The organism is Microbacterium martis, from assembly GCF_047246685.1.
Lineage (GTDB): Bacteria > Actinomycetota > Actinomycetes > Actinomycetales > Microbacteriaceae > Microbacterium.
Map to the genome: position 1 here is coordinate 450027 of NZ_JBFOKT010000002.1, position 55690 is coordinate 505716.

The 55690-nt window shown below is 70.1% G+C and carries 55 protein-coding genes (1 of these 55 running past the window's edge); 19 read left to right on the plus strand and 36 right to left on the minus strand.

Going from position 1 to position 55690, the window contains the following annotated elements:
• Positions 1–92: 92 nt before the first annotated feature.
• Both AB3M90_RS10080 and AB3M90_RS10085 read left to right on the plus strand, forming a co-directional pair.
• Positions 93–1463: an APC family permease gene (locus AB3M90_RS10080; RefSeq protein WP_412951823.1), complete on the plus strand. Its 1371-nt coding sequence runs from the start codon at positions 93–95 to the stop codon at positions 1461–1463.
• Positions 1450–1665, plus strand: coding sequence for a multidrug transporter (locus tag AB3M90_RS10085; RefSeq protein WP_412951824.1), 216 nt, complete (start codon positions 1450–1452; stop codon positions 1663–1665). The genes AB3M90_RS10080 and AB3M90_RS10085 overlap by 14 nt, the downstream gene beginning before the upstream one ends.
• Before the next feature lie 76 nt (positions 1666–1741).
• Here the strand turns inward: AB3M90_RS10085 and AB3M90_RS10090 are convergent, their stop codons facing one another.
• Positions 1742–3025: a serine hydrolase domain-containing protein gene (locus AB3M90_RS10090; RefSeq protein ID WP_412951825.1), complete on the minus strand. Its 1284-nt coding sequence runs from the start codon at positions 3023–3025 to the stop codon at positions 1742–1744.
• Between the two features lie 122 nt (positions 3026–3147).
• Between AB3M90_RS10090 and AB3M90_RS10095 the strand changes: the two genes are divergently transcribed.
• Both AB3M90_RS10095 and AB3M90_RS10100 read left to right on the plus strand, forming a co-directional pair.
• Positions 3148–3462 carry a DUF2470 domain-containing protein gene (locus tag AB3M90_RS10095; RefSeq protein WP_412951826.1) on the plus strand — a complete coding sequence of 105 codons (315 nt, stop codon included), beginning with the start codon at positions 3148–3150 and terminating at the stop codon, positions 3460–3462.
• Between the two features lie 51 nt (positions 3463–3513).
• Positions 3514–4161 (plus strand): biliverdin-producing heme oxygenase, encoded by a 648-nt coding sequence (locus AB3M90_RS10100; protein ID WP_412951827.1) that lies wholly within the window; start codon positions 3514–3516, stop codon positions 4159–4161.
• Between the two features lie 41 nt (positions 4162–4202).
• On the opposite strand, the gene AB3M90_RS10105 is transcribed toward AB3M90_RS10100, so the two are convergent.
• On the minus strand, positions 4203–5630 hold the full coding sequence (locus AB3M90_RS10105; protein ID WP_412951828.1) for an ATP-dependent DNA helicase: 1428 nt from the start codon (positions 5628–5630) through the stop codon (positions 4203–4205).
• Between the two features lie 114 nt (positions 5631–5744).
• On the opposite strand from AB3M90_RS10105, the gene AB3M90_RS10110 reads away from it, so the two are divergent.
• Positions 5745–6815, plus strand: coding sequence for a hypothetical protein (locus tag AB3M90_RS10110; protein WP_412951829.1), 1071 nt, complete (start codon positions 5745–5747; stop codon positions 6813–6815).
• Between the two features lie 9 nt (positions 6816–6824).
• On the opposite strand, the gene AB3M90_RS10115 is transcribed toward AB3M90_RS10110, so the two are convergent.
• From AB3M90_RS10115 to AB3M90_RS10125, 3 genes are all read right to left on the minus strand, one after another.
• Entirely contained in the window at positions 6825–8759 is a 1935-nt protein-coding gene (locus AB3M90_RS10115; protein WP_412952686.1) for a bifunctional copper resistance protein CopD/cytochrome c oxidase assembly protein, read from the minus strand.
• A gap of 190 nt (positions 8760–8949) precedes the next feature.
• The gene (locus AB3M90_RS10120) at positions 8950–9237 is read right to left on the minus strand and encodes an HU family DNA-binding protein (RefSeq protein ID WP_412951830.1); all 288 of its coding nucleotides are present in this window, start codon (positions 9235–9237) and stop codon (positions 8950–8952) included.
• A gap of 188 nt (positions 9238–9425) precedes the next feature.
• A complete protein-coding gene (locus AB3M90_RS10125) occupies positions 9426–10007 on the minus strand; it encodes a TetR/AcrR family transcriptional regulator (protein WP_412951831.1) in 582 nt (193 codons plus the stop codon).
• 146 nt (positions 10008–10153) lie between these two features.
• Between AB3M90_RS10125 and AB3M90_RS10130 the strand changes: the two genes are divergently transcribed.
• Positions 10154–10981 carry an alpha/beta hydrolase gene (locus AB3M90_RS10130; RefSeq protein WP_412951832.1) on the plus strand — a complete coding sequence of 276 codons (828 nt, stop codon included), beginning with the start codon at positions 10154–10156 and terminating at the stop codon, positions 10979–10981.
• Between the two features lie 107 nt (positions 10982–11088).
• Here the strand turns inward: AB3M90_RS10130 and AB3M90_RS10135 are convergent, their stop codons facing one another.
• The 12 genes from AB3M90_RS10135 to AB3M90_RS10190 all read right to left on the minus strand — a co-directional run bounded on the left by AB3M90_RS10135 (position 11089) and on the right by AB3M90_RS10190 (position 20549).
• Positions 11089–11913 (minus strand): endonuclease domain-containing protein, encoded by an 825-nt coding sequence (locus AB3M90_RS10135; RefSeq protein WP_412951833.1) that lies wholly within the window; start codon positions 11911–11913, stop codon positions 11089–11091.
• A 307-nt stretch (positions 11914–12220) separates the two neighbouring features.
• Positions 12221–12526, minus strand: a complete 306-nt coding sequence (gene rpsN / locus AB3M90_RS10140) for a 30S ribosomal protein S14 (protein ID WP_412951834.1) — start codon at positions 12524–12526, stop codon at positions 12221–12223.
• A 3-nt stretch (positions 12527–12529) separates the two neighbouring features.
• A complete protein-coding gene (rpmG, locus tag AB3M90_RS10145) occupies positions 12530–12700 on the minus strand; it encodes a 50S ribosomal protein L33 (RefSeq protein WP_017203558.1) in 171 nt (56 codons plus the stop codon).
• Positions 12700–12936, minus strand: a complete 237-nt coding sequence (gene rpmB, locus AB3M90_RS10150; RefSeq protein ID WP_025102729.1) for a 50S ribosomal protein L28 — start codon at positions 12934–12936, stop codon at positions 12700–12702. The genes rpmG and rpmB overlap by 1 nt, the downstream gene beginning before the upstream one ends.
• Before the next feature lie 141 nt (positions 12937–13077).
• The gene (locus AB3M90_RS10155) at positions 13078–13803 is read right to left on the minus strand and encodes a DNA-3-methyladenine glycosylase (protein WP_412952689.1); all 726 of its coding nucleotides are present in this window, start codon (positions 13801–13803) and stop codon (positions 13078–13080) included.
• Complete coding sequence (locus AB3M90_RS10160) at positions 13803–15449, minus strand: TolB-like translocation protein (RefSeq protein ID WP_412951835.1); 1647 nt, start codon at positions 15447–15449, stop codon at positions 13803–13805. Before AB3M90_RS10160 ends, AB3M90_RS10155 begins: the two co-directional genes overlap by 1 nt.
• A complete protein-coding gene (locus AB3M90_RS10165) occupies positions 15439–16287 on the minus strand; it encodes a TIGR03943 family putative permease subunit (RefSeq protein WP_412951836.1) in 849 nt (282 codons plus the stop codon). The genes AB3M90_RS10160 and AB3M90_RS10165 overlap by 11 nt, the downstream gene beginning before the upstream one ends.
• Positions 16280–17326: a permease gene (locus AB3M90_RS10170; RefSeq protein WP_412951837.1), complete on the minus strand. Its 1047-nt coding sequence runs from the start codon at positions 17324–17326 to the stop codon at positions 16280–16282. The genes AB3M90_RS10165 and AB3M90_RS10170 overlap by 8 nt, the downstream gene beginning before the upstream one ends.
• Positions 17323–17739, minus strand: coding sequence for a Fur family transcriptional regulator (locus AB3M90_RS10175; RefSeq protein ID WP_029264380.1), 417 nt, complete (start codon positions 17737–17739; stop codon positions 17323–17325). The genes AB3M90_RS10170 and AB3M90_RS10175 overlap by 4 nt, the downstream gene beginning before the upstream one ends.
• 64 nt (positions 17740–17803) lie before the next feature.
• Positions 17804–18682, minus strand: a complete 879-nt coding sequence (locus tag AB3M90_RS10180) for a metal ABC transporter permease (RefSeq protein WP_412951838.1) — start codon at positions 18680–18682, stop codon at positions 17804–17806.
• Positions 18679–19533: a metal ABC transporter ATP-binding protein gene (locus AB3M90_RS10185; RefSeq protein ID WP_412951839.1), complete on the minus strand. Its 855-nt coding sequence runs from the start codon at positions 19531–19533 to the stop codon at positions 18679–18681. The genes AB3M90_RS10180 and AB3M90_RS10185 overlap by 4 nt, the downstream gene beginning before the upstream one ends.
• Complete coding sequence (locus AB3M90_RS10190; protein WP_412951840.1) at positions 19530–20549, minus strand: metal ABC transporter solute-binding protein, Zn/Mn family; 1020 nt, start codon at positions 20547–20549, stop codon at positions 19530–19532. Before AB3M90_RS10190 ends, AB3M90_RS10185 begins: the two co-directional genes overlap by 4 nt.
• A 133-nt stretch (positions 20550–20682) precedes the next feature.
• Between AB3M90_RS10190 and AB3M90_RS10195 the strand changes: the two genes are divergently transcribed.
• Positions 20683–21576 (plus strand): CPBP family intramembrane glutamic endopeptidase, encoded by an 894-nt coding sequence (locus tag AB3M90_RS10195; RefSeq protein WP_412951841.1) that lies wholly within the window; start codon positions 20683–20685, stop codon positions 21574–21576.
• Between the two features lie 56 nt (positions 21577–21632).
• Here AB3M90_RS10195 and AB3M90_RS10200 read toward each other — a convergent pair whose 3' ends face one another.
• The 4 genes from AB3M90_RS10200 to AB3M90_RS10215 all read right to left on the minus strand — a co-directional run bounded on the left by AB3M90_RS10200 (position 21633) and on the right by AB3M90_RS10215 (position 26557).
• Positions 21633–23315: a glycoside hydrolase family 13 protein gene (locus AB3M90_RS10200; protein WP_412951842.1), complete on the minus strand. Its 1683-nt coding sequence runs from the start codon at positions 23313–23315 to the stop codon at positions 21633–21635.
• 73 nt (positions 23316–23388) lie between these two features.
• Positions 23389–24267 (minus strand): carbohydrate ABC transporter permease, encoded by an 879-nt coding sequence (locus AB3M90_RS10205; RefSeq protein WP_412951843.1) that lies wholly within the window; start codon positions 24265–24267, stop codon positions 23389–23391.
• Positions 24267–25136 carry a carbohydrate ABC transporter permease gene (locus AB3M90_RS10210; protein ID WP_412952691.1) on the minus strand — a complete coding sequence of 290 codons (870 nt, stop codon included), beginning with the start codon at positions 25134–25136 and terminating at the stop codon, positions 24267–24269. Before AB3M90_RS10210 ends, AB3M90_RS10205 begins: the two co-directional genes overlap by 1 nt.
• Positions 25137–25198: 62 nt before the next feature.
• A complete protein-coding gene (locus AB3M90_RS10215) occupies positions 25199–26557 on the minus strand; it encodes an ABC transporter substrate-binding protein (protein ID WP_412951844.1) in 1359 nt (452 codons plus the stop codon).
• 108 nt (positions 26558–26665) lie between these two features.
• On the opposite strand from AB3M90_RS10215, the gene AB3M90_RS10220 reads away from it, so the two are divergent.
• Entirely contained in the window at positions 26666–27886 is a 1221-nt protein-coding gene (locus AB3M90_RS10220; RefSeq protein WP_412951845.1) for an ROK family protein, read from the plus strand.
• 122 nt (positions 27887–28008) lie between these two features.
• Here the strand turns inward: AB3M90_RS10220 and AB3M90_RS10225 are convergent, their stop codons facing one another.
• The 4 genes from AB3M90_RS10225 to hisC form a co-directional block, all read right to left on the minus strand.
• The gene (locus AB3M90_RS10225) at positions 28009–29376 is read right to left on the minus strand and encodes a dihydrolipoamide acetyltransferase family protein (protein WP_412951846.1); all 1368 of its coding nucleotides are present in this window, start codon (positions 29374–29376) and stop codon (positions 28009–28011) included.
• A gap of 53 nt (positions 29377–29429) precedes the next feature.
• Positions 29430–30410, minus strand: a complete 981-nt coding sequence (locus AB3M90_RS10230) for an alpha-ketoacid dehydrogenase subunit beta (RefSeq protein ID WP_412951847.1) — start codon at positions 30408–30410, stop codon at positions 29430–29432.
• Positions 30410–31534: a thiamine pyrophosphate-dependent dehydrogenase E1 component subunit alpha gene (locus tag AB3M90_RS10235; protein ID WP_412951848.1), complete on the minus strand. Its 1125-nt coding sequence runs from the start codon at positions 31532–31534 to the stop codon at positions 30410–30412. The genes AB3M90_RS10230 and AB3M90_RS10235 overlap by 1 nt, the downstream gene beginning before the upstream one ends.
• Positions 31535–31620: 86 nt before the next feature.
• Positions 31621–32688 carry a histidinol-phosphate transaminase gene (gene hisC, locus AB3M90_RS10240; RefSeq protein WP_412951849.1) on the minus strand — a complete coding sequence of 356 codons (1068 nt, stop codon included), beginning with the start codon at positions 32686–32688 and terminating at the stop codon, positions 31621–31623.
• An 89-nt stretch (positions 32689–32777) separates the two neighbouring features.
• On the opposite strand from hisC, the gene AB3M90_RS10245 reads away from it, so the two are divergent.
• Both AB3M90_RS10245 and AB3M90_RS10250 read left to right on the plus strand, forming a co-directional pair.
• A complete protein-coding gene (locus tag AB3M90_RS10245) occupies positions 32778–33140 on the plus strand; it encodes a type II toxin-antitoxin system death-on-curing family toxin (protein ID WP_412951850.1) in 363 nt (120 codons plus the stop codon).
• A gap of 59 nt (positions 33141–33199) precedes the next feature.
• Complete coding sequence (locus tag AB3M90_RS10250; protein ID WP_412951851.1) at positions 33200–33604, plus strand: phage holin family protein; 405 nt, start codon at positions 33200–33202, stop codon at positions 33602–33604.
• 20 nt (positions 33605–33624) lie between these two features.
• Here the strand turns inward: AB3M90_RS10250 and AB3M90_RS10255 are convergent, their stop codons facing one another.
• Together AB3M90_RS10255 and AB3M90_RS10260 are read right to left on the minus strand one after the other, a co-directional pair.
• Positions 33625–34920: an alpha/beta hydrolase family protein gene (locus AB3M90_RS10255; RefSeq protein WP_412951852.1), complete on the minus strand. Its 1296-nt coding sequence runs from the start codon at positions 34918–34920 to the stop codon at positions 33625–33627.
• The gene (locus tag AB3M90_RS10260) at positions 34917–35180 is read right to left on the minus strand and encodes a hypothetical protein (RefSeq protein WP_412951853.1); all 264 of its coding nucleotides are present in this window, start codon (positions 35178–35180) and stop codon (positions 34917–34919) included. Before AB3M90_RS10260 ends, AB3M90_RS10255 begins: the two co-directional genes overlap by 4 nt.
• A 206-nt stretch (positions 35181–35386) precedes the next feature.
• Between AB3M90_RS10260 and AB3M90_RS10265 the strand changes: the two genes are divergently transcribed.
• Together AB3M90_RS10265 and purB are read left to right on the plus strand one after the other, a co-directional pair.
• Positions 35387–35845: a low molecular weight protein-tyrosine-phosphatase gene (locus AB3M90_RS10265; protein ID WP_412952693.1), complete on the plus strand. Its 459-nt coding sequence runs from the start codon at positions 35387–35389 to the stop codon at positions 35843–35845.
• A 14-nt stretch (positions 35846–35859) separates the two neighbouring features.
• Positions 35860–37242, plus strand: coding sequence for an adenylosuccinate lyase (gene purB, locus AB3M90_RS10270; protein ID WP_412952696.1), 1383 nt, complete (start codon positions 35860–35862; stop codon positions 37240–37242).
• Positions 37243–37341: 99 nt separating this feature from the next.
• On the opposite strand, the gene AB3M90_RS10275 is transcribed toward purB, so the two are convergent.
• From AB3M90_RS10275 to AB3M90_RS10285, 3 genes are read right to left on the minus strand one after another with little or no spacing between them, the layout of a single operon-like run.
• Complete coding sequence (locus tag AB3M90_RS10275) at positions 37342–38769, minus strand: MFS transporter (protein ID WP_412951854.1); 1428 nt, start codon at positions 38767–38769, stop codon at positions 37342–37344.
• A gap of 54 nt (positions 38770–38823) precedes the next feature.
• Positions 38824–39183: a hypothetical protein gene (locus tag AB3M90_RS10280; RefSeq protein ID WP_412951855.1), complete on the minus strand. Its 360-nt coding sequence runs from the start codon at positions 39181–39183 to the stop codon at positions 38824–38826.
• Positions 39180–39803: an acyl-CoA synthetase gene (locus AB3M90_RS10285; RefSeq protein WP_412951856.1), complete on the minus strand. Its 624-nt coding sequence runs from the start codon at positions 39801–39803 to the stop codon at positions 39180–39182. Before AB3M90_RS10285 ends, AB3M90_RS10280 begins: the two co-directional genes overlap by 4 nt.
• Positions 39804–40134: 331 nt before the next feature.
• Here AB3M90_RS10285 and AB3M90_RS10290 point away from each other — a divergent pair, with 331 nt between their 5' ends.
• Entirely contained in the window at positions 40135–41067 is a 933-nt protein-coding gene (locus AB3M90_RS10290) for a hypothetical protein (RefSeq protein ID WP_412951857.1), read from the plus strand.
• A gap of 70 nt (positions 41068–41137) precedes the next feature.
• Here AB3M90_RS10290 and AB3M90_RS10295 read toward each other — a convergent pair whose 3' ends face one another.
• Positions 41138–46267: an Ig-like domain-containing protein gene (locus AB3M90_RS10295; RefSeq protein ID WP_412951858.1), complete on the minus strand. Its 5130-nt coding sequence runs from the start codon at positions 46265–46267 to the stop codon at positions 41138–41140.
• Complete coding sequence (mscL, locus tag AB3M90_RS10300; RefSeq protein WP_412951859.1) at positions 46267–46680, minus strand: large conductance mechanosensitive channel protein MscL; 414 nt, start codon at positions 46678–46680, stop codon at positions 46267–46269. The genes AB3M90_RS10295 and mscL overlap by 1 nt, the downstream gene beginning before the upstream one ends.
• A 256-nt stretch (positions 46681–46936) precedes the next feature.
• Between mscL and AB3M90_RS10305 the strand changes: the two genes are divergently transcribed.
• Complete coding sequence (locus tag AB3M90_RS10305) at positions 46937–47311, plus strand: helix-turn-helix domain-containing protein (RefSeq protein ID WP_412951860.1); 375 nt, start codon at positions 46937–46939, stop codon at positions 47309–47311.
• A gap of 153 nt (positions 47312–47464) precedes the next feature.
• On the opposite strand, the gene AB3M90_RS10310 is transcribed toward AB3M90_RS10305, so the two are convergent.
• On the minus strand, positions 47465–48058 hold the full coding sequence (locus AB3M90_RS10310) for a ClpP family protease (RefSeq protein ID WP_412951861.1): 594 nt from the start codon (positions 48056–48058) through the stop codon (positions 47465–47467).
• On the minus strand, positions 48055–48669 hold the full coding sequence (locus AB3M90_RS10315; protein WP_412951862.1) for a ClpP family protease: 615 nt from the start codon (positions 48667–48669) through the stop codon (positions 48055–48057). The genes AB3M90_RS10310 and AB3M90_RS10315 overlap by 4 nt, the downstream gene beginning before the upstream one ends.
• 264 nt (positions 48670–48933) lie before the next feature.
• Between AB3M90_RS10315 and AB3M90_RS10320 the strand changes: the two genes are divergently transcribed.
• A complete protein-coding gene (locus AB3M90_RS10320; protein WP_412951863.1) occupies positions 48934–49407 on the plus strand; it encodes an acyl-CoA thioesterase in 474 nt (157 codons plus the stop codon).
• 68 nt (positions 49408–49475) lie between these two features.
• Here AB3M90_RS10320 and AB3M90_RS10325 read toward each other — a convergent pair whose 3' ends face one another.
• Together AB3M90_RS10325 and AB3M90_RS10330 are read right to left on the minus strand one after the other, a co-directional pair.
• Entirely contained in the window at positions 49476–49862 is a 387-nt protein-coding gene (locus AB3M90_RS10325; protein WP_412951864.1) for a hypothetical protein, read from the minus strand.
• Positions 49863–50008: 146 nt separating this feature from the next.
• The gene (locus AB3M90_RS10330) at positions 50009–51505 is read right to left on the minus strand and encodes an MATE family efflux transporter (protein ID WP_412951865.1); all 1497 of its coding nucleotides are present in this window, start codon (positions 51503–51505) and stop codon (positions 50009–50011) included.
• A gap of 128 nt (positions 51506–51633) precedes the next feature.
• Between AB3M90_RS10330 and AB3M90_RS10335 the strand changes: the two genes are divergently transcribed.
• The 4 genes from AB3M90_RS10335 to AB3M90_RS10350 all read left to right on the plus strand — a co-directional run.
• Positions 51634–52662 (plus strand): formylglycine-generating enzyme family protein, encoded by a 1029-nt coding sequence (locus AB3M90_RS10335; protein WP_489672177.1) that lies wholly within the window; start codon positions 51634–51636, stop codon positions 52660–52662.
• 466 nt (positions 52663–53128) lie between these two features.
• The gene (locus AB3M90_RS10340; RefSeq protein ID WP_412951867.1) at positions 53129–54100 is read left to right on the plus strand and encodes a DnaJ domain-containing protein; all 972 of its coding nucleotides are present in this window, start codon (positions 53129–53131) and stop codon (positions 54098–54100) included.
• Between the two features lie 37 nt (positions 54101–54137).
• Positions 54138–55103 carry a squalene cyclase gene (locus tag AB3M90_RS10345; RefSeq protein ID WP_412951868.1) on the plus strand — a complete coding sequence of 322 codons (966 nt, stop codon included), beginning with the start codon at positions 54138–54140 and terminating at the stop codon, positions 55101–55103.
• A 286-nt stretch (positions 55104–55389) separates the two neighbouring features.
• Positions 55390–55690: the start of a LacI family DNA-binding transcriptional regulator gene (locus AB3M90_RS10350; protein WP_412951869.1), read on the plus strand. The gene runs 704 nt beyond the window's last position; only the first 301 of its 1005 coding nucleotides appear in the window; it begins with the start codon at positions 55390–55392; the stop codon falls past the right edge of the window.

Here is a 55690-nt window from a genome sequence, read left to right on the forward strand (position 1 = left end):
AGGCGCACAACTCCTTCGGCGCGCACGCGCCAGGGGCGGCCTCTGCTGTCAACCCCGTCGTCTCAGCCCGAGCGCACCTCTATGGTGTCGGCATGACGACCGACATCCCGCCCGCGGCCGAAACCCCCACTCGCCTGCGGAGGGCCATCACCGGCCCGCTCCTGTTCGCGTTCATCCTCGGTGACGTGCTGGGGGCCGGCATCTACGCCCTGATGGGCGTGCTCTCCGAGAAGGTGGGAGGGATGCTGTGGGCGCCGCTGCTCCTCGCCCTCCTGCTGGCGCTCCTCACGGCCGGGTCTTATGCCGAGCTCGTGACGAAGTACCCCCGCGCCGGTGGCTCGGCCGTCTTCGCGGAGCGCGCGTTCCGCAGCCCGATCGTCTCGTTCCTCGTGGGCTTCAGCATGCTCGCGGCGGGCGTGACCAGCGCCGCGGGCCTCGCCATCGCGTTCGCGGGCGACTACTTCCGCACTTTCATCGATCTTCCGACGATTCCCGTGGCCATCGCGTTCCTCGCGGTGGTGGCGCTGCTGAACGCCCGTGGCATCCGGGAATCCATGGGAGCCAATCTCGTCATGACGGCGATCGAGCTGAGCGGGCTGGTGATCGTGATCGCCGTGGTGGCGATCCTCCTCGGCGGCGGCGGCGGCGACGTGTCGCGCATCACGCAGGCACCCGAGGGCACGAGCGTCGGCATGGCCGTGCTCGCGGGGGCGGTCATCGCCTACTACTCCTTCGTCGGCTTCGAGACGTCGGCGAACATGATCGAAGAGGTCAAGAATCCCCGCCGCACCTACCCTCGCGCGCTCTTCGCGGCGCTCTTCACCGCCGGCGCCGTCTACGTGCTGGTGGGACTGGCGAGCTCGATCGCGCTGCCGGCATCCGAACTGCAGGAGTCGAGCGGTCCGCTGCTCGCGGTCGTCGAGGCGACCGGCATCAGCATCCCGTCGTGGCTCTTCAGTCTGATCGCGCTCATCGCGGTGGCGAACGGCGCCCTGCTCACGATGATCATGGTGAGCCGCCTCACCTACGGCATGGCCGAACAGGACCTGCTGCCCGCCACGCTCGGGCGCGTGCTGCCGAAGCGCAAGACGCCGTGGGTGGCCATCGTCACCACCACCCTCGTCGCCATGGGTCTCACCCTCGTCGGCGACCTCGCGACGCTCGCCGAGACGGTCGTCTTGCTGCTGCTGTTCGTCTTCCTCAGCGTGAACGTGTCGGTGCTGGTGCTGCGGCGCGACCGCGTCGAGCACGACCACTTCCGCATCTGGACGTTCGTGCCGGTGCTCGGCATCGGCTCGTGCATCCTGCTGCTCACCCAGCAGCGACCGATCGTCTGGCTGTTCGGCGCGATCCTGCTCGCCGTCGGCGTCGTGCTCTTCCTGCTGGCGCGATGGGGCCGCACACGCTCGACCCGCAAGAACGACACCGCCCACACCCCGGAGGACACCCATGAGCACGCCTGAACACGGATCGGCTGACGAGATGACCAGCGAGGAGAAGCGGCACGATCAGCTGACCGCCGCGCCCGACGCCACCGAGGCCGACGCCGCACCGCGCATCGAGGTCAGCGAGCACGAGGGCAACACCCGTATCGACATCGCCCCGGATGCCGCGGTGCGACCGGGTCCCGGTCCGGGCGTCGAGATCGACGACGACGAGAGCTGAGGCGCGGGCGCAATCAGCCGGCAGGGGATCTCAGGCGCGGCCGGGATCAGCCGCCGGCCGGATTCGCCGGCCGGGATCAGCCGGCAGCCGGAGCGACGCAGACCAGGGCCGCGTCGGTGATCGCCCGATGGTACTGCTCCGACGTGAACGGAAGACCGAACTCGGGCGCGGTCTGACCTGAGGCGGGCGCCGCCTTCGAGGCGATGGCGGCGAGTTCCCACGAGAGGTACTGCGCGAAGATCGCGCCGGCGGTCGAGTCGTTCAGCACCACGGCGACGGTGAATCCGGTCGCGGGGTCGGAGTAGGCGGCGGTCGCGTAGCCGGGGGTCCAGCCGTGCTGACCCACCAGTGAACCGACGAGGTAGCCGCCGCCCGTCGCCTGATACCAGGAAGGTCCCTGGTCGCTGACCGGAAGGGGCGCACCGTAACGGTTCGGCTCGTCCTTCGTGCGGAGCGCCTGCGCGGCCTCAGCCTGCGCGTACCGGCCGAGGTCGGTGATGGTCGAGACGACTCCCGAGTCGGTGAAGCCCGAGCTCGACGAGAGCTTCGTGATGTCGATCGGGGCCGTGCAGTCGTAGCCGCCCTCCACCGCGCCGAGGTAATGGCCGGTCATGACCGGGCCCGTCGACGGCGCCGCGGAGGCCGCGTTCGGGAGCGCGGTGTCGGGCAGGCCGAGGGGTTCGGTGACGTATTCGGCGATCAGCTGCGATGCGGTCATGCCGGAGGCCCGCTCGAGGGCGAGTCCGAGCAGCAGGTAGCCGGCGTCGGAATCGCGGAACGTGGTGTGGGGGGTCGTGCGGTCGCGGCCGAGCCCGTAGCCGGCGAGCTCCAGCGGTGCCCAGACCCGCTCGGGGGTGTTGAGCCATGCCGCTTTGACCGTCTCTTCCGACGAGCCGACGCCGCTCGTGCCGTTGCACAGGTCGAGCAGGGTGATGTCTTCCATGTCGGGCACCCCCGAGACGTACTTCGGCACCTTCGCGTCGAGCTCGACGGTGCCCTCGTCGGCCAGCGCGTAGAGCACGTCGCAGGTCATCAGGCGCGTCACGTCGGCGATGCGGAACGACATGTCGGTGGCGATCTCGTCGCCGCCGTCGCGCTCCTGCGTGCCGCTGGCCGACACCCAGCTTCCGCTCCAGGGAACCCAGACGCCGACGATCGCTCCCGTCGCTCCCGACGCCACGATCGCGTTGTCGACGGCCGCCTGCATCGCGGTCACCGTGTCGTCGGGGAGCGCGGCGTCGACCTGCGCCGGCGGGGTGTACGTGAACGACTCGCCTGCCGAGCACCCGGTCAGGACGAGACCGAGTACGGCCGCAGTGGCCGCGGCGGCGCGCCAGCGGCGCGACGAGAGAAGCTGCATGGAAGGTAACCCCCGAAGACGTGTCTCCCGAGTCTAGAAGACGGATGCTGAAAGACGGCATCGGCGCGGCGCGGCCCGGGAGGGCCGGACGGGGGTGAACCCTCCACCCGTAAAGTGTCACCGTGCCCCATACCTTCGATGCCGACGTGGTCAGCGCCGTCCTGCGTCACATGAACGGCGACCACACCGACGACAACCTGCTCATCGCCCGTGCGTTCGCTGAGCCTGCTGACAGCCCGATCACGGATGCCGTCATGACGGCATTCGACGGCGAGGGCGGCACGTGGAGCATCACGCGCGACGGGGCCGTGACCGAGATCCGTGTCCCGTGGCCCGGTGGCCCGATCGACGAGCGTCCCGCCGTCCGACGCGAGGTCGTCGCCCTCTACGACGCCGCATGCGCTCGGCTGGGCGTAGATCCGCGACCGCACGCCTGACCCGCAACTCCAGGCTTCCGCATGAGGTTAGGTGACCCTTACACTGATCCCATGCCCGAGATCCTCTCCTTCTCCGCCGCCCTGCGCGAGCGCTCCTCCGGCTCGCACTCGCGCAGCGAAGGCGCCGGCTTCATGGCCGACCTGCTCAAAGGCGAGGGCTCCCGCGACGACTACGTCTCGCTCGTCGCGCAGCATTACTTCATCTACGAGGCACTCGAGAGCGCCGGCGAGCGCATGCGCCACGACCCCGTGGCATCCGTCTTCCTCAGTGACAAGCTCACGCGCCTGCCCGCGCTCGAGGCCGACCTCGAGTTCCTGCTCGGTGACGACTGGCGCGAGCGCATCGCGCCCCTGCCCACCACGCAGCGCTACGTCGAACGCATCCGGCAGGTCGGCGCGACCTGGGCCGGCGGCTTCGTCGCCCACCATTACACGCGCTACCTCGGCGACCTCTCGGGCGGCATCTTCATCGGACGCGTGATGGCCCGCCGCTTCGGCTTCGAGACCAACGGCATCGGGTTCTACCTCTTCGACGACATCGCCGACCCGTCCGCGTTCAAAGACGTCTACCGCGAGCAGCTCGACGCCGCACCCTGGGACGAGGCCGAGCAGGAACGCGTGATCGACGAGGTGCTCCTCGCCTACCGCTTCAACACCGAGCTCTTCGAAGACCTCGACCGGGCGCGCGTCGCGGCCTGACGCGTTCGCCTCGCCTGCGGCTCGCTCGACGACCGCGGGGCTCAACGACCGGGGGTCGGAAGCTCGGGAGTCGTCCTCGCGAGCCAGGCTTCGCGCATGAATCGACGCACATCCTCATCGACGCGGATGTCGCTCGGGCGCAGTGCACGCGACAGGTACAGGCCGTCGAGCGACGTCAGACGGCTGAGGGCGACGTACGTCTGTCCCGGGGCGAACGCACCCGATCCCAGGTCGATGACCGCCCGCTCATAGGTCTTCCCCTGCGACTTGTGGATCGTCACCGCCCACGCCAGCCTCAGCGGGAACTGCGTGAACTCGGCGACCACATCGCGCGTCAGCTTCTTCGTGCTCTGGTCGTACGCGTAGCGGAATCGCTCCCACACCGCCGGCTCGACGTCGACCTCCTCCCCGTCGATGTCGACCCGCACCGCACCGCCGAGGATGCGCACGACCGTGCCGATCGTGCCGTTCACCCAGCGCGGCGGCTCTCCCGACATCGCGGTGTCGTTGCGCAGGAACATCACCTGCGCGCCGACCTTCAGCTTCAGCTCCGACTCCGCCGGCAGCGCCGCCTCACCGCGCCCGAAGTCGCCGCTGACCTCGGCACGGGCGGTCTGCTCTTTTCCGGGCAGGGCGGCCAAGTGCTGTCCGTTGATGCGGTTGACGATGTCGTTCCGTGTCGCGAGGGTGATCATCGGCACCTCGCCCGGCTCGGGATCGGGCGGAGTGCGAGCACCCTGCGCGTTGAGCACCCCGGCGATCTCCGCCGTGACGCGCCCGTAGCGCACCGCGTTGAGCATCGCCTTGAAGCCGTCGTCCGACTGCCGGTGGATCTGCACCAGCTCGCGCACGTGCAGCTCGGCGCGCGTATCGACCTCGAACAGGCCGGCCTGGTCGGACGAGCCGTACCCGTGAGCCTCCGCCCGCATGCCGCTGCCCGTCCACGGGCCCGCCCACACCTTCGCGTCGAAGAACCAGAACGAACGGTAGTGGTCGGCGACATATCGCGCCTCGTCGCCGCGGGGCGGCACCGGCGCCAGCTGATACGGGTCGCCGAACATCACCACCTGCACGCCGCCGAACGGCTCCCCGCGTCGCCCTCGTGCCTGCCGCAGCGAGCGGTCGATCGCATCCATCAGATCTGCGTTGACCATCGAGATCTCATCGATCACGAGGGTCTCGATGGCGTTCAGGATGCGACGGGTCGCATCGTTCTGGTCGATGTCGGCGTCGCCGATGAGTCCGATCGGCAGCCGGAACAGCGAATGGATCGTCTGCCCCTCGACGTTCAGCGCGGCGACACCGGTGGGAGCGCAGATCGCGATCTGCTTCTCGGTGTTCCAGGCGAAGTACTGCAGCAGGGTCGACTTGCCCGTGCCCGCGCGCCCGGTGATGAAGACGTGTTCGCCGGTGTCCTCGATCAGCCGGAACAGCTCGTACTGCTCCTCGGACAGGGCGGGAAGGGACACGGTTCTCTCACGGGCGACAGGTGGACTCCGGGCCCACCCATGCTACGTCGTGCGATCGACCCGCGACGGCCGACCCTCGGCGTCATCCCAGCACCGTCCTCCTAGAATTGCGCCATGAAGCAGGTCGAGACCCCGGCGCCCCGCCGCGCCCGTCTCGCGGTCGACCTGACACTGCTCGCGATCGTCGGAGTCGCCCTCATCGCCGCGCTGGCAGCCGGCGGCGCCACGCTCTACCAGCAGTTCTACGGACCCTCGGCCTTCGTCTCGCGCTACCTCGATCTGCTCTCCTCCGGGCGGGCGGCGGATGCCCTCCGTGTTCCCGGGGTCTCCGTCGACCGCGAGACGCTCGAGCAGACGGGCATCGACGCCGCAGCATCCGAAGCCCTGCTGCGCCACTCCGCCCTCTCGCCCCTGACCGATGTCACGATCGAATCGGAGAAGCCGCACGACGGCAAGACCGCGGTCACCGTCAGCTACACCGCCGGCGGGCACGAGGGCGAGACGACGTTCTTCGTCGAGCAGAACGGGTGGGCGGGGGTCATGCCCGACTGGCGCTTCGCGACGAGCCCCCTGGCGGTCGTCGAGCTGACCCTTCGCGGCGCCGACCGCTTCGCGGTCAACGGGTTCGAGGTCGACCGGCGACAGGTGTCCGTCGCCGGCGCGGACGCCGCTCCTCTCGATCCGCTGCCACTGCTCGTGTTCACCCCCGGCCTCTACTCGGTCACGGTCGACACCGCCATCTCGGAGTCGTCGGGCAGCGGCATCCTCGCCGACACCCCGCTCGCCACCACGCCGCTCGACGTGCAGACGACACCCACCGACGAGTTCATCGAGGTCGTTCAGCAGCGGGTCGAGGAGTATCTCACCCAGTGCACCACGCAGGAGGTGCTGCAGCCGACCGCGTGCCCCTTCGGCCTCGAAGTGCGCAACCGCATCGCCTCGCCCCCGAAGTGGTCGATCGCCGCGCAGCCGCAGGTCGCCGTGGTGCCCGACGGCGGGCACTGGATGATCCCGGCGACGGATGCCGTGGCGCACGTCGAGGTCGAGATCCAGTCGCTGTTCGACGGGAAGGTCGAACCGGTCGCGCAAGACGTGCCGTTCCAGGTCAACGGCACGATCGTCATCCTGCCCGACGGGTCGGCGTCGATCCGCGTGGGATCGCCCGACGATCCGGTGGCCGACTGAGGACGCGCGTCATCGGCTCTGCTGCTCCACTGCGCGCCGGTCGCGCTCGGCGAGCGCGGCGAGGCGGGCGTTGTACTCCTCCAGCTCGGCGTCGCCCGTGCGGTCGGCGTGCCGATCGCGCCTCTTCTGCAGCTTGGTGTCGCTGCGGCTCCACTGGATCGCCACGGTGATCGCCAGGATCAGGGTCGGGATCTCGCCGATCGACCAGGCGATGCCGCCGCCCACGTACTGATCGTCGAGCGGGCTCGCCCCCCAGTCGCGGCCCATCGAGCCGAACCAGTCGGCCACCATCAGCCCCTCCTGCATCATGATCGCGATGCCGAAGAAGGCGTGCATCGCCATCACCGCGATGAGCGTGATGAGACGACCGGGGTACGGGAGGCGGTACGGGACCGGGTCGGCTCCGATGAGGCTCATCACGAACAGATAGCCCGACAAGAGGAAGTGGATGACCATCCACTCGTGCCCGAGGTGCTCGTACATCGACCAGCGCACCAGATCGGTGAAATAGAACGCCCACAGCGACACGATGAAGATCGCCGCCGCGACGAACGGGTGGGTGAGCACGCGCGCGACCGGCGAGTGCACCGCCCACAGGATCCACTCGCGACCGCCGCGCGTGCCGTCGTCGCGCTTGTGGACGGCGCGGAGGGCGAGCGTGATCGGCGCGCCCGAGACGAGAAGCAGCGGGATGGCCATCGACAGCATCATGTGGCCGAGCATGTGCAAGCTGAACAGGTATTCCTGGTAGGCGTTGATCGGCCCGCCGGTCACCCAGATCAGCATCAGCATGCCCAGCACCCAGAACACGGTGCGATGGATCGGCCAGCGATCGCCCCGCTGATGCAGGCGGACGACCCCGGCGAGGTAGAGGAAGAGACCGAAGCCCGCGGCGACGAGCCAGAGGACGTCGATGTTCCACGAGGTGAACCAGCGCTCGAGGGTGAGCTCGGGCGGGAGCGTCGCCCCGGTCAGGATCTGGGCGGGCGTCTGCGCGAACGCGGCCGTCTCGCCGGTCGGCGGCGGCGTGCGGGCGAGAGCGGCCGCCGCTCCGGAGGCCAGCCCCATCAGCGCCACCTCGCCGAGCACGAGCGCCCAGAACCAGCGCGTGGCGTGCGCGCCGTCGAGCTGCGGGATCAGGCGGGTGCGATACCAGGCGCCGAGCAGGCCCATTCCGACGAGCAGAGCCGCCTTGGCCAGCACGATCGCGCCATAGGGAGTGGTCCACAGCGCGTTCCAACTTCCCACCGCGACGATCGACCGCGTCACGCCCGAGACGGCGACGACGGCGAACGCGGCGATGGCCAGCGACGAGTACCGGGCGACGAGCCGCGGGGTGTCGACGCCGGCTCGCCCTCTCAGGACCACGAGGAGCAGCAGGCCGCCCAGCCACACCGCCGCGGCGACCATGTGCAGCAGGATCGAGTTGACCGCGATGTTGTGACCGGCGAGGTCGCCGGCGTGGCCCTGCGTCGCCAGCGGAAGGAAGGATGCCGCGGCGAGCACCGCGGTGATGAGGGTGGGTGTCCACGAGCGCCACGCGAACGCGAGCACGGTGATGACGGCGCCGAAGATCGTGGTGATGAGCCAGGATTGGCCCAGCGGCAGCTCGAGCAGGAACCGTCCCAGCTGCGCGCCGAACTCGGGTTCGATGCTCAACCGGGGGTTGAACGCGGCCATGAAGGAGAGGAACCCCGCGAGGCCGGATGCGACGGTGAAGACCGCCGCCCCGATCGAGGCCGTGTCGAGTGCCGTGTCGAACGCCCGTGCGCCCGCCCGCAGCGCGAAAAGGGCGAGGACGAGCGATCCGAGCATGGCCGCGCCCGCGATGTTCATGACGAGGCGGGCGATGGGCGTTCCCCAGAGCACGAACGGCCCGGGGTCCTGCAGCAGCGGCGGCTTCGCCCCTCCGCCGAAGGCGAGCGCGAGCACGACGGCGATCATGGCGGCGACGCCGAGGATCGCGATCCCGGCGAGTCGATACGCCGAAGACCCGACGGTCGTCTCGGCGCGGGAGGTCACCCCTCCAGCCTAAGCCGCGGCATCCGGTCCGGCGCACCCGCCCGCCGTACGACGAAGGCCGCCACCCGCGGTCGATGCGACCGGGGCGGCGGCCTCCACGAGGCTCGCCTGCTTACTTGACGGCAGCCTTGAGCTTGGAGCCGGCGGTCACCTTGACGCGCTTGCCGGCCGGGATCTTGATCTCGGCGCCGGTCTGCGGGTTGCGGCCGGTGCGAGCGGCGGTGTCGACCTGCTCGAACGAGATCCAGCCCGGGATCGAGACCTTGCTGCCCTTGGCAACAGCGTCGGAGACCGTGGAGAAGAGCGAGTCGAGGACACCGGAGACGGTGGCCTGGCTCTGGCCGGTGGCGCTTGCGATGCTCGCGACGAGCTCGGTCTTGGTGATGGACTTGTCAGCCATGTCATCCTCCAGCGACGAGATCCCGTCGCATCGTTTGTCGTGCGGGGGGCGGATGCCTCCCGTTGGTCGAGTGACCGCCTCGAATGTATCAACGACCACCCGGATTTCCGCGTCATTTCGCGGGTTTTGAGCAATTCCTGGGCGTGTCGCGCCACTTTCGTCACTCCAGTCACAGATTTCCGAAACGGTCAGCGGCCGCGGTGCGCGTCGATGACCGCGCCCGCCGTGCGGGTGAACGCCGGGGTCACCCGCTCATCGCCGTCGAGATAGCCGCCCACCAGGGCCGCGTCGCGGAGGAGAACGAGGGATGCTGCAACCTCGGCCGGGCGCTCCAGGCCGGCGGCGGTCGCTACCTCCTGCAGCGTCGATCGGAACCATTCGCGGTGCTCGTCGATGAGCCGCCGCACGGCGCCGGAGGCATCCGGGTACTCCGCTGCGGCATTGATGAACGGACACCCCCGGGTGTGGCGGAGTCGGATGTCGCCGGCGATGCCCTCGACGACGGCATCCATCAGCTCGGCGGGCCGCGCCACCGCGGCGCCCGCCTCGGCGAACATGCCGCGCAGCATCTCGTCCTCCCCGCGCAGATAGGCGAGGACGAGGTTCTCCTTGCCGCCGAACTGCTTGTAGAGGGTGGCCCGGGTGACCTCGGCCTCCTCGAGGATGCGATCGACGCCGACCGCGTGGATCCCCTCCTCGTAGAACAGGCGGGTCGCGGCGTCGATGAGCCGGGCGCGGGCGGGGCTGGGCCTCTTCGTCGTGGTGTCCATGATGTCTCCTCTCATCGTCGCATCCCCTCGGTCGCGATCGCGGATTCAAAAGATCTTGTCGGAGAGGGTTGCGGTAGATAGAACGATCGGTCTACTCTGAGCCTATCGCACTTCCGAGAAGCGGGAGGCAGACAGGAGAAGGAACCATGAACAGCACCGACAAGACCCCCATCGTCCTCATCCACGGCCTCTGGATGACCCCGAAGAGTTGGGACACGTGGGCGGACCGCTTCCGCGCTCAGGGACATGAGGTCATCGTTCCCGGGTGGCCCGGCATCGACGACCGCGCCGTCGCCGACATCCGTCGCGACCCGAAGGCGCTCAAGGGCATCGGCCTGAAGCAGATCACCGACCACTACGAGCGCATCATCCGCAGCCTGCCGGTGAAGCCGATCATCATGGGCCATTCGTTCGGCGGCGTGATCACGCAGATGCTCGCCGACCGCGGACTCGGCGTGGCCTATGTCGGCGTCGCACCCGGACAGACGGCGGGCGTCACCGCGCTCCCCCTGTCGACGCTGTGGACCGGCACGCCGATCCTGTCGAATCCGTTCGGACGCAACGGCGCGAAGCCGCTGTCGAAGCGGCACTTCCACTTCACCTTCGGCAACGACCTGCCGCGCGCGGCATCCGACGCCCTCTGGGAGGAGTACGCAGTCAACTCGTACAACCGGGTCTTCTTCGAGGGTGTGACCTCGGTCGTGAACGAGAAGGGCGGCGTGACTCGGGTCGACTACGCTCGCGCCGACCGTGCCCCGCTGCTGCTCATCGCCGGTGAGATCGACCACGTCGTGCCGCCGGCCATCGTGCGGGCGATCGAGAAGAAGTACCGCTCGACCGGCAGCCCCGCCGTGGTCGAGCGCCGCGAGTACGCCGGCCGCACGCATCGGCTCGTCAGTCAGGACGGCTGGGAGCAGATCGCCGACGACGCGCTGGCCTGGGCGAAGGCGCACGTGGCGGCATCCGTCGCGTGACGGGGGGGCGGTTGCCTGTCGCGAAGGAGACCTCGCGGAATGAAGGAGCGGATGCCGCATCCGCTCCTTCATCGCGTGAGATCTCCTTCACTCCGGGAGGGACGGGGTCACCAGAGGTGCTTCCCCTGTGCGATGGCCTCCATGACGACGGCCTGCACCTCGTGCCATCGATCCACGATCTGTTCGTAGCTGAAGCGCAGCACGTGATACCCGTGCAGCGTCAGTTGGGCATCGTGCGAGATGTCCCTCGTGCGCTGCGCTCCGACGTGGTGTCCGCCGTCGATCTGCACGACCAGCCGCGCGCCGATCAGCACGTCGACACGTCGATCGAGAACCCAGGCCTGCGGCAGCATCCGCACATCCAGCCAGCGCAACCGGTGCACGAAGATGGTCTCCAGGCCCGAATCGGCGAAGGGCCGTGCCATCTCCAGAATCCTCCGCGCGCCCGACGGAAGCTCGAGCTGCCGGAGCCGGGACGCGTGCACCAGGCCCTTGTTCAGCGCGGATTCCCAGATGACGAGTGCCGTCTCGAGCGGCTGACACCGTGCGATCAGTGCAAGCGCATTCGGCAGATCGTCGACGAGGGCATCGGGCGGGCGCGCCACCACGGGCTTCGACCAGTGCACGACGACCTGCGGAGGAACGCGCACCCGTGCCGCGTGGGGTCGCGCGGCGACGTGGAGAGCGGATGCCGTCGGCACCCACAGCCCGGACCGCTCGGCGACGGTGACGCAGCTCAGCACCACTCCGCGAGCCGCCGCTCCCACCACTCGAGGGTCGGCATCCGGCAGAGCCACCCAGCCCGGGCGCACGGTCCTGATCCCCCCGCTCTGCTTCGACAGGCGCAGCGCGTGCTCACTCACGCCTGCATCGCGGAGGGTCGCGACTCTCGCCACTCCGCCACGACGCCGCAGCTCCTCGACCGGATCCATCCGACGATGGTGACGCAGGGAGCAGCACAGATCCGGGTCTGCACCAGGGTCGGAGTGGATCTCCCCTCTCGGCCGAATGTGCAGGAGAGGTGGGCGGGAGCCGTGTTCCCTCCGGCGGACCCGCCGGACGAGCTCACCTGCCGTGAAGGAGATCTCGCGGAATGACGGAGCGGATGCCGCATCCGCTCCTTCATCGCGTGAGAACTCCTTCGCCGCGGAAGGGGCACCACCCCCGGCACACGCGAAAGGGGCGAGGATCCGAAGATCCTCGCCCCTTCCCTTCGACAAGCTCAGGGACCGGTAAGACTTACCAGCTCGACTTGGTCACGCCGGGCAGTTCGCCCTTGTGCGCCATGTCACGGAAGCGGACACGCGAGATGCCGAACTTCGTGAGGACACCACGGGGGCGGCCGTCGATGACGTCGCGCGAACGCACGCGAGCCGGCGACGCGTTGCGCGGCAGCTTCTGCAGGCCGACACGTGCGGCCTCGCGGGCCTCGTCGGTCGCGTTCGGGTCGATCAGGGTCTTCTTCAGCTCGGCACGACGCTCGGCGTAGCGCTCGACGATGACCTTGCGCTGCTCGTTGCGCGCGATCTTGCTCTTCTTAGCCATGGATCAACGCTCCTCTCGGAATTCGACGTGCTGACGGATGACCGGGTCGTACTTCTTCAGCACGAGACGGTCGGGGGTGTTGCGGCGGTTCTTCTTGGTCACGTACGTGTAACCCGTACCTGCCGTCGAACGCAGCTTGATGATCGGACGGACGTCCTGAGCCTTCTTGGCCATCAGAGCTTCACACCCTTCGCCTGGAGGTCCTTGACGACGTTCTCGATGCCACGGGCGTCGATCACCTTGATGCCCTTGGCGGACACGTTGAGCGTGATCTTACGACCGAGCGACGGGACGAAATACGTCTTCTTCTGCACGTTCGGGTCGAAGCGGCGCTTCGTCCGGCGGTGCGAGTGCGAGACGTTGTGACCGAAGCCGGGAACAGCTCCGGTCACCTGGCACACTGCTGCCATGATGATGACTCCTTCATTACCGTGAGGCCGGACGGCCCCACCCAAGATCCCTTGTCTGCACGCGACCCCTTCGACAGGCTCAGGGAGCCGGCGCGAGGGGAAGCATGCGAACTGCGCACAGGAGCGTGCGCAGACAAAGAGTCAGTCTAGCACGCCGGATGCCGCGGCCTGCGCGCCCCTGCCCCAGCGGAACGACGAGACCGTCGGATCGCCGTCGATCCAGAACCGCCACGGGAACGCGGCCGTGCCGGCGACACCGGCGACCCCGACGCGGGGGCCGCGCGCGACGGCCGTGAGCGGTTCGCCGAGCCACAGCTCGGCGCGTGCGCCGTGCAACTCGGCCCCCGTGATCGCATCGATCGAGTCGTGGAGCGGATGCCGCAGCCCCACCGCCTGCCCGAGCCGACCGGGTCCGCGCGCCAGGTCACGCAGAGCCGCGCGACCGAGCGGAAGAGCGGCGCCGCGACGGCGGGCCGCGGCATCCGTTCCGGCGGTCACCTCGCCGGCGCGCAGCAGCACTCCGTCGCCCTGCCCCTCGGGCCCGCAGACGACGTTGACGCACGAATGGATGCCGTGACTCAGGTACACGTACAGATGACCGGGCTCGCCCCACATGGTGGCGTTGCGCGCGGTGCGGCCCATGCGCGCGTGCGACCCCGGGTCGGCCACCTCGCCGGTCCCCTGCCCGTGGTACGCCTCGACCTCGGTGATGCGCAGCCGCACCTCGACCGGCGCGGCATCCGTCGCCATGTCTCCGGGAACGACCAGGGTGCGCAGCTCGGCGCCGAGCAGCAGAGGCGCCACCTCGACCGCCGGGTGGTGCAGGTCGGCCCGGGTCGCGCGGCGCAGCATCCGCTCGTCGGCCATCAGAACCTCGGCGCCGTCTGGCACCAGGAGGCGTCGAACCCGGTGAGAGCGACCATCTCCTTCCCCGATGCCATGTCGATGAGGTGGGTCTCGACCTTCTCGGGCAGCGGCAGCAGCATGCCGTCGTACGGGTTGTCCGACAGGTCGGGCGCGATCGCGACCGCCGCGTATTGTCCGCTCGGCGACGCGCACACCTGCAGGATCGTGTCGGACGGCCCCACCTCGGTGAGCAGCGACGCCTTCCCGTCGTCGTCGACGCGTACGACCGCCTGCCCGACCGGAATCCCCGCGTCGTTGCGCTGCACGACGTGGCGCAGGGTTCCGTCGGGCAGCGGGATGATCGAGCTCGCCGCGCCGTAGTCGGGATCGGATGCCGCCAGCGGCGCCTCCGATCCGTCGGCGAGGTTCAGCTCCACCACGGTGCCGTCGAGGCGCTCGACGATCGCCGTGTACGTTCCGCGGGAGATGCCCTGGATGGTGGAGGCGAGCCCGAGGGACTGCACGCCCGCGTTGCTCGACCGGTCGACGAGCGACAGGGCGCCGTCGAAGTCGATGAACAGCACCGCCGCGCTGTCTGGCACGAACTGCCAGGCGAAGACGCTCGCCTCGGCTCCGCCGACCTCGATGATCTGCGGCTCGTCGTCGCCGTTCAGCGACTGCGTGACCAGCACGCTGGCCCGCCCCTCGGTGTCGCTGAGCTCGCGGTCGGAGTAGTTGTAGCCGACGAGCCCGCCGCGCTCCGACACCTGGATCGCGCCCACGTAGCCGTCACCGGGGAGCGTCAGCTCGCGCTCGCCCTGCCCGTCGCGGTCGAGCACCAGCAGCCGCGAGCCGTCGTCCTCCTCGACCGAGACCACGAGCTGCCTCGACGTCGCACGGAAGTCGTTGATGCGCGGGTGGGAGAACACCGGGACCGCCTGCTCGCCGCTGAGGTCGGTGCGGAAGATCGTGTCGTCGCCGTCGGCGTCGCGGCGCAGCAGGAACATGGTCGACGCGGGGGTGGTGAAGGTCGTCGTCAGATCGGCCGACGGCCCGCCGCCGGCGCCCGTGACCCCGGCGACCCGCACCGTGTAGTCGGTGCTGTCGTCGAGCGGAACGGTGAAGCGGATGCCGACACCGCGCCCCGACGCATCGACGGTGAACGGCACGGCGGGGTCGACCGTGATCTGCTCGGGATCGATCGCGGCCAGCGGCTGATTCGTGGTGAGGATGACACGGCTGCCAGAGGATTCGATCGCCTGCTCGGGATCGACCTGCACCTCCGACAGACGCGGCCCCTGCAGCAGGCTGAGGATGCCGAGACCCGTGCCGACCAGGATGAGAACGCCGAGCACGGCCCCGAGCGCGAGGAGGAACCGGCGCGGGGGGACGCGGCTTTCCGGGACGGGCCTTTCCGGAGTGGACTCCTCCGGGGCGGATTCCTCCGGAGCGGACTCCTCCGGGGCGGGCGGCAGGTGAGCGGGCGGCGCGGGCTCCGCGCCCTCGCGCTCCGCCGCCTCGCGGGTCGCCGCCTCGCGCTCCGCCGCCTCGCGCGTCGCCGCCTCGCGCTCCGCCGCCTCGCGCTCCGCCGCGGCACGAGCAGCGCGCATCTCCGCGCGCGTCTGCGGGACGGCGGGCACCTCCGGGCGCTCGTCGTCAGTACTCATACGGGTCCTTCGGCTCATCGATCGCGACCACATCGGTGGGCACGACGCGCAGGGCGCCGTCGGCGTCGGCCTTGACGGTTCCGGTGACCTCGACCCATTGCCCGGTCGGATACTCGCCGGGGTCGACGGTGACGGGAAGCGTGGCGGTCTGCGCGTCGATCACGCAGTGCGTGATGACCAGCCGCGTGAGATTCACGTCGTCGTCTCCGGATGCTGCGGGCGTCACGAAGCCGATGAGGGTGACCGGAGCCCCGTCGTAGGCGGTCGTGTTGGTCGCCGTGGCGAACACGCTCGCCCAGTCGCCGACACCGAAGGTCGACGTGTCGGCCACTCCGAGCGTCACGGCGTCGGCGCCGGCGAAGAGGGCGCTCTGCTCGCCGGCTCGCGACATCGCGAGTTCGACGGACAGGGATGCCGGCGGCAGCACGAGCGCGGCGGCCACCACTCCGGTGGCGACGACGCCGCCCGCGACCGAACCGACGACGGCGGCCGTCCGCCGCGACGAGCGCGCCGGACGCCGACCGGATCGCGCGTCGGGGTCGGCATCCGCATCGGGCGCGGCATCCGATTCGTGGTCGTGTCCGTGATCATGTCCGTGGTCGCCCTCTGCGCCGAGGGGCAGCGTGAACGACCAGACCGCTCCGGCGAGCGTCACGACGGCGGCCGCGCACGCGAACCACACCGACTCGGGGCTGATGTAGAGGGTCAGGCGCCCGGTCACGCCGAGGCCGAGCGTGACGACGGCGACGAGGGTCGCCAGCCCGACGCCGAGCCACCGCGTGGCGAGCGCCCGGGCGCGCGCCGACGTGTGTTCCGTCGGAGACGTGTGCTCAGACAACGACGTTCACCCCGATCCCGATGGCGAAGGCGGCGGCCACGACGACCCCCACGATGCCGACGAGCGTGCGGCCCGTGAAGGTTGTGCGCATGAGCGCCAGCATCTTGATGTCGACGAGCGGGCCGACGAGGAGGAACGCGACCAGGGCGCCCGACGAGAACGTCGACGCGAACGACAGCGCGAAGAAGGCGTCGACGTTCGAGCAGATCGCCACCGTCATCGCCAGCACCATCATCGCGACGATCGACAGCACCGGATTCGACCCGATGGCGAGCAGCACGTCACGGGGAACCAGCACCTGCACCGCACCCGCGAGCGCCGATCCGATGACGAGCGCCGGCATGACCGCGCGCAGCTCGACGAGGAACTGCGTGAGGCTGCGGCGCACGGGGGTGCCCGGCTCGTGCGTGACCCGCTCGCACGTGTCGACGAACCGCCGGGTCAGGAGTGCGTCGGGCGACGGATGCCGGCTGTAGATCCAGCCGATGAGGTTCGCGATGAGGTAGCCGCCGACCAGCCGGGCGATGAGGATGCCGCCGTCCCACCCGAACGCGGCGTGGGTGGTGAGGATGACGATGGGGTTCACGATCGGCGCCGCGATGAGGAACGTGAGCGCCTCGGCAGGCGCGAGTCCGCGCATCATCAGCCCCCGGGCGAAGGGCACGTTGCCGCACTCGCACACGGGGATCAGCATCCCGAGCAGCGAGAGCACCGCCCGGCGTGCCCAGGCGCGCTTCGGCAGCCAGCGGTGGATCACGTCGGACGGGAGCCACACCTGCACCACGATCGACAGCAGCACGCCCAGCACCACGAACGGCAGGGCCTCGATGAGCACGCTCAGGGCGAGCGTGAGACCGTCCTGCGCGCGGGTCGGCAGCGCGGCGGGGAACAGCGCCGGCAGGAAGGCGTCGATCAGGAACAGGGCGGCGATGATCGCGATTCCGACGCCGACGCCCATCCATGCCGACCGCGGCGACCGGGGCGGGGCATGCGGATGCCCGCGGCCGGGACGAGTCGCCGTGCCTGCCGTGGGGCTCACGCGTTCGCTGCCCTTTCGGCGTCGCGCTTGTTCGTGCAGGGCGTGCACAGTCCGAAGATGTCGACGACGTGCGCGGCATCGGTGAATCCGTGGAGCGCCGCCGTGCGGTGCGCCCACTGCTCGACGTCTTTGGCCTCGATCTCGACCGTCAGCCCGCACGAGCGGCAGATGAGGTGATGGTGATGGCCCTGCGTGGTGCAGGCCCGGTAGAGGGCCTCCCCCTCGGGGCTCTGCAGCGAGTCGGCGTCTCCGGATGCCGCGAGACCGGCGAGCGCGCGGTACACGGTGGCGAGCCCGATGCCCGTGTTGTCGTCGCGCAGTGACGCGTGGAGGTTCTGTGCGCTCACGAAACCGCGCGCGTCGGCGAGCGCTTCGCGCACGCGTTCGCGCTGCCAGGTGTTCCGCTGAGCCATGCCTACGAGTCTAAACGGCGGGGGTTGGCGGGGGCTGGGAGCGGGGGATGCCGGAACCGCGCTGTCACGCGTGCACGCGCCGCACGCGACTCCGCGCCCGCTGCACGATCCAGCACACGATGTAGATCGTGAACGACAGGGTGGTGATGTAGGGGCTCACCGGCAGGGTGCCGGCGAGCGCCAGCAGGATGCCGCCGACGGCCGACACGAAGCCGAACAGGGCGGCGAGCAGGGGCACCGCCACGGGTCCTGCCGTGACGCGCATCGCCGCCGCCGCCGGTGTGACCAGCAGCGCCATCACGAGCAGGGCGCCGATGATGTGCACGCTCACCGCCACGATGAGCCCGAGCAGCACCATGAACAGCAGGCTCACGGCGCGCGTGGGCACCCCGCGCGCGGCTGCCGACTCGGGATCGAGCGAGTCGAAGCGCAGCGGGTTCCACATCACGAGCAGGCCGAGCAGCACCGCGATGCTGATGCCGATCAGCCACCCGAGGTCGGGGCTCGACACCGACACGATCTGCCCGGTCAGCAGGCTGAAGCGGTTGGCGCTGCGCCCGTCGTAGAGGGAGAGGAACAGGATGCCGAGACCGAGGCCGAACGGCATCAGCACGCCCACGATCGAATTGCGATCGCGCGCCCGGGCGCCCAGCACGCCGATGATGATCGCGGCGGCGAGCGCCCCGCCGAGGGATCCGACGACGACGCTGCCGCCGAGCAGCAGAGCCGCGGCGGCGCCGGCGAACGACAGCTCGCTCACGCCGTGCACGGCGAACGCCAGGTCGCGCTGCATCACGAACACCCCGATGAGGCCGCCGACGATGCCGAGCACGGCGCCCGCGATGATCGAGTTCGCGAGCAGGGCGACGAGCTCGCCGTAGTCCTGGAACGAGAAGACGTCGCTCCAGTCGACCAGCGGGACGATGCCGGTCACGGCGGTCATGCGTGCGCCTCGTGGTCGTGGTCGTGGTGCGGCTCGGCATCCGGAACGCCGACCACCACCAGGCGATCCCCCGCCCGCAGGACGAACACGGGGGTGCCGTAGAGCTCGGTCAGCACCCGGGTCTGCAGCACCTCGTCGGGCGTGCCGAGCACGAAGCGTCCACCGGCGATGTAGAGGATGCGGTCGACCCTGCCCAGGATGGGGTTGATGTCGTGCGTGACGAACAGGATCGACGCGCCGCGCTCGCGTCGCTGCCGATCGATGATGTCGGTCACTCCCCGCTGGTTGGCGAGGTCGAGGTTCGACAGCGGTTCGTCGCAGAGCAGCAGGGCGGGATCGTCGGCGAGCGCCTGACCGACGCGCAGGCGCTGCTGCTCACCGCCCGAGAGCAGACCGACGCGGCGGTCGGCGTAGTGCGAGGCGCCGACCGCGGTCAGCAGCCGGTCGACCTTCGCCCGATCGCCGCGGTGCGGGACGGGAAAGCCGAAGCGGCTGCCGTGCACCCCGAGGGCGACCAGATCACGGGCACGGAGGCTGGTGTCGGGGGCGAGCGGACGCTGCTGGGGGATGTATCCGATACGCGGGTTCCCCCGGTGCACGGGCTCGCCGACCACCCTGATCGTGCCGGATGACAGCGGCTGGAGACCCAGGATGCTGCGCAGCAGTGTGGTCTTGCCCGAACCCGAGGGACCGAGCACCGCGAGGAACTCGCCGGGGTGGACCACGAGGTCGAGTCCCGACCACAGTTCGCGCTCGCCGCGCTGGAGCGCCGCACCCGCGATCTCGAGGACCGGCCGGCCGCGCCCGCCGTCGTCGCGGGGTCCGTGAGCCTGTCGACGGCCCGGACTCACGGTTGGACGGCGGCGGCGAGGCTCTGGATCGCGTCACTCATCCACTCAGCGTACGACGAACCGTTCTCGAGCAGTTCGGTGAAGGCGACCACCGGGATGCCGGCATCCTCGGCCGCCTTCTCGACGCGCTCGGTCTCGGCACCGCCGGTCTGGGCGTTCGTGAGCACGGCCACGACCTCACCCGACTCGAGCACCGTGAGCGTGTCGAGGAGCACGGCGGGCGCGACATCGCTCCCCTCTTCGACCGACTCGGCGAAGCCCTCGGGCGTGACGTCGGTGAGACCCGCGGCGGTGGCGAGGTAGCCGGGAAGCGGTTCGGTGATGACGACCTTCGCCCCGGCCGCCTGCTCCTCGAGGTCTGCGAGGTCGGTCTCGAACCCCTCGAGCTCGGCGACGATCTCGTCGGCTGCGGCCGTGAACTCGGCCTTGCCGTCGGGATCGAGCTCGGTGAGCTGCTCGGCGATCGCCTCGACGACGTGGATCATCGTGTGCGGGTCGAACCAGACGTGCTCGTTGAATCCTTCGATGTGGTCGTGACCCTCGTGGCCCTCTTCCTCGGCGTGGTCGTGCTCCGCCTCCTCGGCGTGGTCGTGCTCCGCCTCCTCGGCGTGGTCGTGCTCCGCCTCCTCGGCGTGATCGTGGCCCTCGTTGCCGGGGAAGTCGTGCGAATACTCGACCGCGCTCACGACGGGCGTCTCGCTCGAGTCGCCCAGAAGAGTGTCGATGAAGCCGTCGTAGCCCCCGCCGTTCTCGATCACGAGGTCGGCGTTCTGCACGGTGAGCCGGTCTCGGGCGCTGGCCTCGTACGAGTGCGGGTCCTGCGTCGCCGAGGTGATGATCGACGTCACCTCGACGCGATCGCCGCCGATCTGTTCGGCGAGCGACCCGTAGACGTTCGTGCTCGCGACGACCTCGATCGCACCGTCGCCGTCGTCCGCGGCGGACGTCGCCGAGCATCCGGTGAGAGCCAGGGCGGCGACCGAGGCGAGAGCGAGGGCGGGGACGAACTTCTTCATGCTCGTACTCTACGCGCTAATGAGAACCATTATCAAACCGAGGGAAGCATCGTTCACACAGTCAGGGCGACCCGTGAAAGGCGGATCACTACGCTCGCGTCGTCCACCTCCGCCCTCTCAGCCGGGAGAACCGATGACCTCCGAGCCCGCCCTCCGCGCATCACGAGCCGATCGTCTCGCTCTCGATGCACGAGCACTCCGACCCACCGTGGTCCTCGCCGCGATCTACGTCTTCGTCTGGCTCATCGCGCCGTTCGTCGAGTTCATCGCGCCCGCCTTCGGCGGCTCTCGGCCGGCGAGTCACGCGGGCGATGTCTTCGGGCTGCTCGGCGACCAGTCCACTCTCGCCGACTACTTCTTCTCATCCGTGGCCTTCTCGATCATCCTCATCGCCGCCGTCATCACCGTGCTCCGGTGGTGGCGGATCATCCAGTTCGAGCCGACGCGGCTGCGCCCTCGAGCCTTCGCCGTGCTGCCGTGGCTGACGACCGCCGCCTTCGCGCTCGCGGTCATCATCGGCATCGCCGCGACGCCGAACCCGTCCCCGTCCCTGGTCGCCCTGCAGGCCGTCGCCATGCTGGGCATCGTCTTCGTGGAGGAGATCGGGTGGCGCGGGGTGGCGGTCGTCGGTCTGCGCGGCTCGCGCTTCCCGGAGTGGTCGGTGTGGCTGATCACATCCGCCGGCTTCGCGCTCATGCATCTGCTCAACCTCGTAGGCGGGGCGGACATCGAGAGCACGGTCTTCCAGCTCGTCTTCACCTTCCTGCTCGGCACCGCCTGCTACCTCGGCCGCCGGGCCGGAGGGCTCTGGCTCGCCGTCGCCGTGCACTTCACGAACAACTTCCTGCAGGCCGCCGCGCAAGGCAGTGTCGACAGTCCCCTCTTCGGAGTCGTCAACGCTCTGGCGCTCGTCGGGCAGATCCTGCTTCTGCTCTCACTGCCCGCCACGATCGTGCTCCTCGTGCTCGAGGCTCGGCGCGCGCGCCGCGGAGTCGCATCCGCCGGAGATCGGGCCGACGCGCCGTAGTCACGTCCCGTCTCGTCTCTGCGCGCCTCGCTCGACGGAACGCCGCACGCCGCGGGTCAGGCGACGAGGCCCTGCGGCGCGAGCCATACCGTGCTCTCCGCCGGAACCGCGCCATCGACCGTGACGCCGAGCACCACGTCGGCCGCATCCGTCCCCAGCTCGAACGGCTCGGTGCCGAAGTTGGCCACCACCTGCCAGCCGTTCGGCCGCGCGAAGCGCAGCACGTCGGGGCGTCCCGTCTCGATCCACTCCAGGCTCTCATCGGCCTGCAGGCGGTGCCGCAGCCGCAGCGCCTCGCGATACAGCGACAGCGACGACGACGGATCGGCCTCCTCGACCTCGACCGCGTACTCGGCGAACCATGCCGGCTGAGGGAAGTGCGCGTCGCCCGACCCGAAGCCGAAGGAGGGGCCGGATGCCGTCCACGGCAGCGGCACGCGGCATCCGTCCCGTCCGAGGCCGTCGAAGGTGTCGTCGCGGAAGAAGGCCGGATCCTGCCGGTCCTCGGGTGCGATCTGCGCGACCTCGTGCAGCCCCAGCTCCTCGCCCTGATACAGGTACGTGCTGCCGGGCAGGCCGAGCAGCAGCAGGGTGGCCGCGTGCGCGCGACGGCGCCCGCGTTCGCGGTCGAGCTGGTCGGCGGGACCGCCGGCGGCGACCCACTCTGTGCCCGGCTTCTCGGGGCGCCCCTCCATCGGCGCGAGCCCGTAGCGCGTGGCATGCCGGGTGACGTCGTGGTTCGAGAGCACCCACGTCGTCGACGACCCGACGGCCTGCGCCTGGGCGAGGTTGTCGGTGATGATCCGGCGGAAGGCCGGCGCGTCGAAGTCGGCGACGAGCAGGTCGAAGTTGAACGCCTGCCCGAGGCTCTCGGCCGAGGCGTACTTCGCCCGGCGCTCGGGGGTCGCCACCCACGCCTCGGCGACGGCGGTGCGCGGCGGGTCGTACTCGTTGAACACGGCTCGCCACTCGGCGTAGATCTCGTGCACGTCGTCACGATCGACGAGCGGATGCGTGCCCGAACCGGGATCGATCCCCTCGAGCTCGGCGCGGCTCGGCAGCGGCTCGGTCAGATCTTTCGTGAGCATGTGCGCCACGTCGATGCGGAAGCCGTCGACCCCCCGGTCCGACCAGAAGCGCAGCGTCTGCAGGAAGTCCTCGCGCACCTCGGGGTGATCCCAGTTGAAGTCAGGCTGCTCCACCGCGAAGCTGTGCAGATACCACTGGCCGTCGTCCACCCGCTGCCACGCGCTGCCGCCGAAAGCGGCGCCCCAGTCGGTCGGCGGCTCGGAGCCGTCGGGACCGGAGCCCTCGCGGAAGATGTACCGATCACGGGCCGCCGACCCACGCCCGGCCGCCAGCGCCTCCTGGAACCACGGGTGCAGGTCCGAGCTGTGATTCGGGACGATGTCGACGATCACCCGGATGCCGCGTGCGTGCAGCGCCTGCACCATGTCGTCGAAGTCGTCGAGCGTGCCCAGCCGCGGGTCGACGTCGCGATAGTCCGCGACGTCGTAGCCGCCGTCGGCGAGCGCCGAGGGATAGAACGGGCTCAGCCACACCGCGTCGATGCCGAGGTCTGCGAGGTAGTCGGCGCGCGAGACGATGCCCGGGATGTCGCCCAGCCCGTCGCCGTTCGCGTCGGCGAAGCTGCGCGGGTAGATCTGATACACGGCCGCCTGCCGCCACCAGGTCGCCGGGTCTTGGGTGCGGGTCTCGGTGAGAATCGCGTCGGTCATGAGGGGGTGGTGCTCCTTCTTTCTTGTTGCGGTCTGGGCGTTCCCTTCGACAGGCTCAGGGACCCAGTGCTCGTCAGCCCTTGACGGCGCCCTGCGTGACGCCCTCCATGACGAAGCGCTGCGTGAACAGGTACGCCAGGATCGCGGGCGCCATCGCCATCAGGTACGAGGCGAAGGCGACGTTGTAGTTGTTGCTGAACTGGTTCTGGAACAGGTTCTGCCGCACGGGCAGCGTCTGCAGCGCCGGGTCGGAGATGATCAGCGACGGCATCATGAAGTCGTTCCAGGCGTAGAGGAAGGCGAAGATGCCGACCGTGGCGCTCATGGGTGCGAGCAGCGGGAAGATCAGCCGCCAGAACGTCTGCCAGGTCGTGGCGCCGTCGATGCGGGCGCTCTCCTCGAGCTCGATCGGAATCGACCGGAGGAACGCCGTGAAGAGCAGCACGCTGAAGCTCAGCTGGAACATCGTGGCCAGGATGATCACGCCGAACGGGTTGTCGAGGCCGACACGTCCGGTGAGCTGGATCTGCGGCAGCGCCACCACGGGGAACGGGATGAACATCGCCGCCAGCAGATAGAAGAACGACCAGCGGAAGAGGCGGTGGTCCCAGTTGCGCACGATCGCGTACGACGCCCAGGCGGCGAGGACGATCGTGGCGATGACGGTGCCGGCGGTGACCAGCAGCGAGATGCCCGCGCCGACGGGGAACTTCGTCAGGTTCCACGCCTCGACGAACCCGTCGAAGCTGAACGGCGCCGGCAGCGAGAACGCGTTGCCGTCGACCGCCTGACCCGTGGTCTTGAGCGACATCGAGATGGTCACGTAGAGCGGAAGCAGCACGGTGACCGCGCACAGGATCAGGATGATCGTCCCCGACCAGTTGACGCGCTCCATGCGCTCGCGGGGCTTCCTGCCTTCAGCGGTGGCGGTGGTGAGGGTCTGCGTCGACATCAGAGTGCGTTCCTTCCGCGCGTCAGCGAGAGCTGGAGGAGGGAGATGAGCACGGCGACGATGAAGAAGATCGTCGCGTTCGCCATCTGGTAGGCGTAGTCGCCGCCGTTGAACCCCGCGATGATGGTCATCGCGACGCTGCGGGTGGCCGTTCCCGGTCCGCCGTTGGTGAGGCCGACGATGATGTCGTAGGCGTTCAGGAAGCCCTTGAACCCGAGGATCACGTTGATCACCACATAGCCGGCGACGAGGGGGATCGTGATGCGGGTCAGCTGCTGCGTCTTGTTCGCTCCGTCGATGCTCGCCGCCTCGTACACCTCCCCCGGCACCGAGAGCAGACCGGCGATGTAGATGAGCAGCGTCCCCGGCACCGCCTGCCACGCGGTGACGATGACGATCGCGATCCACGCGAGCTCGGGATTGGCGAGCAGGCTGGTCTGCAGCCACGGGATGCCGGTGGCGGCACCGGCGGCCGGGATCGAGTTCGAGAACAGGAAGTTGAAGACGTAGGCGATGATGATGCCCGAGATCACCATGGGGATCACGAAGATCGTGCGCAGCCCGGTCTTGAATCGGATGCGGGAGGTGAGTCCGACCGCCAGGAGGAACGCGATCACGTTCACGACGACGACCGTCGCGATCGAGAACCCGAAGGTGAAGAGGTAGCTCTGGAGGATCGACGGGTCGCTGAACATCGCGATGTAGTTCGTGAACCCGTTGAAGCTCCACTCGCCGAGCCCGATGGAGTCGGTGAAGCTGAAGAAGATGCCGATGACGCCGGGCACGGTGATCGCCAGAGTGAAGATCACCAGGGTCGGCAGCAGGAACAGGTAGTAGATCGGCTCGACGCGCTTCGTCTGCCGACGCATCTTCCGCCCCTCCCCGGTGAGGATCGTCGTCGTGCTCGTGGGCGGCCGGGTCGTGGTGGTGGTCATGGCGTGGACTCCTCTGTCTCGCCGGAAGCGTCGGTCTCGCCGGAGGCGTCGCCCGAAGCGGAGGCGTCGCCGGTCGAGGGGATCGGCGCGCGGAAAGCGATGCGCGCCCAGTCGGCGTCCATCGTGCGCAGCGTCGATTCGGTGGAGGCGCCGAGCACCATGGCCTGCGCATAGTTGAAGATCGGCAGCGTCCGGGGGACGAGCACCGACGGGCCCTGATAGATCTGACCGTTGTCGTAGTACTCGATCATCCCCTCGATGCGCGGATCGTCGGGCGGTGCGGCATCCGTCGTCGGGGTGAACCCGAGCTGGGACGCGTTGTACTCCTCGATGTTCTCGGGAAGGAAGAGGTACTCGAGGAAGTCCCGGGCGGCCTCCTTGTGGCGCGACTCCTCCGGGATCATGGCGGCGAGGTCCATGTTGACCCGCACCCCGAGGTCGGCGGGGTCGTCGGTCATCGGCAGCGGGAACGTGCCCAGTTCGAGGTCGGGCGATGTCTTGGCGATCTCGCTGAAGGCCCACGGGCCCTGCAGATACATGGCCGCCTCGCCGTTCGCGAACGCGAGGTTGCCGTCGCCGTAGCCGCGGCTGGCGGCATCCGGATTGGTGTACTCGTCGACGAGCTGCATCATGCGCTCCATCGGCTCGGCGAAGTCGTTCTGGAACGACACCGGCGATTCGGGCCCGACGTCCGTGCCCTCCTCGGCGAGCGCGTCGAAGAACTCGATCACGTCGACCGAGCCGCCGGCCGTGTAGTCGTACCAGCCCTGCGCGACGGTCCAGTCGTCCTTGAACGTGGCGTAGAACGGGTCGATGCCCGCCTGCTTCAGCTGATCGCACACGGCGAGCAGCTCGTCCCAGGTCTGGGGGATCTCGAGGCCCTGCTCCTCGAAGATCTGCTTGTTGTAGATGACGGATGCCGCCATCACCGAGTACGGCAGCGCGCTGGTGCGGCCCTCGCACGACCCGTACTGCTCCATGAGCGGCTGCAGGTCGTCGCGGATCCCGGCCGCGGCCTCGGTCTCGGACAGGTCGCTGAGCGCGCAGCGCTGCACGAACCGCGCGACCTCGTAGTTGTAGTTGGCGAGCATGATGTCGGGAGGATTGCCTCGCACGAAGCTGGCCGACACGACGTCGACACCCGAGGTGTCGATCTCGACCCGCACCTCGTCTTGCGAGGAGTTGTACTCCGCCACGAGCTCGGTCATGAACTCGATGGCCTCGCGCTTGCTGAAGGTGAAGCGGATCGTCTCCGCCCCTCCGCCTGCCGCGCAGCTCGTGAGGGCGGCGCCGACCAGCGTGAGCCCGAGGGCTCCCGCCGTCATCCGCAGCGCGCGTGTTCGTTTGTCAGACACCGTCGTCCTTCCATCGCTTCATCGCTGTAGATGCGCACACTAAATCTAGTGAGCGAATTTACTCCGTCGAGAGGTACTGTCTCATTTGGACGACGGGAGGTCAAGACCGTGGCGGAAGTGTCAGCGGGACTGGGCACGGGGCGCGCGAGCGTCGCGGCCGTGCTCGACTTCGCCTGGACCGCCGGCGAATTCACCGCCACCGAGGCGATGGCGGGCACATCGCTCACCCGCTCGACGACCATCGACGCCATCGACACCCTGCTCGGCGCGGCGGTGCTGCGGGAGCTGCCGAACGCCCGGGTGGCGGGCGCCTACCGGTCGGGACGCCCCGCTCGGCGCTTCGCGCTCTCCCCCGACCTCGGTGTCGTCGTGGGGATCGACGCCGGTGACACGCATCTGGCGGTCACCGTCGCCGATGTGCTCGATCGCACGCTCGTCCATCATCGCGTCGAGGTCGACCCCGCGCACTCCGGCGCGCAGCGACGCCGGACGATCGTCGAGCATGTGGATGCCGCGCTGGCCGAGGCCCACGTGTCGCGGGATGCCGTTCTCGCCGTGTGCGCCGGCGTCGCCGCTCCGGTCGACCGCGATGGGATCTCACCGCCCCACCCCGACGGCTTCTGGGAGCGCACCAACCCCGGACTCGCGGAGGCGCTGCGCGAGCGGGCCCCCGTGGTCGAGATCAAGAACGACGCGCTGCTGGCCGCGACCGCCGAAGGCGCCGACGGTGCGGCGATCGGATGCCGCGACTACGTTGCGCTCCTCGCGAGCGAGCGCTTCGGCGGCGGTGTCGTCGTCGACGGCCACGTGCTGCACGGGGCGCACGGCGGCGTCGGCGAGGGCGTGGTGTTCGACCACATCGTCGGCGTGGAGTCGGCCTCCGGTCTGCGCCACTGGGTGCAGGACCAGGCCAGGGCGGCCGTCGAGGCGGGAGAGGTCGACGCCGACGGCTCGATCGGCCGCATCGTCGCAACGGACCGGGTGGACGCGCGGCTCGTGCTGACGCTCGCCGCCTCGGGGGATGCCGACGCGCTGCGGGTGACCGAGCGCGTCGGGGCCATCGTCGCCCGCATCGTCGGCGTGCTCGGCAGCATGTACGACCCGGCGCGGGTGATCATCTGCGGCGCCGTGGCCGAGAGCATCGAGCCCGTCCTCGCGGCGGCGCGTCGGATGCTCCCCGCCGAGCTGCACCTGCCCGCGCCGGAGCTGCTCGCGTCGACGCTCGGCGCCGAGGTCGTGTCGGTCGGCGCCGTCGCGACCGCGCGGAAGGCGGCCCGCGAGCGCGCGGTGCCCCTGCTCGCGGAGCAGCGGCTCAGCCTGCGGGCGTAGCGGGCGGCATCCGCTCTGCGTTCGCCGCGCGGAGCGAAGGAGATCTCACGACCTGAAGGAGCGCTCGGGCGATCCCGTCCTTCACAGCGTGCGATCTCCTTCACTTCGGATGCTGCGCGGGCTCAGTCGACGAGCAGCGCGGGCTCCTCGAGCACGGATGCCACGTCGGCGATGAACCGGCTCATGCCGTCGCCGTCGATCACGCGGTGGTCGAACGAGCCGGCGACCGTGGTCACCCAGCGCGGACGAACCTCGCCGTCAACGACCCACGGCTTCTGGCTGATCGTGCCCATGGCCACTATCCCGGCTTCGCCGGGGTTGATGATCGGCGTTCCGGCATCCATCCCGAAGACCCCGATGTTGGTGATCGTGATCGTGCCGCCCTGCTGGTCGGCGGGCGAGGTCTTGCCCTCGCGCGCCGTGACGGTCAGGCGGTTCAGCGCCCTGGCGAGATCCTTCATGCCGAGGTCCTGCGCGTCTTTGATGTTCGGCACCAGCAGTCCGCGCGGAGTCGCCGCCGCGATGCCGAGGTTGACGTAGTGGCGCACGGCGATCTCGGCACCGGCATCCGTCTCGATCCAGGCGGCGTTGACCATCGGTGTGCGCCGGGCCGCCCAGATCACGGCCCGTGCCATGATCAGCAGCGGCGAGACGCGGATGTCGGCGTAGTCGGGCGAAGCCTTCAGCCGCTTGACGAGTTCCATCGTGCGGCTCGCGTCGATCTCCTTCCACACCGTCACGTGCGGCGCGGAATAGGCGCTCTGCACCATCGCCGACGACGTCGCCTTGCGCACGCCCTTCACGGGGATCGACTCGGTGCGATCGCCGTCGTTCGACGCGGTCGTCGGCGCCAGCCCGCGCGCGAGTCCGACCGGAGGGCTCTGCGGCGCCGGCACTGTCTCCTCGCGCACATCGCCCCACTCCGGCGTCTCGATGTTGCGGAACACGCTCGCCTGCGAGGCGTGCTTCATGACGTCGTCGCGCGTGACCTCGCCGTCAGCACCGGTGGCCGCGACCGATGTGAGATCGACGCCGAGGTCGCGCGCGAGCTTGCGGATCGGCGGCTTCGCGATCACGCCGACCGACGACCGCACCTTTTGCCAGGTGGTTGCTGAGCCTGTCGAAGCACGCTTGCGTCGAGACGTCGCACCGCCGCCGGTGCCGTAGCCGACGAGCACGGATCCGCCGCCCTCCTCGGGTGCGGGAGCCTCGGCGGTCGCGATGACCCCGGGTCCGGCGTCGTCGCGGGCGTCGGTCACGAACGTGATGATCGGCGTTCCGACCTCGACCGTCTCGCCCTCGGCGACCAGCAGCTCACCGACGACACCGGCGTGCGGCGACGGCAGCTCGACCAGCGACTTCGCCGTCTCGATCTCGCAGATCACGTCGTTGATCGCGACCGTGTCTCCTGGGGCGACCTTCCACGCGACGATCTCGGCCTCGGTCAGACCCTCGCCGACGTCGGGGAGGGTGAAGTTCTGCGTGCTCATGATTGATCCTTACTGCGTTTCGTCTCGCTGCGCTCGCTCAACGACCAGGGTCGTCAGTAAGCCAGGGAACGGTCGACGGCTTCGAGGATGCGGTCGGCATCCGGCAGGTACGCGCCCTCGAGCTTCGCGGGCGGGAAGGGGGTGTCATACCCCGACACCCGCAGCACGGGGGCCTCGAGTGCGTAGAAGGCGCGCTCCATGACGGTCGCCGCGACCTCGGAGCCGAGGCTCGTGAAGCCCTGCGCCTCCTGCGCGTAGACCATGCGTCCGGTCTTACGCACAGACCCGAGGATCGGCTCGTAGTCGATCGGCGACAGCGACCGCACGTCGACGACCTCGCAGCTGGTGCCCTCGCCCTCGGCGAGGGCGGCCGCCTGCAGCAGCGTCGTGACCATCGCGCCGTGCCCGACCAGAGTGACGTCGGACCCGGTGCGCACCACGCGCGGGGCGTGCAGCGGCGCGGCGGAGGCATCCAACTCGACCTCGCCCTTGGGCCAGTAGCGGCTCTTCGGCTCCATGAAGATCACCGGATCGTTCGACGCGATCGCCTCCTGGATCATCCAGTACGCGTCGTTCGGCGTCGACGGCGACACCACCCGCAGACCCGGGGTGTGCGTGAAGTACGCCTCCGGGCTCTCCTGATGGTGCTCGACCGCGCCGATATGCCCGCCGTACGGGATGCGGATCACGATCGGCAGGCTCAGCGAGCCCTCGTGACGGTTGGTGAGCTTCGCGAGCTGCGTCGTGATCTGATCGAACGCCGGGAACACGAACCCGTCGAACTGGATCTCGACCACGGGACGGAATCCCGTCATCGCCAGACCGATCGCCGTGCCGACGATCCCCGACTCGGCGAGCGGGGTGTCGAGCACCCGCTTCTCGCCGAAGTCGCGCTGCAGATGCTCGGTCACACGGAAGACGCCGCCGAGCTTGCCGATGTCCTCGCCCATGAGGATGACCTTCGGGTCGTCCTCCATCGCCTTGCGCAGTCCCGCATTCAGGGCCTTGCTGAACGGCATCGTCTCGAGAGTCATCAGCTGCCTCCCTCGAACGAGGCCTCGTACCGCGCCTGCCACGCCTTCTGCTCCTGGATGAGCGGATGCGGGTCGCTGTACACATGGTCGAACATCCGGCTCACCGGCGGCGGGCCGAGCTCGACGGTGCGCGCGCGCAGGTCTTCGGCCGCGTCCGCCGCCTCGGCGTCGGTGTCGGCGAAGAAGGATGCCGGCGCTCCCCGTCCTTCGAGGAAGGTGCGCATCCGAGTGATGGGGTCTCGCAGCGCCCAGATGTCCTCTTCGTCGGTGTGGCGGTACTTCGTGGGGTCGTCGCTGGTGGTGTGGGCGCCGAGTCGGTAGGTGACGGCCTCGATCGCCTGCGGCCCGCCGCCGCCGCGCGCCGCGTCGAGCGCCACGCGCGAGACCGCATAACTGGCGAGCACGTCGTTGCCGTCGACCCGCACACTGGGGATGCCGTAGCCGGCGCTGCGCTGCACCAGCGGCACCCGCGACTGCGTCGTCACCGGCACCGAGATGGCCCAGTGGTTGTTCTGCAGGAAGAAGACCGTCGGCGCCTGATAGCTCGCGGCGAAGACCATCGCCTCGTGCACGTCGCCCTGGCTGGAGGCGCCGTCGCCGTAGTAGACGATGACGGCCTCGTCGCGCTCGGGGTCGCCGGTGCCGGTGCGCCCGTCGAACGAGAGGCCCATCGCGTAGCCGGCGGCGTGTAGCGTCTGCGAACCGAGCACCAGCGTGTAGAGGCGCGTGTTGCCGTTCTTCGGGTCGGTCGGATCCCACCCGCCGTGCGAGACGCCGCGCATGAGCTTGATGATGTCGACGGGGTCGACGCCCCGGATGCGGGCGACGACGTGCTCACGGTACGACGGGAAGATCGTGTCCTGCGCCCGTGCCGCACGGCCGGAGCCGACCTGCGCCGCCTCCTGTCCGCGGCTCGGCGGCCACAGCGCGAGTTGCCCCTGCCGCTGGAGGTTGGTCGCCTGGGTGTCGATGGCGCGGATGACGACCATGTCCCGATAGAACTGCTCGAGCTCTGCGTCGCTGATGGCCTCGATGAGGGGCAGGTACTGTTCGGCTGCCGGGCTCGGGGCGAAGCTGCCGTCGGCGTCAAGGACACGCACGAGGGGGGTCTCGGGGGTACTCACGCGCTCCACGCTACCCGCGGCCGCATGCCAGGTCACGTATACCTAGGACGCCCTCGTAACTGCCGGGAATCCGAAGAAAAGGCCGATCAGCGCACGATGGCGGCGACCGCGAGCACTCGGTCGACCGACTCCTCCTCGCCCACCGAGATGCGGATGCCGTCGCCCGCGAACGGACGGACGACGAGGTCGTTCTCCGCGAATGCGGCAGCCGCGGCATCCGTCTCGGCGCCCGTCGGGAGCCAGACGAAGTTCGCCTGGGACTCCGGGACGTCCCACCCCTGCGCCCGGAGACCCTCGATGAGTCGGGTGCGGCGATCGACGATCACGGAGACGCGCTCGAGCAGCTCGGACTCGGCGTCGAGACTCGCGATGGCGGCGTTCTCGGCAGCCGATGTGACGGACAGCGGGATGCCGGTGGTGCGCGCCGCGTCGAGCACCTTCGCGTTGCCGATCGCGTAGCCGACGCGCAGGCCGGCGAGACCGTAGGCCTTCGAGAACGTGCGCAGCACGACGACGTTCGGATGCTGCTCGAACACGCGCTCGGTGAGACCGTCGATCGCGTCGGTATCGGTCACGAACTCCGCGTAGGCCTCGTCGAGGATGACGAGGACGTCCGACGGCACCCGCTCGATGAAGCGGGTGAACTCGGAGCGCGTGATGATCGGGCCCGTGGGGTTGTTCGGGGTGCAGAGGATGACGGCGCGCGTGCGGTCGGTCACGGCATCCGCCATCGCATCGAGGTCGTGACGCGATCCGGCTGTGAGCGGCACCTGCACGCCGGTCGCGCCGGCGACGAGCGGCAGGCTCGGATACGCCTCGAACGACCGCCACGCGTAGACGACCTCGTCGCCGACGGATGCCGTGGCGAGGATCAGCTGGTGCAGGATCGAGACGCTGCCCGCCGCGACGTGCACCTGATCGGGCTCGACTCCGTATCGAGCACCGAGGCGCTCACGCAGGCGGAGCGCGGTCGCGTCGGGGTACCGGTTGATCGGCGTCGTGCGCTTCAGCGCCTCGACGACCGACGGAAGCGGCTCGAAGGGGTTCTCGTTGCTCGACAGCTTGAACGCGTCGGGTCCGGCCTGCTTGCCCTGCCGATACGGCGCGAGGGCGGCGATGGCGGGGCGGACGCGCGGAAGGATCGGGTCGGTCACAGGACCACTCTAGATTCCACGCAAGCCGTCGGCATCGCCCGCGATGTCGCCGACCGCTACTCGGAGCTGCTGAAGCGGCTGGAAGACGCGTGACCCGGTACCCCGAACTCCCGCAGGCGATGGGCATACTTCAGGATCTGGGCCTTCACGTCCGCGACATCGGCCTGCTGTCGTCGGCCCTCGCACGGCCGTCCAGTTCGATGTTCGGTGTCGAGGCTTACCCCGAGCTCGAAGTTAAGGCGGCATCTCTGCTGTCGTCATTGAGCCAGAACCATCCGCTGTCCGACGGGAACAAGCCGTTCTCCTGGGTCGCCACTCTGACGTTCCTGGAACTGAACGGCGTGCGGATCGATATCGACATCGACACCGCTTTCTCCCTCGTGCTGAACACCGCTCAGAGCAAGACCACGCTGGACGAGATCGCTGATGCCTTCCGCGCACATTCTTTGTGACATCCCCCCCGCCCGCTTCTCCTGACATCGACGCACCCTCGTGCGAGACTGGCCTGACCATGCGCTTCATCATCCGAGTCGTCGTCAACGCCTTCGCCCTCTGGGTCGTCACGCTGATCCCCGTCCTGCAGGTGACGATCATCGCGTTCCCTCCGGGAGAGACGCTTCAGCTCGTGCTCACCCTGCTCGCGGTCGCGGCGATCTTCGCGCTGGTGAACACGATCATCGGCACGATCGTGAAGATCGTCGCCTTCCCGCTCTACATCCTCACGCTCGGCCTGATCGGCTTCGTGATCAACGGCTTCCTGCTGTGGCTCACCGCCTGGATCACGAGCGGCTGGGAGTGGGGCCTCCGCGTCGAGCATTTCTGGTGGGGTGTGGTGGCCGCGATCCTCATCTCGCTCATCAACGGGGTGTTCGGCTTCATCCTGCGACCGCAGAGCAAGAAGAGCCGCCGCGACTGACGCCGCCTCGACCGCCCGATTCATCGGGTGTCCGAACGCTCGGCCCGGTACTCGGTGCGCTCGACCGACACGGCGCTGCCCAGCTCGGCCCAGTAGTCGTCGAGCGCCACGGCGCGCGGGTCGGCCGAGTCGTCGACCATCTCGGCCGTCTCGACGTACGTGTCGAGCGAGTGGGTGGCGAGCCAGAAGTCATCGATCCACCGACCCGGGCTGCCGATCCTCGACGCCGTGAAGCTGTCAGGGGAGCCGGTGCCGTCGGGCGAGCCGCCGCCCGCGAGCGACCGCACGACGTCGTCGGTGTGCGACATCTGCACCAGCAGCTGGTCGTCGTCGAGCGTGGGTTCGGTCGGGCTTCCCGCGGTGATCAGCACGCCGACCTCGAAGTCGCTCTCCATCGCCAGATGCGAGCCGATCATGCCCCCTTGGGAGTGCCCGACGACGTCGACGCGATCGCCCGGTTCGGCCCCGGCGGCCGCGAGCGCGTCGAGCGTGGCCTGATACGACTCCGACATCCGACCGGTGTAGAGCTGCAGGTTCGACGTCATGTCCCACGGCTCGTGGTCGTCGCCCGGCCCCGGCATCCCCGCCTGGGTTCCCTTGATGTAGGCGACGAACCTCGTCTCGCCGCTCGGCATCACCAGCTTCTCGACCGCGATCTGAGCTCCGCCCGACGACGGCATCGCGCGGAGGGCGCCGGCGAGACTCTCCGGAGGGGTCGCGGAGTCGCTCCGGTGCACGGCGGTCACCGTGACGGGCTCGGCTCGACCCTTCAGCGTCATCCCCGGCAGGAGCTTGCCGAGACCGGCGGTGGCGCCGATCAGACCTCCCGCCGAGAAGACCTGCGGCAGCTGGCCCGAGAGGTCGAACTGGGCGTCGAGCCCGGCGAAGCGCCCGCCTCGCCAGCCCGCGTCGAGATAGTCGGCCATCGGGCCGAGGCGCTCGTCCGACGCCAGCAGACGGTCGAGCCGGGCCTGCACATCCGCCGCTCCCGGCCCTCCGGTGATCTCCAGAGCACGTGCCTCGGCCCGCAACTCGACCACCTCGAAGGCGTCGGCCATCAGGAACGTGCCCGCACTCGCCTCCTCGACCTCGGCCCGCAGCTCGGCGACGTGCTGCCCGCTCGCCCACAGGCCGTCGAGGTCGACGAGCGGCCGGAGTCCCGGGTCGGCCGCGACCGAGGCGTGCGCGCTCCCGATCGCGCTCCGCGCCTCTCGATAGTGCGTCGCCACCGCCAGCATCCGGCCTGCCACGTCTCGGAGCGCTTCGGTGTCGACCGCGATCGCTCCGCCGTGATGGATGTCGAGCCCGTCGCTCATGTCGCCTCCGCCGCCGTCAACTCCCAGAGGCGGGCCTGAAGAGCACCGGCCTCGGCCGAGGTGCGACCGATGAAGCGCTCCATCAGGTCGAGCAGACCGCGGACGCCGTCGGACTCCCACCGGACGTCGGGTCGAAGGCCGATGAGAGACGATCCCGCCAGCTCGAGTGCGTCGACGGCTGCGGCGATCTCGCGACGTGCGGACTGCAGCGCCCACGGGTCGATCGTCGGAAGCGCGTCATGAGGGATGAGGAGAGGCATGACTCCAGCATCCGAGACGGGAGGCGACGCGAGGCGGCCGATCCGCCCGTCCCGTGGACAGGTGCGAACAGGTCGGCTCTGTGCAGGAGGTGCGTTGCGGATCGACGCTGTGCACGACCGCCGCCGACCGGCAGAATGGGTGCGTGACTTCCCCGGATCCCTTCCGCGTGGTCTTCGTCTGCACGGGGAACATCTGCCGCTCGCCCATGGCCGAAGTCGTCTTCCGCGACCTCGCCGAGCGGCAGGGACTCGGCTCGCGGATCATCTCCCGCAGCGCCGGAACGGGCGACTGGCACCTCGGCGAGCGCGCCGATCACCGCACGATCGACTCGCTCGCCCGGCGCGGCTACGACGGGTCGCAGCACCGCGCGCGGCAGTTCACCGCGGCGAACTTCGCCGACAACGACCTGGTCGTGGCGCTCGATCGGACGCACGAACGCATCCTGCGCGAGTGGGCCCGCGACGAAGACGAGGAGGGCAAGGTGACGCTCCTGCTCTCGTTCGACCCGAACGCGAGCACGCACGACGTGCCCGATCCGTACTACGCGGGCGCCGAGATGTTCGATTCGGTGCTCGGTATGATTGAGGCCTCGACTCGAGGCCTGTTCCGCCAGCTCGAACCGGCTCTTCGACTCCCCCGCACGCCCCGGACCTCCGGGGCCTGATCAGGAGGACTCCCCTGACTTTCACGCCTTCGCTCCCGCCCCAGCCCCTGAGCCCTCTCGACGGCCGCTACCGCGGCGCCGTCACGGGGCTCGCCGACTTCCTCTCGGAGGCGGGGCTCAACCGCGCGCGGGTCGAGGTCGAGGTCGAGTGGCTGATCGCCCTCACCGACCGTTCGCTGTTCGAGACCACCCCCCTGTCGGATGCCGACAAGGAGCGCCTCCGCGCCCTGTACCGCGACTTCGGGCAGGCTGAGATCGACTGGCTCGCCGAGAAGGAAGCCGTCACCCAGCACGACGTCAAAGCCATCGAGTACCTCGTGCGCGATCGCCTCTCGACGCTCGGGCTCGACGCGATCGCCGAGCTCACCCACTTCGCGTGCACGAGCGAGGACATCAACTCCGCCTCTTACGCTCTCACGGTCAAGCGCGCGGTCGAGCAGGTCTGGCTGCCGGCGCTCGACACCGTGATCGCGAAGCTGCGCGAGCTCGCGGCCGAGCACGCCGACGCGGCGATGCTCTCGCGCACCCACGGCCAGCCCGCGACGCCGTCGACCATGGGCAAGGAGCTCGCGGTCTTCGCGTGGCGCCTGGAGCGCGTGCGCGGCCAGATCGCGGCATCCGACTACCTGGCGAAGTTCTCCGGCGCGACGGGCACCTGGTCGGCGCACCTCGCCGCCGACCCCGACGCCGACTGGCCGACGATCGCCCGCGAGTACATCGAGGGGCTGGGCCTCGGGTTCAACCTGCTGACGACGCAGATCGAGTCGCACGACTGGCAGGTCGAGCTGTACGACCGGGTGCGGCACGCCGGCGGCATCCTGCACAACCTCGCGACCGACGTTTGGACGTACATCTCGCTCGGCTACTTCGCGCAGATTCCCGTCGCGGGCGCGACCGGGTCGTCGACGATGCCGCACAAGATCAACCCGATCCGCTTCGAGAACGCCGAGGCGAACCTCGAGATCTCGGGCGCCCTGCTCGCGTCGCTGGGCCAGACGCTCGTCACGAGCCGGCTGCAGCGCGACCTCACCGACTCCACCACGCAGCGCAACATCGGCGTCGCGTTCGGCCACTCGCTGCTCGCGCTCGACAACCTGCGCCGCGGCCTGAACGCGATCTCACTGTCGCGCGACGTGCTGCTCGCCGACCTCGACGTGAACTGGGAGGTGCTCGCCGAGGCCATTCAGACCGTGATCCGCGCCGAGGTCGTCGCCGGTCGCTCGACCATCCAGGATCCGTACGCCCTGCTGAAAGAGCTCACCCGCGGGCACCGCGTCGGCGCCGAGGACCTCGCGGCGTTCGTCGAGACGCTGGAGATCGGGGATGCCGCCAAGCAGCGCCTGCTCGCCCTCACCCCCGCGACCTACACGGGCCTCGCCGAGCAGCTCGCGCGCTGACCCGCGCGGCCGCGGCGCTCGCGACCGCGCGAGTCGCCGAGACCCCGCCCTGCCGTCCAGACCCCGCCCTGCGGACGTCCGCAGGGCGGGGTCTCGGCGCTAACGCGGGGTCTCGGCGGCGACGACGGAGTCGCGCGGCATGAAGGATGCCGCCACGAGGGTGAGCACGGCCGTCACCGCCACCGCGACGAACACCCAGAACGATGCCGCGATGATCGTGCCGGGGTCGTCGGGTCCGGCACCGCGCGCGATGACCGCGTTGGATATCGCGCCGAAGATCGCGACCCCGACGGCGCTGCCGGCCGAACGCGCGAAGGCGTTCATGCCGGTCACCGAGCCTCGCTCACCCCAGCCGACCGAGGCCTGGGCCGCGATGAGGGTCGGGGCGGCGGTCCACCCGAGGCCGAAGCCGAGCACGAAGGCCACCGCGGCGACGGCGAACGGGTGCGGCCACGGCGACACGGCGGCGAGGGCGACCGCGGCGATGGTGGTGATGCCCATCCCGATGAGGGTGGTGCGACGGAAGCCGATCCGGAGGTAGAGCCGCCCGGCGTTGGCGGCGGCGAGCGGCCAGCCCAGCGTCAGGGCCGCCACGGCGAGGCCCGACAGCAGCGGGGCGATGCCGATCGACCCTTCGAGGTAGGTCGGGGCGAAGCTCGTCACCCCGATCATCAGCGCCCCCACGCCGAGCGACACGATGGTGGTCGTCAGGATCAGGGGTCGGGCGACCAGGCGCAGATCGACGATCGGCTCGGCGGCCCGCCGCTCCACGAACGCGAAGGCCGTCAGCGCGAGGGCGCCGAGACCGAAGCAGAGGGCGCTCTGCAGCGACACCCACGCCCACGCGTTTCCACCCTCGAGCATGCCGAGGATGATGCCGGTGAGGCCGACGGTCAGCAGCGCCGCCCCGGCGAAGTCGATGCGGTGGCGGTGGGTCTGCTTCTTCTCCTGGTACCTGCGCAACAGCATCCAGCCGGCGATGAGGCAGAGCGGGATATTGACCCAGAAGATCCATCGCCATGCGTCGAGCTGGGCGAAGATGCCGCCGAGCGCGGGACCGACGACCGACGAGATCGCCCAGACGCTGGCGACGTACCCCTGCACCTTCGCCCGCTCGGCGACGGTGTAGATGTCGCCGACGATGGTCATCGACATGGGCGCGACCGCTCCGGCGCCGAGCCCCTGGATCACGCGGAACGCGATGAGGGCGGGCATGCTCCAGGCGAATCCGCAGAGGATCGAGCCGAGCAGGAAGAGGGCGATGCCGAGCAGGATGATGGGCTTGCGGCCGACCGTGTCGGCGAACTTCGAGTAGATGGGCACGCTCACCGCCTGCGCCAGCAGGTAGACGGAGAACAGCCACGGGAACTGCTGATAGCTGCCGAGCTCGCGCACGATGCTCGGCACGGCCGTCGCGAGGATCGTCGCGTCGATGGCGATGAGCCCTGTGGCGAGCATGAGCGCGCCGAGCACGGGACCGCGCTCCGACCGCAGTCCGATGGAGGCGCGGTCGAGGGAGGCGGTCACTCTGAGGTCAAGTCGTCGCGCGCCGCGACTATTCCGGATCCGGCGGATCGGCGACTACTCACCATCGCTGCGACGCCCGGGCTCATCGTCGGCACCGGGCTTCTCGTCGGACTCCGGGTCGTACAGCACCGGCCGATCGATGGTCTTGGTGACATCGGACGGATCGACGGCGAGGATGAGCATCGCGAGGATCAGCAGGGTCGCGATGAAGGCGCCGCCGCCGACCACGAGACCCAGCGCGAACGGCGTCATGCCCTCGTAGGTGCCGTCGGCGATGGCCGTGTTCACGCGAAGCGTGAAGGCGCCGGTCGAGACCAGCGTGACGATCATGGCGAAGACGCCGCAGGCCAGAGCGATGCCCAGCAGGTGCAGCGGCCGCAGGATGTCCCGACGGGTGGGCTTGTCGTCGGTCATCGCGCTCCTCCGTGCTCGACCGCGGTGGTGCTGTGGTCGTCGGATGCCGCGTCGGCGACGGCATCCGCCCGCTTCGGCGTGAGCCCCGCGATGCCGAGGAAGACGGCGACGATCGCGGCGTACCCGCCGAACATGCCCACGCCGAGGATGATGCCGGAGAGCTCGAACGTGCCGGCCTCGTCGATGGTGTACTGCTGCACGAAGCCCGACGGGATGAGCAGGAGGAGGATGCCGAGAAGGATGCCGAACGCGCCCACGGCGATGGCGTCGCGGGAGAGCGGGTCGCCGCTGCGGCGCGAGCGGATGCCGGCGAGCAGCTCGACACCGCCACTGATCAGCGCCCAGGCGGAGACGACGGCGAAGAAGAGGTCGTCGGAGCGCCAGGCCGGGATGCCGCTGGCCATTCCGGCGATCACGCCGAGCGCCGCGAGCACGACGGACGACCAGCGCGAGCCGGCGGGCAGCACCAGCCAGGCCGCGAGCACCTGCACGAGGGCCGTGACGAACACGAAGCCGCTGAACACGGAGAGGCCGACGGGCGCCGAATGGTCGGAGGAGAAGGTGATCATCACGGCAGCGATCGCCGCGAACAGCGCACGCAGCAGTTGCACGTGTCGCATGGTGAATGCGCGAGCAGGGGCAGACATGACGATCGAGGGTCCTCCGGGGGTGTCCTCCCCAGTCTACGCGGGGGCGCACGGCGGACGCGTCGGAGGCTTCGACGGAGTTCGTGAAGCCCGGTGGATCTCCCCAGATCGAGCACCGGGCCTCACGACTTACGCAGCAAAGGGGGCATCACTGCGTCATACTGGCCGTACACAAGGTCTGGCGCCCTGCCCTTCGACGACACAGCCGTCGACTGCACTTGCTCACCCGGTCCCCTGAGGTGTGCTCGTGCGGCCGTAAGCTCACTCTAAGACCGCGTTCTTCACATACCGGAGGGGTGGTGTGATGGGTTTCGAACACGAGGATCACGAGGCCGATCCCGCCGCTTTCGCCCGCGCTCTGCGCGACGCGATCAACGCCCGGCAGGTCACGCTCTCGTGGCTCCAGCAACAGCTGAAGCACCGCGGGAACCGCGTCTCGATGGCGACGCTCAGCTACTGGCGCTCGGGGGCGCGCCGCCCGGAAGGCGTCCAGTCGCTCGCGGCACTGGCCGACATCGAGGAGCTCCTCGGGCTTCGCGATCACTCGCTGATCCGTCTTCTCCCGTCGACCAAGCGCACCGGACCGCTGGGCCCGAGCGTCTTCCCGATCGATCAGCAGGAGGTCGAGAAGGCCGTGAAAGACGCGTATCGCGCGCTCGGGGCGCCCTACCCCGATCCGTCGCGAGAGGTGACGACGCACTCCGTGACCGATGTCGATGCCGACGGCAATCTCGCCTTCAGCATCACCCGAAGCGTGCTGCAGACCACATCGGGGACGATCACGGCGACTCCGTTCCTCGAGCTCACGCCCGGCCTCCGCACGCCCCCGCCGATCTTCACCGCCGTGTCGGGCGGCAGGATCACGGCGACGTACTCGCACCCGAGCGGCGAGGTGCACGGTGTGCTGTTCGAGCTCGACGCCCCGCTGACCGCTCCCGACACCGCCATGGTGGAGTGGTCGGTCGAGTACCCGAGCGACTACCCGCCCACGCGCGAGACAGGTCACGGTGTGTCGCGCCAGTGCCGCGAGCTTCTCGTCTGGACGCGCTTCCACCCCGACGCGCTGCCCGACTGGTGCGAAGAGCGCGTGGAGACGCCCGCCGGGGTCACGATCACGCCGGTGTCGCTGAACGGCGGCGGGTCGGTGCATCAGCTCCATCGTGCGTTCGGCCCGGGCGCCGTCGAGCTGCGCTGGGGCTTCGGACCGCGCGGGGCGGCGGGTGGTCAGCCCGGCTGATCACCGACCGCGCCGGCCCGGAGTGTTCGACCGCCGGCTCCGCGACCGGCGACGACCTCGGCGGGATCGGTCACGACGGCCGTCGTCGACGGAGCAGGGCGATGCCGCCGAGCAGCAGCAGCACGCCGCAGCCGACCGCCACCCACGGCACGGCGGCACCGGTGGTCGGAAGGGCGGCGTTGCCGCCGGAGTCCGGGTCGGTGCCCGTCGCGGGCGGAGCCGTCGGCGGATCGACGGGCGGATCGACGGGCGGTGCTCCGGAGACGATCGTCACGGTGACGGATGCGGTCGCCCGCGTGCCGTTCCCGTCGGCGACCGCGTAGACGATCGGCGAGGTGGTGCCGGTGAAACCGGGCTCGGGAGTGAAGACGATCGACCCGTCGTCGACGCGCCAGACGCCCTCTCCCGGCACCGTGAGCTCGGACACCGGGGCGCCGTCGGCGCCGATGATCCGCACCGAGTCGCGGTCGAGCGCCGCGGTGTCGTCGCCGGCCGAGTCGTTGCCGACCACGTCGATCTCGACCGGGATGCCCGGAGAGGCGGTGACCGAGTCGTCGCGCGCCACCGGGTCGACGCCGGTCACCGTGACGGTGACCGCGGCGGTGGCCGTGTTGCCGAGCGAGTCGGTCACCGTGTACGTCACGGGCAGCGCCTCGCCGCGGAAGGCCGGTTCGGGCGTGAACGTGATCCGCCCGTCGTCTTCGATCGCGTACTCGCCCTGTCCGGGCACCACGAGCGTCTTCCCGCCGTCTCCGGGCGTCGCTCCCGGCGGCTGTCCCGTGGGCGGGAAGACGACGGATGCCGTGTCGAGGGCGCCACTCGTGCCGTCGGCCAGCTGGCCGGCGGTGTCGTCATCGAGCACGTCGACGGTGACCGGGGTGTTCTGCCGCGTCGTTCCCACGTCCGGCGTCGCGGCCGGGCCCGGACGAACGGTCACCGAGAGCGCTGCCGTGGCGGCGGTGCCGTTGGCGTCGCGGATCGTGTAGCGGACGGGGGTGGTGTCTCCCGTGAAGCCGGTCGCCGGGACGAAAGTCACCGTCCCGTCGTCGGCGAGCGTGTAGACGCCCTCGCCGGCGATGTCGAGCGTGGTGCCGCCGTCGCGGATCTCGCCGGTGACGCCGGCGGGGATGCCCGACGGCTCGAACGTCAGCGTCGTCGGGTCGAGCGGGATCGACGGGTGACCGGCCTCGTCGTCGCCGGCGACATCGAACGTCACCGGGGTCGCGAACGGTGTCGCCGCCGTGTCGTCGGCCGCGACGGGCACGACCGGGACGACCTCGATCGCGATGGTCGAGACGATCCCGTTCCCCACCGTGTCTGTCGCGGAGTAGACGATCGGCGTGGCCGCGCCCCGGAACTCCGGCGCAGGCGTGAACGTCACCGAGCCGTCGCCGCCGACGGTGTAGGCGCCCTCGTCGGGGACGACGAGCCGAGTCCCGCCGTCGAGCACCTCGGCACCGCCCGGCTGCCCCGCGGTCGGGAAGCGCACGCTCGTCGCCGCCCACGACCCGTCGGAGTCGTCGGCATTGCGCGAGGGGGTGTCGTTGTCGAGCGGCTGCACCGTGACCGCGATGCCCTGCGGCGTGGAATCGGCGTCGGCGACGGCGGCGGGGCCGGGGCGCACGGTGACGTCCACTCGCGCCTCGGCCGTCGTGCCGTTCGTGTCGGTGATGCGGTACAGCACGGGAGTCGTCGTTCCCGAGAAGCCGTCCGCCGGGGTGAAGATCGCAGTCCCGGCGGCATCCAGGACGAACGTTCCCTGGCCGTCGATCATGAGGGTCTTCCCGTCCGGCGAGACCGCGGCGCCCGACGGCTGCCCGGCAGCGGGGAACGTCGTCGCCGAGGCGACGAGCGGCGCCGCGGGGTCGCCGGGGTCGTCGTCGGCGAGCAGGCCGATGGCGACCGGCGTGCCGTGGGCGGTGCTCTCGCTGTCGTCGCGCGCCACCGGGATGACGGGCCCGACGGTGATCGTGATCGTCGACGAGGCCGTCACCCCGTTGGAGTCGACGCCCTGATACACGACGCTCGCCGCGACTCCCGTGAAGGCCGGCTCCGGCGTGAAGGTCACGGTGCTCGACGGATCGACGGAGTACACGCCCTGACCGGGGACGGTGAGCGTCGTCCCGCCGTCGGAGACGACCGCGCCCGCCGGCTGACCCTCTCCGGGGAAGAACGAGCTCGTCGGATCGAACTGGGCGGAGTCGCATCCGGTCGGGACATCGGTCTCGCCGGGATCGCAGGGACGGCCCGAATCGCTCGGGATGTCGTTGGCGAGGATGTCGACGAGGACCGGCGTGTTCTGTCGGGTCGTCTCGGAGTCCGGCACGCCGACCGCTCCGCGACCGACGGTGACGACGATCTCGGCGGTCGCCGTCGTGCCGTTCTCGTCGGCCACCTGATAGGTCACCGGGGTGGTCTGGCCGGTGAATCCGGGCACCGGGGCGAATCGCACGCTGCCGTCGTCGCGCACGGTCCACGTGCCCTCGCCGGCGACGACCAGCGTCGCGCCCCCGTCGGTCGCGTCGGCGGCGGTGAAGACGACCGAGTCGCTGTCGAGCGGAGCGGACTCGGCCCCTGCCTGGTCGTTCGCGAGCACGTCGAGGGTGACCGCGACGCCGCCGGGCGTCTTCGCCGCATCGTCGATCGCGACAGGCGTGATCGCGCCGACGGTGACCGAGACGGTGCTCGATGCGCTGTTGCCGAACGAGTCGGAGACCGTGTAGGTCACCGGGGTGGCCGCACCGGTGAAGGCCGGCGCGGGATCGAACGAGACCCGTGCCGTCGCCGGGTCGAACGTGTAGACGCCCTGCCCCGGGACGGTGAGCACCCGCCCGTTCGCGGTGACCGCGCTGCCGGCGGGGAGCGCAGGCGTGACGAGGAACCGCAGCGTCGCCTCGTCGAACTCCCCTGCGCTCCCGTCGGCCTGCGGACTCGGCACGTCATTGCCGAGCACGGGGAACGACACGTCGACGTTCTGCGCCGTCGACGCGGAGTCGGGGTTCGCCGTCGGCCCCGGACCGACCTGCACCGAGACCGTCGCCGTCGCCGTCTGACCGTTGACGTCGACGATGCGGTACTGCGTGCTCGCGACCCCGACGAACCCGGCCGCCGGGGTGAAGTCGATCTGCCCCGCCGGGTTCACGCCCCAGGTTCCCTGCGAGGTCTCGAGAAGCGTGCCGCCGTCGACCGCCGCCGGATCGGTGAAGACGACCGCGCTGGGATCGATCATCCCGCCCGGACCCTCGGTGTCGTTCGCGAGCACCTCGACGATCACCGTGGTCGCGTGCGGCGTGGTCTCGGCATCGTCGACGGCGGTCGGGCCGACCGCGGTGACGGAGACCTGGATCGATCCCGTCGCGGGGTTCCCGACGCTGTCGGTGAAGCGGTAGGCGACGGGCGAGGCCGCCGGCCCCACGAAGGTCGGCTCCGGTTCGAAGGTCACGACGCCCGTCGTCGGATCGACCGTGTAAACCCCCTCGCCGGGCACCTCGATGCGACGGCCGTCGGTGCTCACCACCGCGCCCGGCGGCTGGTCCGACGCCGTGAACACGACGGATGCCGGGGCGATGGAGCCCGGCGTCCCGTCGGCGTTCTGCCCGGGGGCGTCGTTCCCGAGCACCGGGATCTGCACCGACTCGCCCTGCCTGGTCGGAGAAGCGTCGGCCCCTGCGGTCGGACCGGGCCGCACGGTGGCCGTCGCGTCGGCGGTCGACGACTGGCCGTTGTCGTCGGTGATGCGGTACTGCGTGACGGCTTCTCCACTGAAGCCGGAAGCCGGGGTGAACAGGATCCGCCCGTCGGAGCCGATGGTCCAGACGCCGTCACCGGTCTGGAGGCGCTTTCCTCCGTCGGTCGCGGCGGGATCGGTGAACACCGTCTGTTCGGGAAGGATCGCCCCCGTGCCCGGCTGATCGTTCGTCGCTCCGGCGAGCGCGATCGGCGCCCCGTGGATGCCGACCTCCGCGTCGGCGACCGCGACGGGAGGAGGCAGCACGTTCACGAAGCGGCAGACGATGTTGGCGCCGTCGGTGCCGGCCGGCGCCGTGAAGGAGGCGGTGTTGCCCGAGCCGCTCGCGACGACCGCTCCCGCCCCGTCGGTGCACGTCCAAGTGGTGGTGTAGTCGTCGAGGTCGGTGGTGCCGACCGCCTCCTGGCGCAGCGTATAGGTCTCGCCCGGGATGATCAGCCCGGGGTCGCTGGGTCCGTCGGAGCCGCCGGTGCCGGCGCCGCCGCCGGGGAAGTCGGGCCCGGTGCCGTCGGTTCCGTACGACCCGCCTTCCAGCACGACGCTCGTCGTGTCGGAGGCCTGGGCGCGAGGGCCGTCGAACTCGGCCGCGGTCTCGGCGCTCGAGGGGTTGGAGCATGATCCCAGATCGGTCGAGCTGACGCCGCTGAGCGCGAAGGTCGTGCCGGTGGGAGCGCCGGTGATCGGGTTCGTCTTCTGCAGCGCGGTGGGTCCGCCCAGATAGAGGTGTCCGTCCGACCCGAAGGCGATGCCGTTGGTCACGGCGGAGGTCGCGCCGCGCGAGAGCTCGCGGGAGTCGAGGATCGTGCCCGTACCCGACGTCGGGACGACGCCTTCGGCGACGTACAGCGCCGCCTGCGTGGCGCTGCCGGAGACCACGTAGAGCCGCCCTGTCTTGTCGAACGCGATGTCGCCGTTGCCGCCGGGATTGTTCGGGGTGTTCACGGTCACGACCGGCCCGGCGGGTGCGGCATCGGTCACGGGGTCGTACACGTAGAGGCGGACCGTGGCGCCCGAGAACCCGCCGTAGTAGTAGAGCCCGGTCCGTGGATTGATCGCCCCCATCGTGCCCTGACCGACGCCGGCGGTCTTGGGCGCGGTGGTCACGACGCCGGCAGCGCTGGCCTCGGGCGCGTACTCGACGACGCTGGTGCTGGTGCCGGTGATCGCGATCCTTCCCCCGGCGCCGACTCCCAGCTGGTTGGTGTTCACGCCGGCCGTCGCGGGCGTCGCGAAGACGGGGGTCGCCGCGGTCTCGCCCGTGGTGAGGTCGAGCCGGCGGACATTCGCTGCGGTGCCGTCGATGAAGTACACCGTGTCGAGGCAGGCGAGAGGGGCGGCGGCGGCCGCAGGAGGGGGCGTCGAGACGACCGTGAGGCCGACGCCGAGGAGGATGCCGCTGAGGGCCGCGGCGATCGCGCGGGAGACCGACGAACCCACTCGGCGCTGGCCCATCAGACGCTGCGGCGCGACTGCAGCAGGTCGCGGATCTCGATCAGCAGCTCGGCCTCGGTCGGCAGCGGCTCGGGCTCGACGACGGCGGGGCGCAGCCGGTCGGCGCGCTCCTTCGCCTTGTTCATCGGCAGCACGAACACGAAGTAGACGACCGCCGCGACCGCGAGGAAGTTGATGACGGCGCCGATGATGAGTCCGAAGGCGAAGACCGACTCTCCGCCGCTGAGGTTCGGCACCCTGACGAGCATCGCCTCATCGAAGTTCCCCGCCTGGAAGAACAGTCCGATGAGAGGGTTGATGAGCGCCTCGACGAGCACGTTCACGATGTTGGTGAAGGCGGCTCCGATGACGACGGCCACCGCCAGCTCGATGACGTTGCCGCGCAGGATGAATTCCTTGAACCCGTTGATCATTCGTCCGTTCCGCTCTTTCCGTCGCGATCGGGGCATGGGGAGTGAGAACGGCCTGCCGCCGCCTCACTCCCCGCCCTATCTCCCCATGACCCCCATCAGGGCTGTGCCGGCATCCGGTGAGACTCGGTGCCGGCGCGCAGAAAGCTATCAGGCGGGCATTCACGGATATGCCGCGAGCTGTGGAAGCACCGCCGCCGCCGTTCTGCTCTCAGCAGAACGGCTCGAGAGCGCCGGATGCCGCGGCCTATCGTGAGGCATGGCCGACATCGTCCCGTTCCCGAGCACCCCCCGCCCTGCCCGTCGCCCGCGCCCGATCGATCCCGAGCCGCTCTGGCGGCAGCTCGTCGGCGAGGAGCTGCGCCGCCGCCGCCACGAGCGACAGGAGACCCTCGCCGAGACCGCCCGGAAGGCGGGCGTCTCGCCGCAGTATCTCTCCGAGGTGGAGCGGGGGCTGAAGGAACCGTCGAGCGAGATGATCGCGGCCATCGGCGGGGCCCTCGGCACCTCGCTCATCGACCTCACCAGCGCGGTCGCCGACCAGCTGCGATCGACCGCCGCTGCGGCATCCGCCCTCGTCTCCGCGTCGGCCCGCCGCTCGATCTCCCGCGACGCCCTCGCCCTCGCCGCCTGACGCACGTCCTCTCTACGCCGCCCTCGCCGCCGCACGGATGTCGGGAAATTCGACGGATGTCGGTCGACACGCCGCGGAATCGCCCGGCATCTGTGCAGACTCCCGACATCTGTGCTGACCTCCGGGATCGAGAGAAGACACCCAGGGGCGGAATCAGACGGTCCGCTCCCCCAGCACCGTGTCGATCAACCCGTAGTCACGCGCAGCGGATGCCGTGAACACGCGGTCGCGGTCGGTGTCGATGCGCAGCTCCTCCACCGACCGGTCGCTGTGCCGGGCGAGGATCGCCTCCATGTCGGCCCGGACCCGTACCACCTCGTCGGCGGCGAGGATGAGGTCGGGGATCGCCCCGCGCGACTGTCCGGCCGGCTGGTGAAGCACGATGCGCGCGTGCGCGAGGGCAGCCCGCTCTCCCTCGGCGCCGGCGGCGACGAGCAGCGCAGCAGGGCCGATCGCCTGACCGACGCAGGTCGTCGCGACGCGCGGGCGGATGTGCTGCATCGTGTCGTAGATCGCCAGAGCCGCCCCGGGATCGCCGCCCTCGCTGTTGACGTAGAACTGGATGCCGCTCTCGGGACTGTCGGCGTCGAGATGCAGCAGCTGCGCCACCAGGGCGTTCGCCACCCCCGCGTCGATGCCCGTGCCCAGGTAGATGACGCGCTCCGCGAGCAGGTGCGAGTAGACGTCCATGACGCGCTCGCCGCGCGGATGCTGCGCGATCACGTTCGGGATGGTGTAGCCGCTCATGCGCTCGCCCCCAGACCGACCCGCGCCCGTCGGCGAGGGAGGATGCCGGCGGTCGACGAGACGATCTCATCGATGAATCCGTAGTCCCGCGCCTGCGGTGCCGTGTACCAGCGGTCGTGGAGGGAGTCCTCGAAGACGCGGTCGACGGACTGTCCCGTGTCGGCCGCGATGAGGCCCAGAACCGTGTCGCGCATGTGCCGCAGGTCGTCGGCCTGCGCCTCGATCTCGACCGCCGACCCGCCGATGCCCGCCGACCCCTGATGCATGAGGACGCGGGCGTGCGGGAGCGCCCGGCGCTTGCCCTTCGCGCCGGCGGAGAGCAAAAACTGGCCGGCGCTGCAGGCGAGACCGAGGGCCAGGGTCGAGACGTCGTTCGGGATCAGCGTCATGAGGTCGCGGATCGCCAGCATCGACGGCACGGAGCCGCCGGGCGAGTGGATCCAGAGGGCGATGTCGGTGGTCGGGTCCTCGGCCGACAGCGTCAGCAGCTGCGTCATGAGCAGCGTGCCGTTGTCGTCGTCGAGAGCGCCGTCCAGCACGAGCACCCGCTCATGGAACAGGGCTCGCCGGGCCTCGGGCCCGAACTGGTGGATGGGGTTGTCTTCGCTCATGCCCCCAGCATCCGTCGCCCTCGCGGCGAGCGCGCGCGTATCCGCCGCGAGCGGCTCCGCCCTGAGCGGAGGCGGATGCCGCCGCGCGGGCACGTCGCACGCACTGCAGGAGATCTCCCGCTGTGCAGGAGCCCTCGCCGCTCACGCTCCTGCAGATCGTGCGATCTCCTGCATCCTGGGTGTCGTGCACGACGGGGGTGAGGGCGCCGAGTTCCTTCGCACGCGCGTAACATCGCCGACTCATGACGGACGTAGCCTCGGCCTATGGCGAAGCAGAAGGCGCCGACCTGGCACTGGTCGGAAGACGGCATCAACTTCCGCACCCGCAAGTGGGTGCGACCGGAAGACCTCAACGCGAACGGGTCGCTCTTCGGCGGCAGTCTGCTGAAGTGGATCGACGAAGAGGCCGCGATCTACGCGATCGTGCAGCTGGGCAACTACCGGGCCGTCACGAAGCACATCTCCGAGATCAACTTCGAGGCCTCTGCCGTGCAGGGAGACCTGGTCGAGATCGGCCTGACGGCCACGCACTTCGGCCGCACGTCGCTGACGATGCGTGCGGTGGCGCGGAACATGATCACCCGCCAGCGTCTGCTCACGATCGAGAAGATCGTCTTCGTGAGCCTCGACGAGGACGGCATCCCGACACCCCACGGCTACACCGACATCACCTACGACCGCGATCGGATGCCGACCGAGCGCATCGCGACCGGGACGATCCGCCTGCCGTCGCTCTGAGCGCGGTCGCCGTCCGAGGCGGGAGCGCCGCGGCGGAAGGCGGACTCACGCCGCGCCGGAGGGCCGCCTCAGCCGACCGTCGCGATGACCGACGTCGCCACCGCAACCGGCGACGATCCCGCCTTCTCGACGCTCGGCGCGACGCGCGGGAGCCGAGGCCGTCGCTCGCGACCGGCCGCGTCGACGATCGCGCGCACGACGCCGCCCACCACGAGCATGGCGGCCAGTGCGGCGCAGGACGCGAGCAGCGGCATCCATTGATCGCCGAAGGATGCCGTGACGCTCACCAGCGCGCACGCGATCCACAGCCCCACCGCGCCCCCGCTCAGCCCTCCGGCCCCGCGGATGATCGCGATCGCCGCGACGACGGCGCAGACCGCGGCGAGCACCGCGCCGGCGATGCCGATCGCGACCATCACCTCGGCGAGTTGCCTCGTTCCACCCCATGTCGACATGACGCCCCCCTGTCCGCCTGATCTCCGCATGCCCGCGTGATCTCCGCTCTCCTTCGAGACTAGGAATCCGCCGCGGGCGCCTCATCCCCCGCAGGGCCGATGCGCGTCATCCTCCAGGACGATCTTCCGGCCGCGGCGATGCAGCGTCAGCGGCGCGAGCGCTCGGAACGACGGTCGAGCGTCAGACGACGCAGGCGCGACACGCGCACCGTGGGCACCGGCTGTGTCACGACCGCGTCGACCACCATCGATCCGTCGGTCGGACCGACGATGGCGATGGCCGAGGTCTCGGTCGCCTCGGCGGGATCGATCGGCATGCGGGCCAGCGCGCGATGCGCGGCGATGTACGCGGGCACGAGCAGCACGATCGCGCCGACCCACGCGAGCGGATTACTCAGGGCGACGCCGGCGAAGCCGATCATCGCGCCGAGCACCACGGCGGCCGCGACGCGCGCCACCAGCTCGATGACCCCGGTGATCGTCGGCACCAGCGTGTGCCCGAGCCCCTGCAGGGCGCCGCGCAGCACGAACAGCATGCCGAGGGCCCAGTAGCCGCATCCGTTGATGATGAGCATGAGATGCGCGAGCTCGACGACCTCGTCGGAGCCGTCGCCGACGAACAGCCGCACCATGGGCGCTCCGAAGGCGACCAGCAGCCCTCCGAGCACGAGTCCGGCGACGATCGACATCCAGGTCGCCTCGACGACCCCGCGACGGATGCGGTCGGGCCGGCGACCGCCGTGATTCTGCGCCGCGTACATCGACACGGCCAGGCCGAGCGACGACAGCAGCGCCACGGCCAGGCTGTCGACCCGCGAGGCGGTGGTGTAGGCGGCGACGGCATCCGCTCCCAGCGTGTTGAGGGCGACCTGCACGGTCAGCGTGCCGATCGCGATGATCGACGCCTGGAACCCCATCGGCAGCCCGAGGCGCAGGTGCTCGGCGACGTCTTCGCGCCGGACGCGCCAATCGACGCGCCGCAGGTGCAGCATCGGCAGACGGCGACGGACGAACTCGAGGCACAGGGCCACCGACACGGCCTGGGCGACGACGGTCGCCAGGGCGGCACCCGCGACGCCCCACGCCAGCGGTCCGACCATGAGGACCACGAGCCCGACGTTGAGCGCGCACGACACCGTGAGGAAGACCAGTGGGGTGCGGGAGTCGCCGATGGCGCGGATGATCGCGGAGAGGTAGTTGAAGAACATCGTCGCGCCCGCGCCGAGGAAGCTGATCTGCGTGAAGACCGTGGCCTCGGCCATGAGCTCGGGCGGCGTCTGCAGCAGCGCGAGGATGGGCGCGGCGATGAGCGGTGCGACCACCGTCAGCAGGATGCTGGTCGCACCGGTGAGCAGGACACCGGTGGCCACCGAACGCCGCACCGCCGCATCGTCGCGGGCGCCGAAGGCCTGGGCGATCGGGATGGCGAATCCGCTGGTGAGGCCCCAGGCGAAGCCGAGGAGCAGGAAGAGCAGGCTCCCGGTCGCGCCGACCGCTGCGAGCGACTCGACGCCGAGATGCCGGCCGACGACGATCGCGTCGGCGAACTGGTACAGCTGCTGCACGACATTGCCGATGAGCAGGGGGATCGAGAAGGCGAGGATGACACGCCACGGGCGGCCGGTGGTGAGGGGTGTGGCCATGGGAAAGCGGCTCGCAGGACTGGGGACGATCGGGGGAGACGATCAGTTTATCGAATCGTTTCGGCGGATACACTCGTCCACATGAGGGCGATCGGAGACCGAGCGTGTCCAGCGGCGGAGCGATGCCGATGACGGATGCAGCAGGGTGCGGATGCGGATGCGGCGCCCCCTCCCGGCCCACGACCCTCTCGAGCGGCGAGGCGCCGATGACCTCGCCCCGGAGCGCAGACCGGGATGCGGCAGGGGGTGCCGGTGCGGCAGGTGGCGCGGGAGCCGGTGCGGCAGGGGGCGCGGGATCCGGTGTTCACGACATCGAGCAGGCGGTGGTGCCGGCGGGAAGCTTCGTGATGGGCGACTCGTCGAACGACCGGAACGCCGGTGACGGCGAGGTGCCCCTGCACACCGTCGCGATCTCGGCCTTCTCGATCGATGCGACGACCGTCACGAACGACGCGTTCTCGCGCTTCGTCGAGGCCACCGGCTACGTCACCGAGGCGGAGCGCTTCGGATACTCGGCGGTGTTCCATCTCGCCGTGACCGCCCCCGACGTCGACATCCTCGGAGTGCCTCCCCAGACGCCGTGGTGGCGCGGCGTGCGCGACGCCGATTGGCGACGACCGGGCGGGCGCGGGTCGTCGATCGATGACAAGGGCGATCACCCCGTCGTGCACGTGAGCTGGAACGATGCGATCGCGTACTGCTCCTGGGCCGGCCGACGCCTTCCGACGGAAGCCGAGTGGGAGTACGCCGCCCGGGGCGGGCTGGCCGGCGCGAAGTACCCGTGGGGTGATGACGAGGTCGACGAGGGCGGATGGCGCGCGAACATCTTCCAGGGCGAGTTCCCGACGAGGAACACCGCAGAGGACGGCTGGCTGACCACGGCGCCGGTGCGCACCTTCGAGCCCAACGACTACGGCCTGTGGCAGCCGGTCGGCAACGTCTGGGAGTGGTGCGCCGATCGGTTCGACCCGTCGTACTACCAGTCGAGTCCGGCATCCGATCCGACGGGACCCGCTGCGGGCGACTCGCGCGTGCTGCGCGGAGGCAGCTACCTCTGCCACATCTCGTACTGCAACAGGTACCGCAACTCGGCCCGGTCGCAGAACACCCCGGACTCCTCCATGGGGAACGCCGGATTCCGCACCGTCGCGCTCTGATCCGCGCGCGCGACGAGCGGTTCGGCCCACGCGCGGCGCGTTCGGACCGTTCGGACCGTTCGAACCGTTCGAACCGTTCGCTCGGCGCGCGCTGAAGGGAGGAACACGCCGGTAGCGAGGGCGAGTTACCGGCGTGTTCCTCCTTCGAGCGGCGGGGCGCGGAGGTGGGCGCGGAGCGGGGCGCGGGTGGCGGACACGGCGGCCGGCTCGGCGCGCGGTGATGGGAGGAACACGCCGGTAGCGAGGGCGAGTTACCGGCGTGTTCCTCCTTCGAGCGGTCGAGTGGGCGGAGCACGGCGGCGGCGGACCGTTAGGCGCGCGGTGAGGGGAGGAACACGCCGGTGGGAGGGGCGAGTTACCGGCGTGCTTCTCCTTTGAGCGGGGCGCAGCGGGCGGGCGCGGGCGGGCGCGCGGAACGCGGGGGTGCGGGCGGGCGGGATAGCCTGGACGCGGCGGAAGGAGAGCGATGTTCGACAGCCCGCTCTCGGCATCCGCCTACGACGTGCTCGGCGTCACTCCGACGACGGGCGACGACGCACTGCGCCGCGCCTACCGCGCGCGTCTGCGCGAGACGCACCCCGACACCGGCGGAGATGCGGCCGTGTTTATCCGGGTGCAGCGCGCGTGGGAGCTGATCGGCACCCCCGAAGGCCGAGCGGCCTACGATCGCAGCCACGGCATCGGCGTCGAGACGGAGTGGAGCGGATGGCGCGCCCCGGCGCCGCCCGCCGACACGCGCCCGCGACCCAAGACGTACGGCGAGCCGGGCGCCTGGCGGCGCACGAAGTACATCGACCTGCTGCGCGAATGGGCCGGGGAGGAGATCGCCGACCCCTACGCGCCGGCCATCGTCCGGGCGGCGCCGCGCGAGCTCAGGCGTCTTCTCGCCGAGGCCCTGGCAGAGGAGGGCACCGCCGCCGCGGTCGCGGGCCTCGGTATGGGGTTCACGCTCTGGCACGGCATCGCCACCCTGCCCGCCGCCTCGCCCGCCGCCTCGCCCGCCACCTCGCCCGCCACCTCGCCCGATGGCCGGACGACGGATGCCGCGCAGCGGCTCGACCACGTGATCCTCGGCCCCTCGGGACTCTACGGGGTGATGTCGGCGGACTTCGGCGGTGTGGTCGGCATCCGTCGCGGCGAGCTGACGGGCCCGAGCCTCGGGCACCGCGCCCCGGTCACGACCCTTCTGTCGCAGGTCGCGGCCGTGGCCCGGGCGGCGCGCGTGCGCTTCAGCGGCGCCATCGTCGTGCTCCCCGACGACGACCTTTCGCAGGCGGTCACGCCGCTCGGCAGCATCCGCGGTCTGCCCGTCGCCGTCGTCCGGCGCAGCGCGCTGCCCGGTGTGCTTCGCCGTGGCCTGCCCGGCGCGCGCGTGATCGGCGGCAATGAGCTCTTCGACATCCGCACCCGGTTGACCCAGCGCACGCGTTTCGCCTGACCTGGTCGCCGCGGTTCGGCAGGGGTAGCGTGCCGTCATGGCGATCACAACAGTGCTGCGCGACTGGCTTCTCGACTCCGACCCTTCGCTGCAGTGGCAGGTCGAACGCGATCTGCTCGGCGCGCCACCCGAGGTGTGGCAGGCGACGAGGGCTCGTGTCGCGACCGAGGGCATCGGCGCGGCGATCCTCGCGGCGCAGGACGACGACGGGCAGTGGGCGGGCGGCGCGTACTTCCCCGCCGGCTACTTCGGCAGCGCCGAAGCCGAGGCGCCCGGACAGCCGTGGGTCGCGACGACCTGGGCGCTGAAAGACCTCCGAGACGCCGGACTGGATGCCGCGGCCCTGTCCGGCACGGCCGAGAAGCTGGCACGCAACAGCCGCTGGGAGTACGACGACCTGCCCTACTGGGGCGGCGAGGTCGACGTGTGCATCAACGCGTTCACCCTCGCGACCGGTGCCTGGCTCGGCGTCGACATGAGCGACCTGGCGCAGTGGTTCATCGATCACCGACTCGCGGACGGCGGATGGAACTGCGAGGCGGAGGAGGGCGACTCGACACGATCGTCGTTCCACTCCACCCTCAACGCCCTGCGCGGACTGCTGGCCTACGAGCAGCTGACCGGCGATGCCTCGGTTCGCGATGCGCGCCACGGCGGCGAGGAGTATCTGCTGCGCCGACGGCTGATGTTCCGCGAGTCGACCGGCGAGCCCGTGGCAGACTTCGTGACGCACTTCACCTACCCTCCCCGCCATCAGTACAGCGCCCTGACCGCCCTCGATCACTTCCGCGACGCCTCCCTCGCGGAGGGCACTCGTCCCGATCCGCGCCTGGCCGACGCCGTCGAGGTGGTGCGCGCCGCCCGCCGCCCCGACGGCACCTGGCTGCAGGGCGAGCGGCTGCCCGGGCGCACCTGGGTCACGGTCGACGCTCCCGCGGGCGAGCCGTCGCGCTGGCTGACCCTGCTCGGCACCCGGGTGCTGGAGTGGTGGGACGCCGCCTGACCCCTGTCCCGGCATCCGTCGGTCCCGGCATCCGTCCGTCCCGGCATCCGTCCGTCCCGGCATCCGTCGGTCCCGGCATCCGTCTGTCCCGGCATCCGTCGGTCCCGATCTGCGGGCGTCGTCCCGATCTGCTCACCGATTCGCGGGATGGATGAGCAGATCGGGACAGCGAACGCAGATCGGGCGGGGAACGGATGCTGCACGCACCCTTGACGCCCAATGCAAACCGGTTTACACTCGGTCAAACCGGTTCACATTCCCGCGCCGCAGACCACAAGGAGGTGGCATGAGTCGCACGACGATCGCCGATGTCGCCCGAGAGGCCGGCGTCACCAAGGCCACGGTCTCGCATGCCCTCAGCGGCAACCGCCCGACGTCTCCCGAGACCCGCGCGAAGGTGCTCGCCGCCGCCGCGAAGCTGAACTGGGCGCCCAGCCAGAGCGCCCGCGCCCTCGCGACCAGCCGCGCCAACGCTGTGGCCGTCGTGCTCGCCCGCGACCCCGAGGTCATCGCCGACGACTCGTTCTTCCCCGCGTTCATCGCCGGAGTCGAATCGGTCCTCGCTGAGACCGAGACGGCCCTCATCC

Bases quoted from the DNA above. Each gene is read 5' to 3' on its own strand.
- AB3M90_RS10080 (WP_412951823.1), top strand. From the start codon at position 93: ATGACGACCGACATCCCGCCCGCGGCCGAAACCCCCACTCGCCTGCGG.
- AB3M90_RS10085 (WP_412951824.1), top strand. From the start codon at position 1,450: ATGAGCACGCCTGAACACGGATCGGCTGACGAGATGACCAGCGAGGAG.
- AB3M90_RS10090 (WP_412951825.1), bottom strand. From the start codon at position 3,025: ATGCAGCTTCTCTCGTCGCGCCGCTGGCGCGCCGCCGCGGCCACTGCG.
- AB3M90_RS10100 (WP_412951827.1), top strand. From the start codon at position 3,514: ATGCCCGAGATCCTCTCCTTCTCCGCCGCCCTGCGCGAGCGCTCCTCC.
- AB3M90_RS10110 (WP_412951829.1), top strand. From the start codon at position 5,745: ATGAAGCAGGTCGAGACCCCGGCGCCCCGCCGCGCCCGTCTCGCGGTC.
- AB3M90_RS10115 (WP_412952686.1), bottom strand. From the start codon at position 8,759: ATGATCGCCGTCGTGCTCGCGCTCGCCTTCGGCGGAGGGGCGAAGCCG.
- AB3M90_RS10120 (WP_412951830.1), bottom strand. From the start codon at position 9,237: ATGGCTGACAAGTCCATCACCAAGACCGAGCTCGTCGCGAGCATCGCA.
- AB3M90_RS10125 (WP_412951831.1), bottom strand. From the start codon at position 10,007: ATGGACACCACGACGAAGAGGCCCAGCCCCGCCCGCGCCCGGCTCATC.
- AB3M90_RS10130 (WP_412951832.1), top strand. From the start codon at position 10,154: ATGAACAGCACCGACAAGACCCCCATCGTCCTCATCCACGGCCTCTGG.
- AB3M90_RS10135 (WP_412951833.1), bottom strand. From the start codon at position 11,913: ATGGATCCGGTCGAGGAGCTGCGGCGTCGTGGCGGAGTGGCGAGAGTC.
- rpsN (WP_412951834.1), bottom strand. From the start codon at position 12,526: ATGGCTAAGAAGAGCAAGATCGCGCGCAACGAGCAGCGCAAGGTCATC.
- rpmG (WP_017203558.1), bottom strand. From the start codon at position 12,700: ATGGCCAAGAAGGCTCAGGACGTCCGTCCGATCATCAAGCTGCGTTCG.
- rpmB (WP_025102729.1), bottom strand. From the start codon at position 12,936: ATGGCAGCAGTGTGCCAGGTGACCGGAGCTGTTCCCGGCTTCGGTCAC.
- AB3M90_RS10155 (WP_412952689.1), bottom strand. From the start codon at position 13,803: ATGGCCGACGAGCGGATGCTGCGCCGCGCGACCCGGGCCGACCTGCAC.
- AB3M90_RS10160 (WP_412951835.1), bottom strand. From the start codon at position 15,449: ATGAGTACTGACGACGAGCGCCCGGAGGTGCCCGCCGTCCCGCAGACG.
- AB3M90_RS10175 (WP_029264380.1), bottom strand. From the start codon at position 17,739: ATGGCTCAGCGGAACACCTGGCAGCGCGAACGCGTGCGCGAAGCGCTC.
- AB3M90_RS10180 (WP_412951838.1), bottom strand. From the start codon at position 18,682: ATGACCGCCGTGACCGGCATCGTCCCGCTGGTCGACTGGAGCGACGTC.
- AB3M90_RS10190 (WP_412951840.1), bottom strand. From the start codon at position 20,549: ATGAAGAAGTTCGTCCCCGCCCTCGCTCTCGCCTCGGTCGCCGCCCTG.
- AB3M90_RS10195 (WP_412951841.1), top strand. From the start codon at position 20,683: ATGACCTCCGAGCCCGCCCTCCGCGCATCACGAGCCGATCGTCTCGCT.
- AB3M90_RS10200 (WP_412951842.1), bottom strand. From the start codon at position 23,315: ATGACCGACGCGATTCTCACCGAGACCCGCACCCAAGACCCGGCGACC.
- AB3M90_RS10205 (WP_412951843.1), bottom strand. From the start codon at position 24,267: ATGTCGACGCAGACCCTCACCACCGCCACCGCTGAAGGCAGGAAGCCC.
- AB3M90_RS10210 (WP_412952691.1), bottom strand. From the start codon at position 25,136: ATGCGTCGGCAGACGAAGCGCGTCGAGCCGATCTACTACCTGTTCCTG.
- AB3M90_RS10225 (WP_412951846.1), bottom strand. From the start codon at position 29,376: ATGAGCACGCAGAACTTCACCCTCCCCGACGTCGGCGAGGGTCTGACC.
- AB3M90_RS10230 (WP_412951847.1), bottom strand. From the start codon at position 30,410: ATGACTCTCGAGACGATGCCGTTCAGCAAGGCCCTGAATGCGGGACTG.
- AB3M90_RS10250 (WP_412951851.1), top strand. From the start codon at position 33,200: ATGCGCTTCATCATCCGAGTCGTCGTCAACGCCTTCGCCCTCTGGGTC.
- AB3M90_RS10255 (WP_412951852.1), bottom strand. From the start codon at position 34,920: ATGAGCGACGGGCTCGACATCCATCACGGCGGAGCGATCGCGGTCGAC.
- AB3M90_RS10260 (WP_412951853.1), bottom strand. From the start codon at position 35,180: ATGCCTCTCCTCATCCCTCATGACGCGCTTCCGACGATCGACCCGTGG.
- AB3M90_RS10265 (WP_412952693.1), top strand. From the start codon at position 35,387: ATGGCCGAAGTCGTCTTCCGCGACCTCGCCGAGCGGCAGGGACTCGGC.
- AB3M90_RS10280 (WP_412951855.1), bottom strand. From the start codon at position 39,183: ATGACCGACGACAAGCCCACCCGTCGGGACATCCTGCGGCCGCTGCAC.
- AB3M90_RS10285 (WP_412951856.1), bottom strand. From the start codon at position 39,803: ATGCGACACGTGCAACTGCTGCGTGCGCTGTTCGCGGCGATCGCTGCC.
- AB3M90_RS10290 (WP_412951857.1), top strand. From the start codon at position 40,135: ATGGGTTTCGAACACGAGGATCACGAGGCCGATCCCGCCGCTTTCGCC.
- AB3M90_RS10295 (WP_412951858.1), bottom strand. From the start codon at position 46,267: ATGGGCCAGCGCCGAGTGGGTTCGTCGGTCTCCCGCGCGATCGCCGCG.
- mscL (WP_412951859.1), bottom strand. From the start codon at position 46,680: ATGATCAACGGGTTCAAGGAATTCATCCTGCGCGGCAACGTCATCGAG.
- AB3M90_RS10305 (WP_412951860.1), top strand. From the start codon at position 46,937: ATGGCCGACATCGTCCCGTTCCCGAGCACCCCCCGCCCTGCCCGTCGC.
- AB3M90_RS10310 (WP_412951861.1), bottom strand. From the start codon at position 48,058: ATGAGCGGCTACACCATCCCGAACGTGATCGCGCAGCATCCGCGCGGC.
- AB3M90_RS10315 (WP_412951862.1), bottom strand. From the start codon at position 48,669: ATGAGCGAAGACAACCCCATCCACCAGTTCGGGCCCGAGGCCCGGCGA.
- AB3M90_RS10320 (WP_412951863.1), top strand. From the start codon at position 48,934: ATGGCGAAGCAGAAGGCGCCGACCTGGCACTGGTCGGAAGACGGCATC.
- AB3M90_RS10325 (WP_412951864.1), bottom strand. From the start codon at position 49,862: ATGTCGACATGGGGTGGAACGAGGCAACTCGCCGAGGTGATGGTCGCG.
- AB3M90_RS10330 (WP_412951865.1), bottom strand. From the start codon at position 51,505: ATGGCCACACCCCTCACCACCGGCCGCCCGTGGCGTGTCATCCTCGCC.
- AB3M90_RS10335 (WP_489672177.1), top strand. From the start codon at position 51,634: ATGACGGATGCAGCAGGGTGCGGATGCGGATGCGGCGCCCCCTCCCGG.
- AB3M90_RS10340 (WP_412951867.1), top strand. From the start codon at position 53,129: ATGTTCGACAGCCCGCTCTCGGCATCCGCCTACGACGTGCTCGGCGTC.
- AB3M90_RS10345 (WP_412951868.1), top strand. From the start codon at position 54,138: ATGGCGATCACAACAGTGCTGCGCGACTGGCTTCTCGACTCCGACCCT.